General features: G+C 70.2%; 49 protein-coding genes and 1 pseudogene (2 of these 50 cut by a window edge). 29 read left to right on the forward strand and 21 right to left on the reverse strand.

Translation table 11 applies throughout. The annotated features are described in order from the left end of the window. The 5 genes from IH68_RS0134340 to serA all read left to right on the forward strand — a co-directional run. Positions 1-7, forward strand: partial view of a putative bifunctional diguanylate cyclase/phosphodiesterase gene (locus IH68_RS0134340; protein WP_420719022.1) — the final stretch only. The gene continues 2,996 nt to the left of window position 1, outside the view; the window shows 7 of its 3,003 coding nt (coding positions 2,997-3,003); its start codon lies off the left edge, out of view; the stop codon is at positions 5-7. A 236-nt stretch (positions 8-243) separates the two neighbouring features. After that, positions 244-2,097 carry an acetolactate synthase large subunit gene (locus tag IH68_RS0134345; protein ID WP_030942872.1) on the forward strand — a complete coding sequence of 618 codons (1,854 nt, stop codon included), beginning with the start codon at positions 244-246 and terminating at the stop codon, positions 2,095-2,097. Positions 2,098-2,119: 22 nt separating this feature from the next. Next, positions 2,120-2,644, forward strand: coding sequence for an acetolactate synthase small subunit (ilvN, locus tag IH68_RS0134350; protein ID WP_030942875.1), 525 nt, complete (start codon positions 2,120-2,122; stop codon positions 2,642-2,644). A gap of 118 nt (positions 2,645-2,762) precedes the next feature. After that, positions 2,763-3,761: a ketol-acid reductoisomerase gene (ilvC, locus tag IH68_RS0134355; protein WP_030942878.1), complete on the forward strand. Its 999-nt coding sequence runs from the start codon at positions 2,763-2,765 to the stop codon at positions 3,759-3,761. 303 nt (positions 3,762-4,064) lie between these two features. Beyond that, complete coding sequence (serA, locus tag IH68_RS0134360) at positions 4,065-5,654, forward strand: phosphoglycerate dehydrogenase (protein WP_030942880.1); 1,590 nt, start codon at positions 4,065-4,067, stop codon at positions 5,652-5,654. Between the two features lie 116 nt (positions 5,655-5,770). On the opposite strand, the gene IH68_RS0134365 is transcribed toward serA, so the two are convergent. Continuing rightward, positions 5,771-7,291, reverse strand: a complete 1,521-nt coding sequence (locus IH68_RS0134365; RefSeq protein WP_030942883.1) for an MFS transporter — start codon at positions 7,289-7,291, stop codon at positions 5,771-5,773. A 96-nt stretch (positions 7,292-7,387) separates the two neighbouring features. On the opposite strand from IH68_RS0134365, the gene IH68_RS0134370 reads away from it, so the two are divergent. Continuing rightward, positions 7,388-7,969: a TetR/AcrR family transcriptional regulator gene (locus tag IH68_RS0134370; protein WP_030942887.1), complete on the forward strand. Its 582-nt coding sequence runs from the start codon at positions 7,388-7,390 to the stop codon at positions 7,967-7,969. Here the strand turns inward: IH68_RS0134370 and IH68_RS0134375 are convergent. From IH68_RS0134375 to IH68_RS0134400, 5 genes are all read right to left on the reverse strand, one after another. Beyond that, a complete protein-coding gene (locus IH68_RS0134375; protein ID WP_030942890.1) occupies positions 7,956-8,636 on the reverse strand; it encodes an ATP-binding cassette domain-containing protein in 681 nt (226 codons plus the stop codon). The genes IH68_RS0134370 and IH68_RS0134375 overlap by 14 nt on opposite strands. Next, positions 8,633-9,568 (reverse strand): ABC transporter ATP-binding protein, encoded by a 936-nt coding sequence (locus tag IH68_RS0134380; protein WP_030942892.1) that lies wholly within the window; start codon positions 9,566-9,568, stop codon positions 8,633-8,635. Before IH68_RS0134380 ends, IH68_RS0134375 begins: the two co-directional genes overlap by 4 nt. Next, complete coding sequence (locus tag IH68_RS0134385; protein WP_234341700.1) at positions 9,558-11,258, reverse strand: ABC transporter permease subunit; 1,701 nt, start codon at positions 11,256-11,258, stop codon at positions 9,558-9,560. The genes IH68_RS0134380 and IH68_RS0134385 overlap by 11 nt, the downstream gene beginning before the upstream one ends. A 35-nt stretch (positions 11,259-11,293) precedes the next feature. After that, positions 11,294-12,781 carry an ABC transporter substrate-binding protein gene (locus IH68_RS0134390; protein WP_030942914.1) on the reverse strand — a complete coding sequence of 496 codons (1,488 nt, stop codon included), beginning with the start codon at positions 12,779-12,781 and terminating at the stop codon, positions 11,294-11,296. A gap of 210 nt (positions 12,782-12,991) precedes the next feature. After that, positions 12,992-14,203, reverse strand: a complete 1,212-nt coding sequence (locus IH68_RS0134400) for a PucR family transcriptional regulator (RefSeq protein ID WP_030942917.1) — start codon at positions 14,201-14,203, stop codon at positions 12,992-12,994. Positions 14,204-14,331: 128 nt separating this feature from the next. Here IH68_RS0134400 and IH68_RS0134405 point away from each other — a divergent pair, with 128 nt between their 5' ends. The 3 genes from IH68_RS0134405 (at position 14,332) to IH68_RS0134415 (ending at position 17,982) form a co-directional block, all read left to right on the forward strand. Continuing rightward, positions 14,332-15,258, forward strand: coding sequence for a proline dehydrogenase family protein (locus IH68_RS0134405; RefSeq protein ID WP_030942919.1), 927 nt, complete (start codon positions 14,332-14,334; stop codon positions 15,256-15,258). A 187-nt stretch (positions 15,259-15,445) separates the two neighbouring features. Further along, a complete protein-coding gene (pruA, locus tag IH68_RS0134410) occupies positions 15,446-17,077 on the forward strand; it encodes an L-glutamate gamma-semialdehyde dehydrogenase (RefSeq protein ID WP_030942922.1) in 1,632 nt (543 codons plus the stop codon). A 26-nt stretch (positions 17,078-17,103) separates the two neighbouring features. Continuing rightward, complete coding sequence (locus tag IH68_RS0134415; RefSeq protein WP_030942925.1) at positions 17,104-17,982, forward strand: alpha/beta fold hydrolase; 879 nt, start codon at positions 17,104-17,106, stop codon at positions 17,980-17,982. Here IH68_RS0134415 and IH68_RS0134420 read toward each other — a convergent pair. Then, positions 17,979-18,185, reverse strand: coding sequence for a DUF5988 family protein (locus IH68_RS0134420; RefSeq protein WP_030942927.1), 207 nt, complete (start codon positions 18,183-18,185; stop codon positions 17,979-17,981). The genes IH68_RS0134415 and IH68_RS0134420 overlap by 4 nt on opposite strands. A gap of 309 nt (positions 18,186-18,494) precedes the next feature. Here IH68_RS0134420 and IH68_RS59235 point away from each other — a divergent pair, with 309 nt between their 5' ends. Continuing rightward, positions 18,495-18,626, forward strand: a complete 132-nt coding sequence (locus IH68_RS59235; RefSeq protein ID WP_107056436.1) for a hypothetical protein — start codon at positions 18,495-18,497, stop codon at positions 18,624-18,626. A 54-nt stretch (positions 18,627-18,680) separates the two neighbouring features. Here IH68_RS59235 and IH68_RS0134430 read toward each other — a convergent pair whose 3' ends face one another. Continuing rightward, positions 18,681-20,243 carry a purple acid phosphatase family protein gene (locus tag IH68_RS0134430; protein WP_030942929.1) on the reverse strand — a complete coding sequence of 521 codons (1,563 nt, stop codon included), beginning with the start codon at positions 20,241-20,243 and terminating at the stop codon, positions 18,681-18,683. Between the two features lie 142 nt (positions 20,244-20,385). On the opposite strand from IH68_RS0134430, the gene IH68_RS0134435 reads away from it, so the two are divergent. After that, entirely contained in the window at positions 20,386-21,429 is a 1,044-nt protein-coding gene (locus IH68_RS0134435) for a 3-isopropylmalate dehydrogenase (RefSeq protein ID WP_030942930.1), read from the forward strand. 284 nt (positions 21,430-21,713) lie between these two features. Further along, a complete protein-coding gene (locus IH68_RS0134440; RefSeq protein WP_030942931.1) occupies positions 21,714-22,802 on the forward strand; it encodes a branched-chain amino acid aminotransferase in 1,089 nt (362 codons plus the stop codon). A gap of 132 nt (positions 22,803-22,934) precedes the next feature. On the opposite strand, the pseudogene IH68_RS53890 reads toward IH68_RS0134440, so the two are convergent. Continuing rightward, a pseudogene (locus tag IH68_RS53890) lies at positions 22,935-24,314 on the reverse strand (cytosine permease); the annotation flags it as partial. A gap of 124 nt (positions 24,315-24,438) precedes the next feature. On the opposite strand from IH68_RS53890, the gene ureA reads away from it, so the two are divergent. The 8 genes from ureA to cimA all read left to right on the forward strand — a co-directional run bounded on the left by ureA (position 24,439) and on the right by cimA (position 33,663). Then, the gene (ureA, locus tag IH68_RS0134470) at positions 24,439-25,122 is read left to right on the forward strand and encodes an urease subunit gamma (RefSeq protein ID WP_030942933.1); all 684 of its coding nucleotides are present in this window, start codon (positions 24,439-24,441) and stop codon (positions 25,120-25,122) included. After that, entirely contained in the window at positions 25,119-26,813 is a 1,695-nt protein-coding gene (locus IH68_RS0134475) for an urease subunit alpha (protein ID WP_030942935.1), read from the forward strand. The genes ureA and IH68_RS0134475 overlap by 4 nt, the downstream gene beginning before the upstream one ends. Before the next feature lie 39 nt (positions 26,814-26,852). After that, positions 26,853-27,890 carry an agmatine deiminase family protein gene (locus tag IH68_RS0134480; protein WP_030942937.1) on the forward strand — a complete coding sequence of 346 codons (1,038 nt, stop codon included), beginning with the start codon at positions 26,853-26,855 and terminating at the stop codon, positions 27,888-27,890. 39 nt (positions 27,891-27,929) lie between these two features. Next, positions 27,930-28,421, forward strand: a complete 492-nt coding sequence (locus tag IH68_RS52420; RefSeq protein ID WP_030942941.1) for a hypothetical protein — start codon at positions 27,930-27,932, stop codon at positions 28,419-28,421. After that, a complete protein-coding gene (locus IH68_RS0134490; protein WP_030942943.1) occupies positions 28,418-29,020 on the forward strand; it encodes a TetR/AcrR family transcriptional regulator in 603 nt (200 codons plus the stop codon). The genes IH68_RS52420 and IH68_RS0134490 overlap by 4 nt, the downstream gene beginning before the upstream one ends. Before the next feature lie 136 nt (positions 29,021-29,156). Next, positions 29,157-30,434: a TolB family protein gene (locus IH68_RS0134495; RefSeq protein WP_159403766.1), complete on the forward strand. Its 1,278-nt coding sequence runs from the start codon at positions 29,157-29,159 to the stop codon at positions 30,432-30,434. A 31-nt stretch (positions 30,435-30,465) separates the two neighbouring features. Continuing rightward, positions 30,466-31,740 (forward strand): PD40 domain-containing protein, encoded by a 1,275-nt coding sequence (locus IH68_RS0134500; protein WP_030942947.1) that lies wholly within the window; start codon positions 30,466-30,468, stop codon positions 31,738-31,740. Positions 31,741-32,058: 318 nt separating this feature from the next. Further along, positions 32,059-33,663 (forward strand): citramalate synthase, encoded by a 1,605-nt coding sequence (cimA, locus tag IH68_RS0134505; protein WP_030942949.1) that lies wholly within the window; start codon positions 32,059-32,061, stop codon positions 33,661-33,663. Positions 33,664-33,882: 219 nt separating this feature from the next. Here cimA and IH68_RS0134510 read toward each other — a convergent pair whose 3' ends face one another. Further along, positions 33,883-35,748 (reverse strand): lectin, encoded by a 1,866-nt coding sequence (locus IH68_RS0134510; protein WP_030942951.1) that lies wholly within the window; start codon positions 35,746-35,748, stop codon positions 33,883-33,885. Positions 35,749-35,864: 116 nt separating this feature from the next. On the opposite strand from IH68_RS0134510, the gene IH68_RS0134515 reads away from it, so the two are divergent. Together IH68_RS0134515 and IH68_RS0134520 are read left to right on the forward strand one after the other, a co-directional pair. Beyond that, complete coding sequence (locus IH68_RS0134515; protein WP_030942952.1) at positions 35,865-38,897, forward strand: glycoside hydrolase family 3 protein; 3,033 nt, start codon at positions 35,865-35,867, stop codon at positions 38,895-38,897. 57 nt (positions 38,898-38,954) lie between these two features. Then, the gene (locus IH68_RS0134520; RefSeq protein ID WP_030942954.1) at positions 38,955-40,328 is read left to right on the forward strand and encodes a hypothetical protein; all 1,374 of its coding nucleotides are present in this window, start codon (positions 38,955-38,957) and stop codon (positions 40,326-40,328) included. Between the two features lie 24 nt (positions 40,329-40,352). On the opposite strand, the gene IH68_RS0134525 is transcribed toward IH68_RS0134520, so the two are convergent. Then, positions 40,353-40,802 (reverse strand): MarR family winged helix-turn-helix transcriptional regulator, encoded by a 450-nt coding sequence (locus IH68_RS0134525; RefSeq protein ID WP_030942956.1) that lies wholly within the window; start codon positions 40,800-40,802, stop codon positions 40,353-40,355. Positions 40,803-40,878: 76 nt separating this feature from the next. Here IH68_RS0134525 and IH68_RS0134530 point away from each other — a divergent pair, with 76 nt between their 5' ends. The 3 genes from IH68_RS0134530 (at position 40,879) to IH68_RS0134545 (ending at position 43,351) form a co-directional block, all read left to right on the forward strand. Next, a complete protein-coding gene (locus IH68_RS0134530) occupies positions 40,879-41,961 on the forward strand; it encodes an FUSC family protein (protein WP_159403767.1) in 1,083 nt (360 codons plus the stop codon). Between the two features lie 9 nt (positions 41,962-41,970). Beyond that, complete coding sequence (locus tag IH68_RS0134535; protein WP_030942962.1) at positions 41,971-42,519, forward strand: hypothetical protein; 549 nt, start codon at positions 41,971-41,973, stop codon at positions 42,517-42,519. Between the two features lie 580 nt (positions 42,520-43,099). After that, positions 43,100-43,351: a hypothetical protein gene (locus IH68_RS0134545; protein ID WP_234341701.1), complete on the forward strand. Its 252-nt coding sequence runs from the start codon at positions 43,100-43,102 to the stop codon at positions 43,349-43,351. Between the two features lie 162 nt (positions 43,352-43,513). Here the strand turns inward: IH68_RS0134545 and IH68_RS0134555 are convergent, their stop codons facing one another. Further along, a complete protein-coding gene (locus IH68_RS0134555; protein WP_159403768.1) occupies positions 43,514-44,029 on the reverse strand; it encodes an RICIN domain-containing protein in 516 nt (171 codons plus the stop codon). Positions 44,030-44,305: 276 nt separating this feature from the next. Between IH68_RS0134555 and IH68_RS0134560 the strand changes: the two genes are divergently transcribed. Then, a complete protein-coding gene (locus IH68_RS0134560; protein WP_030942971.1) occupies positions 44,306-44,989 on the forward strand; it encodes a DUF899 family protein in 684 nt (227 codons plus the stop codon). Between the two features lie 19 nt (positions 44,990-45,008). On the opposite strand, the gene IH68_RS0134565 is transcribed toward IH68_RS0134560, so the two are convergent. Together IH68_RS0134565 and IH68_RS0134570 are read right to left on the reverse strand one after the other, a co-directional pair. Continuing rightward, positions 45,009-45,647, reverse strand: a complete 639-nt coding sequence (locus tag IH68_RS0134565; RefSeq protein WP_030942974.1) for a hypothetical protein — start codon at positions 45,645-45,647, stop codon at positions 45,009-45,011. A gap of 113 nt (positions 45,648-45,760) precedes the next feature. Next, positions 45,761-46,315: a YceI family protein gene (locus IH68_RS0134570; RefSeq protein WP_030942977.1), complete on the reverse strand. Its 555-nt coding sequence runs from the start codon at positions 46,313-46,315 to the stop codon at positions 45,761-45,763. Positions 46,316-46,472: 157 nt separating this feature from the next. Here IH68_RS0134570 and IH68_RS0134575 point away from each other — a divergent pair, with 157 nt between their 5' ends. The 3 genes from IH68_RS0134575 to IH68_RS0134585 all read left to right on the forward strand — a co-directional run bounded on the left by IH68_RS0134575 (position 46,473) and on the right by IH68_RS0134585 (position 50,766). Beyond that, complete coding sequence (locus tag IH68_RS0134575; RefSeq protein ID WP_030942980.1) at positions 46,473-48,776, forward strand: polysaccharide lyase 8 family protein; 2,304 nt, start codon at positions 46,473-46,475, stop codon at positions 48,774-48,776. Between the two features lie 154 nt (positions 48,777-48,930). Further along, positions 48,931-50,514 (forward strand): acyl-CoA carboxylase subunit beta, encoded by a 1,584-nt coding sequence (locus IH68_RS0134580; protein ID WP_037885733.1) that lies wholly within the window; start codon positions 48,931-48,933, stop codon positions 50,512-50,514. A gap of 57 nt (positions 50,515-50,571) precedes the next feature. Beyond that, entirely contained in the window at positions 50,572-50,766 is a 195-nt protein-coding gene (locus IH68_RS0134585) for an acyl-CoA carboxylase subunit epsilon (RefSeq protein ID WP_030942985.1), read from the forward strand. A 174-nt stretch (positions 50,767-50,940) separates the two neighbouring features. Here IH68_RS0134585 and IH68_RS0134590 read toward each other — a convergent pair whose 3' ends face one another. The 7 genes from IH68_RS0134590 to IH68_RS0134620 form a co-directional block, all read right to left on the reverse strand. Further along, positions 50,941-51,522, reverse strand: coding sequence for a GTP-binding protein (locus tag IH68_RS0134590; RefSeq protein ID WP_026248371.1), 582 nt, complete (start codon positions 51,520-51,522; stop codon positions 50,941-50,943). Beyond that, the gene (locus IH68_RS0134595; RefSeq protein WP_030942992.1) at positions 51,503-52,096 is read right to left on the reverse strand and encodes a DUF742 domain-containing protein; all 594 of its coding nucleotides are present in this window, start codon (positions 52,094-52,096) and stop codon (positions 51,503-51,505) included. The genes IH68_RS0134590 and IH68_RS0134595 overlap by 20 nt, the downstream gene beginning before the upstream one ends. A gap of 98 nt (positions 52,097-52,194) precedes the next feature. Further along, positions 52,195-52,608 (reverse strand): roadblock/LC7 domain-containing protein, encoded by a 414-nt coding sequence (locus tag IH68_RS0134600; RefSeq protein WP_005479603.1) that lies wholly within the window; start codon positions 52,606-52,608, stop codon positions 52,195-52,197. A gap of 10 nt (positions 52,609-52,618) precedes the next feature. Next, positions 52,619-55,927: a nitrate- and nitrite sensing domain-containing protein gene (locus IH68_RS0134605; protein WP_030942995.1), complete on the reverse strand. Its 3,309-nt coding sequence runs from the start codon at positions 55,925-55,927 to the stop codon at positions 52,619-52,621. Positions 55,928-56,314: 387 nt separating this feature from the next. Next, complete coding sequence (locus IH68_RS0134610) at positions 56,315-56,890, reverse strand: GTP-binding protein (RefSeq protein ID WP_030942998.1); 576 nt, start codon at positions 56,888-56,890, stop codon at positions 56,315-56,317. Then, a complete protein-coding gene (locus IH68_RS0134615; RefSeq protein ID WP_030943001.1) occupies positions 56,871-57,266 on the reverse strand; it encodes a DUF742 domain-containing protein in 396 nt (131 codons plus the stop codon). Before IH68_RS0134615 ends, IH68_RS0134610 begins: the two co-directional genes overlap by 20 nt. A 109-nt stretch (positions 57,267-57,375) precedes the next feature. Then, positions 57,376-57,671, reverse strand: partial view of a roadblock/LC7 domain-containing protein gene (locus IH68_RS0134620; RefSeq protein ID WP_003973453.1) — the 3' portion only. The gene runs 118 nt beyond the window's last position; 296 of the gene's 414 nt are visible here — the last part of the coding sequence; the start codon falls outside the window, past its right edge; it ends in the stop codon at positions 57,376-57,378.

The following is a 57,671-nucleotide window of genomic DNA, read 5'->3' on the forward strand; positions in this document are numbered from 1 at the left end:
CACTTGACACGTGGTGTGTGCCGGGGGGAGGGTCTGTGCCATGCGCACCCGAATTCTCGTACTTGGAAAGCGCGTCGGCTGAGCTGGTGATGTCCGGACCGACCCGGAACTCCCAGCGACCACACCCGGCGCGCTCCCCTCGCTTGCCTTACGGCACGAGGGGTTTTTTGTTGCACAGGCACCTGTCGTGCAGCGCTTGAACACCGCACAAACCTCGCAAAAACCCTCAGCATCGAGAAGAGACTGACGATGACCGAGCAGGCCACCGGGGCCCATCCGCAGCCGCGGCCCCGATCCGGAGGACAGCAGTCCGCACCCGAGCACGTCACGGGTGCGAAGTCCCTCATCCGCTCTCTCGAGGAGGTCGGGGCCGACACGGTATTCGGCATTCCCGGCGGTGCGATCCTTCCCGCGTACGACCCGATGATGGACTCCACCCGGGTGCGCCACGTCCTGGTCCGCCACGAGCAGGGGGCCGGTCACGCGGCGACGGGTTACGCGCAGGCCACCGGCAGGGTCGGTGTCTGCATGGCCACCTCCGGCCCCGGCGCCACCAACCTGGTGACCCCGATCGCCGACGCGCACATGGACTCGGTGCCGCTCGTGGCGATCACCGGCCAGGTCGCGTCCAAGGCGATCGGCACGGACGCCTTCCAGGAGGCGGACATCGTCGGCATCACCATGCCGATCACCAAGCACAACTTCCTGGTCACCAAGGCCGAGGACATCCCGCGGGTCATCGCGCAGGCCTTCCACATCGCCTCCACCGGCCGCCCGGGCCCGGTCCTGGTCGACATCGCGAAGGACGCGCTGCAGGCGCAGACGACCTTCTCCTGGCCGCCGGTCATGGACCTGCCCGGCTACCGCCCGGTGACCAAGCCGCACGCCAAGCAGATCCGCGAGGCCGCCAAGCTGATCACCTCCGCGAAGCGGCCCGTCCTCTACGTCGGCGGCGGTGTCATCAAGGCCCAGGCCACCGCCGAGCTCAAGGTTCTCGCCGAGCTCACCGGAGCGCCCGTCACCACCACCCTGATGGCGCTCGGCGCATTCCCCGACAGCCACCCGCTGCACGTGGGGATGCCGGGCATGCACGGTGCGGTCACCGCCGTCACCGCGCTGCAGAAGGCCGACCTGATCGTCGCCCTCGGAGCCCGCTTCGACGACCGCGTCACCGGCAAGCTGGACAGCTTCGCCCCGTACGCCAAGATCGTCCACGCCGACATCGACCCCGCCGAGATCGGCAAGAACCGCGCCGCGGACGTGCCGATCGTCGGGGACGCGCGCGAGGTCCTCGCCGACCTGATCCAGGCCGTCCAGAAGGAGCACAGCGAGGGCCACCAGGGCGACTACACCGCCTGGTGGAAGGACCTGAACCGCTGGCGCGAGACCTACCCGCTGGGCTACGAGCAGCCGGAGAACGGCCAGCTGTCGCCGCAGCAGGTCATCCAGCGCATCGGACAGCTCGCACCGGAAGGCACGATCTTCGCCGCGGGCGTGGGCCAGCACCAGATGTGGGCCGCGCACTACATCGAGTACGAGAAGCCCGCGACCTGGCTGAACTCCGGCGGCGCCGGAACGATGGGCTACGCGGTCCCGGCCGCGATGGGCGCCAAGGCCGGCGCCCCGGACCAGACGGTCTGGGCGATCGACGGCGACGGCTGCTTCCAGATGACCAACCAGGAGCTCACCACCTGCGCCCTGAACAACATCCCGATCAAGGTCGCCATCATCAACAACGGTGCCCTCGGGATGGTCCGCCAGTGGCAGACCCTGTTCTACAACCAGCGCTACTCCAACACCGTGCTGCACAGCGGCCCCGAGGCCGACGGCAAGCAGCCCAGTGCCGGCACCCGCGTCCCCGACTTCGTCAAGCTGTCGGAGGCCATGGGCTGCTACGCGATCCGCTGCGAGGACCCGGCCGACCTCGACAAGGTCATCGAAGAGGCCAACTCCATCAACGACCGGCCCGTCGTCATCGACTTCATCGTCCACGAGGACGCGATGGTGTGGCCGATGGTCGCCGCAGGCACCTCGAACGACACGATCATGGCCGCCCGGGACGTCCGCCCCGACTTCGGCGACAACGAAGACGACTGAGCGAGAGAGACACAACCAGACCATGTCCAAGCACACGCTCTCCGTCCTGGTGGAGAACACCCCGGGCATCCTGGCCCGGATCGCCGCCCTGTTCTCCCGCCGCGGCTTCAACATCGACTCGCTCGCCGTCGGCGTCACCGAGCACCCCGACATCTCCCGCATCACCATCGTCGTGGGCGTCGAGGACCTGCCGCTCGAGCAGGTGACCAAGCAGCTCAACAAGCTCGTCAACGTGCTGAAGATCGTCGAGCTGGAGCCGTCGCAGGCCGTTCAGCGCGAACTCGTCCTCGTGAAGGTGCGCGCCGACAACGAGACGCGCTCCCAGATCGTCGAGATCGTCCAGCTGTTCCGCGCCAAGACCGTCGACGTCTCCCCGGAGGCCGTCACGATCGAGGCCACTGGCAGCAGCGAGAAGCTGTCCGCCATGCTGAAGATGCTGGAGCCGTACGGCATCAAGGAGCTCGTCCAGTCCGGCACGATCGCGATCGGCCGGGGCGCCCGTTCCATCACGGACCGGTCGCTGCGCGCTCTCGACCGGTCGGCGTAACGACGGATTGGGGCGGCCGGGTGACACCGGCCGCCCGTATTCCGAGACCCCGAAACTTCACTTCCGCCCGCCGTCATACGGTGGGACGCAACACCTGCACTCAAGGAGAGAACCCAAAGTGGCCGAGCTGTTCTACGACGCCGACGCCGACCTGTCCATCATCCAGGGCCGCAAGGTCGCGGTCATCGGTTACGGCAGCCAGGGCCACGCCCACGCGCTGTCGCTCCGTGACTCGGGTGTCGACGTCCGTGTCGGTCTGCACGAGGGCTCCAAGTCCAAGGCCAAGGCCGAGGAGCAGGGCCTGCGCGTGGTGACGCCGTCGGAGGCCGCCGCCGAGGCCGACGTCATCATGATCCTGGTGCCGGACCCGATCCAGGCCCAGGTCTACGAGGAGTCCATCAAGGACAACCTCAAGGACGGCGACGCGCTGTTCTTCGGCCACGGCCTGAACATCCGCTTCGACTTCATCAAGCCCCCGGCGAACGTCGACGTCTGCATGGTCGCCCCCAAGGGCCCGGGCCACCTCGTGCGCCGCCAGTACGAGGAGGGCCGCGGCGTTCCGTGCATCGCGGCCGTCGAGCAGGACGCGACCGGCAACGCCTTCGCGCTGGCGCTGTCGTACGCCAAGGGCATCGGCGGCACCCGCGCCGGCGTCATCAAGACGACCTTCACCGAGGAGACCGAGACCGACCTGTTCGGTGAGCAGGCCGTTCTCTGTGGTGGTACGGCCGCGCTGGTCAAGGCCGGTTTCGAGACGCTGACCGAGGCGGGCTACCAGCCGGAGATCGCGTACTTCGAGTGCCTGCACGAGCTGAAGCTGATCGTGGACCTCATGTACGAGGGCGGCCTGGAGAAGATGCGCTGGTCGATCTCCGAGACCGCCGAGTGGGGCGACTACGTCACCGGCCCGCGGATCATCACCGACGCCACCAAGGCCGAGATGAAGAAGGTCCTCGCCGAGATCCAGGACGGCACCTTCGCCCGTGAGTGGATGGCCGAGTACCACGGCGGTCTGAAGAAGTACAACGAGTACAAGACGGCCGACTCCGAGCACCTGCTGGAGACCACCGGCAAGCAGCTGCGCAAGCTGATGAGCTGGGTCGACGAGGAGGCGTAAGCCGAGCGCTCCGCGACGGTGCCGCCAACTCCGGGCGCCGTCGCGGGGCTCCGCCCCGGACCTCGCTCCTCAAACTCCCCCACTGCCTTAAGGGCGTGGGGGGACCCCCAAGGGGCTACATAATGGCGCTTCTCGTCCGGGTGATCCTTCCGAAGTGGCGCAGGACGAGCTTGTTCGCGCCACTACACTGCCGTACTACATACGCGTCAGGCCCACAGCGTCGTGCGTCTTCCACGCGGCCAGTACCCTCCACCGCCTGCGGCCGTCGGGACGGCCGTCCGCATTGGACTTGTGAGGACTCACGTGAGCTCGAAACCCGTCGTACTCATCGCTGAAGAGCTGTCGCCCGCGACTGTGGACGCGCTTGGCCCGGACTTCGAGATCCGGCACTGCAACGGAGCGGACCGAGCCGAACTGCTCCCCGCCATCGCCGACGTCGACGCGATCCTGATCCGCTCCGCCACCAAGGTGGACGCCGAGGCCGTCGCCGCCGCGAACAAGCTGAAGGTCGTCGCACGAGCCGGCGTCGGCCTGGACAACGTGGACGTCTCCGCCGCCACCAAGGCCGGCGTGATGGTCGTCAACGCCCCCACCTCGAACATCGTGACTGCCGCCGAGCTGGCCTGCGGTCTCATCGTCGCCACGGCCCGCCACATTCCGCAGGCCAACGCCGCGCTGAAGAACGGCGAGTGGAAGCGCAGCAAGTACACGGGCGTCGAGCTCGCCGAGAAGACCCTCGGTGTCGTCGGTCTCGGTCGAATCGGTGCGCTGGTCGCCCAGCGCATGTCCGGGTTCGGCATGAAGGTCGTCGCCTACGACCCGTACATCCAGCCCGCGCGCGCCGCGCAGATGGGCGTCAAGGTGCTGTCGCTGGACGAGCTGCTCGAGGTCTCCGACTTCATCACCGTCCACCTGCCCAAGACCCCCGAGACCGTGGGCCTGATCGGTGACGAGGCGCTGCGCAAGGTCAAGCCGAGCGTGCGGATCGTCAACGCCGCGCGCGGCGGGATCGTCGACGAGGAGGCGCTGTACTCCGCCCTCAAGGAGGGCCGGGTCGCCGGTGCCGGTCTCGACGTGTACGCCAAGGAGCCCTGCACGGACTCCCCGCTCTTCGAGTTCGACCAGGTCGTCGCCACCCCGCACCTGGGCGCCTCCACCGACGAGGCGCAGGAGAAGGCCGGTATCGCCGTCGCCCGCTCGGTGCGCCTCGCCCTCGCCGGTGAGCTCGTGCCGGACGCGGTGAACGTCCAGGGCGGTGTCATCGCGGAGGACGTCAAGCCGGGCCTGCCGCTCGCCGAGCGCCTCGGCCGTATCTTCACCGCGCTCGCGGGCGAGGTCGCGGTCCGCCTCGACGTCGAGGTGTACGGCGAGATCACCCAGCACGACGTGAAGGTGCTGGAGCTCAGCGCCCTCAAGGGTGTCTTCGAGGACGTCGTCGCCGAGACGGTGTCGTATGTCAACGCCCCGCTGTTCGCGCAGGAGCGCGGCGTCGAGGTGCGGCTGACCACCAGCTCGGAGTCGGCCGACCACCGCAACGTCGTCACCGTGCGCGGCACGCTGGGCAACGGCGAGGAGGTGTCGGTCTCCGGCACGCTGGCCGGTCCGAAGCACCTGCAGAAGATCGTGGCCGTCGGTGAGTACGACGTCGACCTCGCCCTTGCCGACCACATGGTCGTGCTGCGGTACGAGGACCGTCCCGGTGTCGTGGGCACGGTCGGTCGTATCTTCGGCGAGGCGGGGATCAACATCGCCGGTATGCAGGTCTCGCGGGCGGTTGCCGGTGGCGAGGCGCTGGCCGTGCTGACCGTCGACGACACGGTGCCCCCCGCGGTGCTGGTCGAGGTCGAGGCGGAGATCGGGGCGACGTTCGCCCGCTCGGTGAACCTGGTCTGACGTTGCCGTGGTTCTGGGGGCTGCCGCCCCCAGGCCCCCGCTTTCGGCCCTTGAGGGGCCTCGTCCTCAAACGCCGGACGGGCTGAGATGCCCGTCCGGCGTTTTTGCATGTGCCCTTACTTGTCGGCGACGCGAATCCCGCGCAGCGCCCTTGCCGCCAGCGCGGCCGCCCCCACCAGGACCACCGTCCCGGCGATCGCCGCGCCCTGCATTCCGCTGGTGAACGCCTCGCGGGCCGTCGTCGCCAGGGCGTCTCCCGCGCGCCCCGGGAGCTGAGCGGCCACCGCCAGCGCGCCGCCCAGCGTTTCGTGGGCCGGAGCGGGGGCCGAGGCCGGGATCTCGTGGCGGTAGACCGCTGTACCGATGGAACCGAGGATCGCCATCCCGAGCGCGCCGCCGAACTCCGCGCCGGTCTCCATCAGGGAGGACGCCGAGCCCGCGCGCTCAACCGGGGCGCTGCTCATCGCGAGGTCCGTGATCTGGGAGATGACCATGACGATTCCCGAGGCGAGGACGCCACACGCGACCAGGACCAGCCAGAGGGAGTCCGTGTCCGCGAAGACCAGGAGTGCATAGCCGACCGCGCCGATCGCGAAGCCCGCGGTGACCACGTAGGCGCGGTCGACGCCCTTCTGGACCAGGGAGGTCGCCAGCGGTGCCGCCATGCCGATCGGCACCGAGGGGAGCAGCGCCCACAGGGCCGCTTCCATCGCGCTCTTGTCGAGCACCGACTGCAGGTACTGCGTGGTGAAGTACGCCGAGCCCATCATGGCGAACGAGCCGATGAGGTTCAGGAGGACCGAGGGGGCGAAGCCGCGGCCGCGGAACAGGGCCGGGGAGATCATCGGGGAGGCCGCGGTGCGCTGGCGGTGGACGAAGGCGGCCGCGAAGAGCAGGCCGACGGTGATCGAGACGATGTACTGCGCGTGCCAGCCCTCCGACGGGATCTCCTTCAGGCCGTAGATGACGGGGAGCACCGCGGCCATCGACAGGGGAACGCTCAGCCAGTCGAAGCGGCCGGGGGCCGGGTCGCGCGACTCGGGCAGCAGGAACGGGCCGAGGATCAGCAGCAGTGCCATCGCGGGCAGGTTGACCAGGAAGACCGAGCCCCACCAGAAGTACTGGACGAGGACACCGCTCATCACCGAGCCGAGCGCGATCCCGGCCGTCATCACGCCGGACCACATGCCGATCGCCTTCGCGCGCTGTCCGGGGTCGGTGAACATCGTGCGGATCAGCGCCATCGTCGAGGGCATCAGGGTCGCGCCGCCGATGCCGAGGACCGCGCGGGCCGCGATCAGGGTCTCGGCGCTGTTCGCGTAGGCGGCGGTGAGCGACGCGATGCCGAAGGCCGCCGCGCCGATCAGGAGGAGCTTGCGGCGGCCGATGCGGTCGCCCAGGGAGCCCATCGTCATCAGCAGGCCTGCCAGGACGAAGGCGTAGATGTCGAAGATCCACAGCTGCTGGGTGCCGCTCGGCTCCAGGTCTGCGCTGATCGCCGGGATCGCGAAGTACAGGACCGAGACATCCATCGAGACCAGCAGCAGCGGGAGCATCAGCACGCCCAGTGCGGTCCATTCGCGGCGGCCGGCCAGATGGCCGGCCGGGGTTGTGGTGGTGCTCGTCGGGTTCGTCATGACAGGGACTGTACGGGCGTCTTAAACGCTTGTCTAGAACGAATGTATAAGTCATGCGTCTAGGACGGTTGTATGGATCGGGGGTAGAGTGGGGGCATGGGACACCGTGAGGATCTGCTCGAAGGCGCCAAGCGCTGCCTGCTGGAGAAGGGGTTCGCGCGCACGACGGCGCGTGACATCGTCAAGGCATCGGGGACCAACCTGGCCTCGATCGGCTACCACTACGGTTCGAAGGACGCGCTGTTGGCGCAGGCGTATGTGTCGCTGGTCGAGGGGATGGGGGATGCCTTCGAGGGGGACGGGGCCGCGATGAGCGCCGAGCCCGGTTCCCTCGAACGGTTCCAGGAGGTGTGGTCGAACGTCATCGGCACCATGCGCGCCCCGGGCTCGATCTGGCATCTCAGCATGGAGATCGTGGTCATGGGTGACCAACTGCCCGAGGTGCGCGACCACTTGGCGCGGGCCCAGCGCGAGGCCGGACGTGGGTTCGTGCCGATGCTCATGGGCGGGCGCGAGGAGGACGTCTCGGACGAGACCACCGACACCCTCGGCATGTTCTACGTGACCCTCATGACGGGCCTCATCGCCCAGTGGACCTTCGACCCGAAGACCGCACCCACCGCGGAGCAGCTCACCGAGGGGCTGCGCCAGGTGATCGCCGGGGCTACGAGGAGCTGACCCGCCCGTCCCGCATCTCCACCACCCGGTCCGCGAAGTGCCGTACCACCGCGCGGTCGTGGCAGATGAACAGATAGCCGAGGCCGAGTTCGTCCTGGAGGTCGGCGAGCAGGTTCAGCACGCCTGCGCGGATGGACGGGTCCAGGGCGGAGACGGGCTCGTCGAGCACGAGCAGGCGCGGGTCGGAGGCCAACGCCCGGGCGATGCCCGCCCGTTGGCACTGGCCGCCGGAGAGTTCGTGCGGCCGGCGGTCGCCGTACGAGGGGTTCAGGCCGACCCGGTCGAGGAGTTCGGCGACGCGGGCCGGGCCGTCGGTGGTGGTCCAGCGGCCCTGGACCTTCAGCGGTTCCGCCACCGCGTCGCGGATGCGGTGGCGGGGGCTCAGTGAGCCGTACGGGTCCTGGAAGACGGGTTGCATACGGGGGCGGAGGGGGCGGAGTCCGCGCTCGGTGAGCCGTGTCAGCTCCCGTCCTTCGAAGCGGACTTCGCCTCCGTCCGGCCGGCGCAGCTGGAGGACCGCCAGCGCGGTGGACGACTTGCCGCAGCCGCTCGGGCCGTTCAGGGCGAGGGTCTCGCCGGGGGCCAGGGCGAAGGACACATGGTCCACGGCGGTGACGGCGCCGTAGCGGACCACGAGGTCGCGGACGTCCAGCAGGGGCACGTTCACGCTGCCTCCCAGTGGTGGCAGGCAACCAGTCGTCCATCCGCCTGCTGCGGCTCGGGCTCCTCGCGTCGGCAGCTGTCCGTCGAGCGTCCGCAGCGCGGGGCGAAGGCGCAGCCCGGCGGGAGCGCGCCCGGGGCGGGTGGCGTGCCGGGGAGGGTGGGGAGACGGCGGCGGGCCGGGGCGTTCTGGGGGAGGGATGCCAGCAGGCCCGCGGTGTAGGGGGCGAGGGGACGGGTCAACACCCGTTGTGCCGGGCCGAGTTCGGTCAGGCGTCCGGCGTACATGACCAGCGCACGGTCCGCGTGCTCCCGTACGGCGTCCAGATCGTGCGTGACCAGGACGAGCGCCGCGCCCACCGCCTCCCGCTGCTCGGCCAGGACCCGCAGGACCCGGTCCCGGCGCTCCTCGTCCAGTGCGGTGGTGGGCTCGTCGGCGACCAGGACGTCCGGTTCGTTGACGGTGGCCATCGCGACGACCGCCCGCTGGCGCATACCGCCGGAGTACTCGTGCGGGTAGGAGCGCGCCCGGCGTGCGGCGTCGGGGATGCCGACGCGTTCCAGCGCGGCGACGGCGCGGGCACGGGCCTGCCTGCGGGAGACGCGTGCCACCGAGCGTACGGCGGCGGCGAGTTGGTCGCCCACGGGGTGGACGGTGGAGAGGGCGGACAGGGCGTCCTGGGGGACGAGGGCGATACGGCGGCCACGGGCGGCGGCGAGGTCGGTCGTGCCGAGCAGCTCGATGCTGCCGCTTCTCGTCGCGCCCCGCGGGAGCATCCCCAGCAGTGCCCGCGCGGTGAGCGACTTGCCCGCGCCCGACTCCCCGACGATCGCGAGGACTTCGCGCGGGCGGACGTCGAAGGACAGACCGCGGACGGCTTCGACACCGCTGAAAGCGATGCGCAGGTCACGTACCGAGAGCAGTGCTTCAGCTTCCAACTGGGGTCTCCTTGACGGCTTTCCGGCCTTGCGCGTACGCCGCTCCCGACGCCGCCAGGCCCGCCAGCAGGGCCACTGCCACGGCTGGGGCGAGGGCGGCCCACGGGGCCCGTTCCACATAGGCGCGGGACTCGTCGAGCAGCAGGCCCCACTCGGGGGCGGGCGGCTGGGCGCCCAGGCCGAGGAAGCCGAGGGAGGCGAGCGCGAGGGCGATGCCGGGCAGCCGGAGCAGGGCGTGGCGGGCGACGGGTCCGGCCACGGACGGCAGGACGTGACGGGTGAGGATCCACAACGGGGCGGCGCCGATCGCCCGTTGAGCGGTCAGGAAGGTGGCGGCGCGGACCTCCTGCACCAGTGCCGCCGCGTGCGCGGCCAGCGGGGGCCAGGAGATCAGGGCGACCGCGAGGGCCGCGCCGCCCGTGCCGGGCCCGGCAACTGCTGCGACCAGGATGCCGACGATCACCGGGGGCAGTGCGTTGGCGATGTCGGCCGCGCCTGCTGCGACGCCGGGCAGGAAGCCGAGCGCCAGGGCGAGCAGCAGGCTCAGCAGGCAGACGGCGGCGGCCGTGCCGACGGTCGGGCCGGCACCGTGCCCGAGCCGGGCGAGGACGTCCCGGCCGAGGGCGTCCGTGCCGAGGGGGTGCGACCAGGAGGGGGCGGCCACTCGGTCCGTGGTGTGTACGGCGTACGGGTCGCGCAGCAGGCCCCAGCCGATGGCCGCGGAAAGTGCTGTGAACAGGGTCAACGGGATCGCCGGGTGTGTACGGACCGGATGGACCGACGGCAGGTTGAGCGAGGCGTCACGCAGCGCCGGCCCCAGCAGCCGGCGCTGTGTGAACGCCGCTGCCGCGCCCGTGACCAGGCCGAGCAGCAGCAGCGCGAGCACCGCACCCTGCAGCAGCGGCAGGTCCTGCGACTTCGCCGCGCCCAGTGCCGTACGCCCGATGCCGGGCACGGCGAACACCGTCTCCACCGGGACTGCGCCCCCGGTCAGCCCGACGGCGACCATCCCGAACTGCGGGACCAGCGGCGGCAGCACGCGCCGAAGGGCGGCGGCCGACACCCGGGCCCTGCTCACCCCGGAACCCCGCCACAGCTCCACCCACCGCTCGTCGAGCACCGCCGGCAGCGCGTCCGCGACCAGTCGGCCGAGCAGCCCGCCCGCCGGGACACCGAGGGCGAGGGCGGGCAGCACCAGGTACGCGGGCCCCTGCCAGCCGGACGTCGGCAGCCATCCGAGCCACACCCCGCACACCAGCAGCGCCACGGTGGCCAGCAGGAATTCAGGTACGGCGGCCAGCATGGCGGGCCATGCACCGGCCGAGGCCCGCTGCCGTACCAGCACCGGCGCCACCAGGGCGCACGCCAGCAGCACCGCCACCCCGAACGCCGCGCCCATCAGCGCCAGCGACACCTGGAGTCCGGCGACGACGGACGGCAGCACGTCGGTGCCAGACACCCAGGAGGTGCCGAGGTCGCCGTGGAGCAGGTCGTCGGCCCAACTCCCCAGCAGGGAGAGGGCACCCGCATCCGGACCGAGGTCACGGCGTACCGCGTCCAGGGCCTCCTTCGTGGGTTCCTGCTCGGCGGAGCGGGCGCGCAGGACCGTGAGGGCGGGGTCCTTGCCGGAGAGCCGGGGGAGGAGCCCCACCGCGGCCAGGACGGAGACGAGACCGAGGGTGCGGGTCACCCCGGCAGCGGTCGGCAACCCCCTTGTGCGGTGCCTCACTTGACGTACGTGTCCGCCGTGACCAGTTCCCGCTCGCGCGGGTCGTGGGCGGCACCCCTGACCGCTGCCGCGTCGCCCTGGATCACGCGCTCGTGGAGCATGGGCACGGCGGCGTCGGTGGCGAGCACGGCGGCCTCCGCGGCGACGACCGCCTTGCGCCTGGCCTCGCCGCTCTCCGTCTCGCCGGCCTTCTTCAGCGCCTTGTCCACGGCCGGGTCCGCCAGCTGGGAGATGTTGAAGGAGCCGTCGGAGGCGAAGTCGCTGTAGAGGTAGGCGGCCGGGTCGCCGGAGTCGAGGACCGTGGCACGGGAGAGGATGAACGCGTCGAACCTGCCGGCCAGCGCGTCCGATTCGATGTTCGCGTACTCGCGGACCACCAGTTTCACCTTGAACCCGGCCTTCTGGAGCTGCTGTTGCAGTGCGGCGGCGACCTCGGGGAGTTCGGCTCGGTCGGTGAAGGTGCCGATGGTGACGGTCCGGCCCGCGGGCCTGCCCGCCTTGGCGTGGGACACCGGCCGCCGCAGTTCGGCCGCCCACGGCAGTGCGGGCCCGAGCAGTCCATGGGCGACGTCGGCGCGGCCCTCGTACACGCCCTTCACGATCGACTCGGCGTCCACGGCCTCGCGGGCGGCGGCTCGCAGGGAGGCGTCCTTGAAGGGGCCGTCGGACGTGTTGAGGTACAGCGTGTTGGTGCGCGGCATCGGAACCTCGGTGATCAGGTCCTCGTCGAGCAGCGCGGCCTGCGAGACGGGCACCGCCTCGACGATGTCGGCCTCACCGCTGCGGAGCGCAGCCGCGCGGGCGGTGCCGTCGGGCACGAACTTCACTGCGATTCCGGGGGACTTGGCCCTGCCGCCCCAGTAGGCGTCGTAGCGGTCGAGGGTGGCGGCGGAGGTGCCGTCGACGGACACGAGCTCGAAGGGGCCGGTGCCGGCGCCGACAGGGTTCACCGTCTTCCCGCGGTACGCCTTCGCCGCGAGGATCGACAGCTGTGGTGAGCTGAGCCGCTGGGGGACGAGTGGGTCCTCGTCGGCGGTGGTGACGGTGACGGTGTCCCCGTGTGCCTCGGCCGTGAGGTCGACGCCGTCGAGGATGCGGGGCTTGGGGGAGGCGGTCGCGGCCCTGGTGAGGGAGCGGACGACGGCCTCGGCGTCGAGCTTCGTGCCGTCGTGGAAGGTGACGCCGTCGCGTATCCGGAAGGTCCAGCTCCGGCCGGACTGCGTCCACTTGGTGGCAAGGGCGGGTTCGGCGTCACCGTCCGCGTCCAGCTTCACCAGGGTCTCGGCGGTCGACCAGCGCGACAGCTTGAACGCGTCGTCGGAGAGCGGGGAGAGGCCCGAGCGCGGGGGCTGCATCATCGCGACGCGGATGCGCCGGCCGTCACCGTCCCCCTCGGCGGGGGTCCCCGAGAAGCAGCCGGTGAGCAGGGCCGAGGCCGCGGTGAGAGCGGTGGCGGGGAGCAGACGGCGAGCGGGCAGGCGCACGGAACCCTCCGGGTAAAGGGGTGGTCAAGGGTGAGTGCGGCGACGTTAGCATGATGACAATCATTTTCAGTAATCATTGTGGCGGCGATCACACAACAGCGTCGGCGGGCAGGGTCTGCTCGGCGAGGAAGGCGGCCGCTGCGGTCCGGAAGGCTGCGTCTCGGTCGACGAGGGTGTTGTCCAGGTCGATCATCAGCAGCGGCGGCATGGCTACAGCCTTGCCCCCTTCAGTGCCATGTGCAGCAGCAGCCGGTCCTCGCCGTCGTCCAGGTCGAGGCCCGTCAGCTTCTCCACGCGGGACAGGCGGTAGTACAGGGTCTGGCGGTGGATGCCCAGCTCGGCAGCCGTGCGGGCGGCCTGGCCCGCACAGTCGAGGTAGATCTCGGCCGTGCGGGCGAGTTCGCGGTAGGTGGGGGACAACAGGGTCTCTACGGCAGGGTCGTGGGCCACCTCCGGCGGCAGCGAGGTCAGCAGGCGGAACGGGCCGATGTGCGCCCACTGGGCGACGGGACCCAGCCGGGGCTCCGCCAGCGCGGCCCGCGCCGCCGCCAAGGCCTCGCGCCAGGCCGTCCCCACCTCCGCGAGCCCGGTGCGCGCGGCCGCGACCCCGCACGCCGCCGTGCCGCCCCCCTCCAGCTGCCGCGCCCGCTCCAGCAGTCGCCCCGCCGCCGAGGTGGCCGGCGTCAGGACGTCCGCCGAGCGCAGCCGTACCAGCAGGGCGAGGGCCTGGGAGGCCGCACCCCACGGCACCGTGCAGAGCGCCGTCGCCCCCGGCACCGTACGGACCGAAGGGGCGTCGTCCGGGTCGGCGGACGGCCAGGGCGTCACGCAGACCACCGTGTGCAGGCCGTCCGCGCGCGAGCCCAGCGCGGTGCGCAGTTCCGCCACCGCCATGTCCTGCGGCCAGCCGCGCTCGGCGGTGAGCACGGCCCGCAGCTCCCGGGTGAGGTCGGCGCCGTGCTGCGCCTCGTCCGCCAGCAGCGCGCCGATGCGGGCCGCCACGTCCATGGCCGCGGTCAGCTGCCGGTCGGTCGGGCCCGGGTCGGAGTCCAGCAGCCACACGTACCCCAGGACGACGCCCCGATGGCGTACCGGCAGGCAGATACGTCCCCGGTACACGCCGGCCTCGGGGGTCGGCGGGATACGGACCGGGCCCGTCGCCCGCGTGATGCCGAAGCCCTCGAACCACGAACGGACGGCGGACGTGGAGCGCCGCGTCAGGATCGAGCGGGTGCGCACGGGGTCCAGGGCGGAGGTGTCGAGGTCGCCCTCACTGTCGTACGCACCGAAGGCGATCAGCTCGAAGTCCCGGTTCTCCAGGGTCGCGGGGACGCCGAGGAGCTCGGAGATCTCGTCGACCAGCTCCTGGTAGTCCCCGGCGTGGCTGAAAACTTCGGACGTCACTCGGGCATTCTCCCGCATTTCCAGGCCCGCTTCATACATCTGTCTGAGATCTGCGGCACGGATGCGTGACAGCTGTCGATGGCTGAGGATCGGAGGGATCCTTAGGTTTCACGGTGGTTCTATCTGCTGGTTTGTGGAGGTGCCCCGTGCTGGGTCCCGTGATTCTTGCCGCGTCGCGCAGCGACCGGATGCGACGCCTGATCTCGGCGGCCCCGGTGACCAAGCAGGTCGTCGACCGCTTCATCCCCGGTGAGACCGTCGACGACATCGTGCCGATCATCAAGGACCTCACCGGTCGCGGCCTGGAGCTGACGATGGACGTCGTCGGCGAGGACATCACCACCCCCGAGCAGGCCGCCGCGGCCCGGGACGCCTACCTGGCGCTGACCAGCCGGCTGGAGGAGCTGCAGCTGGGCGAGCGGGTCGAGATGTCCGTCAAACTGTCGATGTTCGGGCAAGCGCTGGACGGCGGCCACGAGCTGGCCCTCGCCAACGTCCGGCCCGTCGTCGAGGCCGCCGCCGCCATCGGTACGACGGTCACGCTCGACGCCGAGGACCACACCACCCTCGACTCGATGTTCGCCATCCACGAGGAGCTGCGGAAGGACTTCCCGCAGACCGGCTGCGTCATCCAGGCCTACCTCTTCCGCACCGAGGCCGACGCCCGCCGCCTCGCCGCGGCCGGCAGCCGGGTGCGGCTGGTGAAGGGCGCCTACAAGGAGCCTGCCGAGGTCGCGTACCAGCAGAAGCACGAGATCGACAAGGCGTACGTCCGGGTTCTGAGGACTCTGATGGAGGGCGAGGGGTATCCGATGATCGGGTCCCACGACCCGCGCCTGATCTCGATCGCGCAGGAGCTCGCCCGCCAGGCCGGGCGCAAGCTCGACGAGTACGAGTTCCAGATGCTGTACGGCATCCGCAGCGACGAGCACCTGCGGCTGGCCGCCGAGGGCCACCGCATGCGCGTCTACACCGCCTACGGCACCGACTGGTACGGCTACTTCATGCGGCGGCTCGCTGAAAAGCCGGCGAACCTGCGCTTCTTCCTGAGGAGCATGATCACACGTGGCTGAGACAACGAGGCCCTGCCGCGGCGTCGGCCGGGGGTCCGGGAGTTGTCCCCCGGGAAGGCGCAGCATGCGGCGCCTGGCCGAAAAGCCGGCGAACCTGCGTTTCTTCGTCCGGTCGATGGTCAGCAAGGGCTGAGCCCGCACCCCACCAGCTCGCAACACCCGCTCAACATCAAGGAGTTACGGATCCATGGACGCTGTGACCCAGGTCCCCACCCCCGTCAACGAGCCGGTGCACGGCTACGCCCCCGGCTCGCCCGAGCGCGCCCGGCTGGAGGCCAAGCTCAAGGAGCTGGCCGAGAACCCGGTCGACCTGCCGATGACGATCGGCGGCGAGAAGCGGATGGGCGGCGGCGAGCGGTTCGACGTCGTGCAGCCGCACAACCACAAGGCCCGCCTGGGCACGTACGCCAACGCCACCCAGCAGGACGCGCAGGACGCCATCGACGCGGCCCTCGCCGCCGCGCCCGCCTGGCGTGCGATGTCCTTCGACGACCGCGCCGCGATCATCCTGCGCGCGGCGGAGCTGCTCTCCGGCCCGTGGCGCGAGACCCTTGCGGCCTCCACCATGCTCGGCCAGTCGAAGACCGCCCAGCAGGCCGAGATCGACTGTCCCTGCGAGCTGATCGACTTCTGGCGCTTCAACGTCGCCTACGCCCGCCAGATCCTGGCCGAGCAGCCCCCGGCCAACTCCACGGGCGTCTGGAACCGCCTCGACCACCGCCCGCTGGAGGGCTTCGTCTACGCGATCACGCCGTTCAACTTCAGCGCGATCGCGGGCAACCTGCCCACCGCCCCTGCGCTGATGGGCAACGTCGTCGTCTGGAAGCCGTCGCCGACCCAGACCCACGCGGCCGTCCTGCTGATGCAGCTGCTGGAGGAGGCGGGTCTGCCCAAGGGCGTCATCAACCTCGTCACCGGCGACGGCATCGAGGTCTCCAAGGTGGCCCTCGAGCACCGCGACCTCGCGGGCATCCACTTCACCGGCTCGACCAAGACCTTCCAGTACCTGTGGAAGACGGTCGGCAACAACATCGAGAAGTACCGCTCCTACCCGCGCCTGGTCGGCGAGACCGGCGGCAAGGACTTCCTGGTCGCCCACCCGAGCGCCGACCCCGCGGTCCTGAAGACGGCGCTCACCCGCGGTGCCTTCGAGTACCAGGGCCAGAAGTGCAGCGCGACCTCCCGCGCCTACATCCCGGCGTCCATCTGGAACTCCGGCTTCAAGGAGGAGTTCGCCGCCGAGGTCGACTACCTGACCATGGGTGACGTCACCGACCTCTCCAACTTCATCGGCGCCGTCATCGACGAGCGCTCCTTCGCCAAGAACAAGGCCGCCATCGACCGCGCGAAGTCCGACCCGGCCTGCACGATCGTCGCGGGCGGCACCTACGACGACTCGGTCGGCTACTTCGTCCGCCCGACCGTCGTCGAGTGCAACGACCCGGAGAACGAGGTCTTCCGCACCGAGTACTTCGGCCCGTTCCTCGCCGTGCACGTCTACGAGGACGACAAGTACGAGGAGATGCTGACCCAGATGGAGTCGGTGTCCGACTACGCGCTGACGGGCTCGGTCATCTCCAATGACCGCGCGGCGGCCGCGTACACGATGGACAAGCTCCGCTACGCGGCCGGCAACTTCTACATCAACGACAAGTCGACCGGCGCCGTCGTCGGCCAGCAGCCCTTCGGCGGCGGCCGTGCCTCCGGCACCAACGACAAGGCCGGCGCCCCGCAGAACCTGATGCGCTGGACCCTGACCCGAGCGATCAAGGAGACGCTGGTCCCGCCGACGGACTACACGTACCCGCACATGGGCTGACCCGTCGCCGGGGCAGACTGCCCCTCATGACGGTGACGCAGCACGAGAGCTCGACCGTGGTGGCCGACGACGGCGTACGTCTGTGGGCCGCACGGTCGGGCAGCGGCGACCCCCTGGTGCTCTGCCACGGCGGCCCCGGGCTCTGGGACTACTTCGAGGACGTGGCCGGGATACTGGGCGACCTGGCCACGGTCGTCCGCTGGGACCAGCGCGGATGCGGCCGTTCGGAGCGGTGCGCCGGGCCGTGGACCAGCGAGCGGTTCGTCGCCGATCTCGACGCCGTACGGCGGCACTTCGGGCTGGAGCGGATGGCGCTGCTCGGTCACTCGTGGGGTGCGCAACTGGCGTTGAGCTGTGCGCTCGCGCATCCCGAGCGGGTGAGTTCGCTGGTGTACGTGAGCGGCACGGGCATCGGACCGGACTCCGACTGGTTCGGCGCCTTCCGGGAGAACCTCCTCGCGCGGCTCGGTGAGCGGCCCGAACGGCTGGCGCGGTGGCGGGAGTTGACGGACCGGCCGCATCTGAGCGAGGGCGAGGAGCGGGAGCGGGCGGTGCTCCAGTGGTCCGCCGACTACCCGGACCGGGAACGGGCGCTGGAGCACGCCGGGCGGCTCGCCGACCCCTGGCTCGGGATCAACACCGAGTGCAGCAGGGCCCTCAACGACGAGCGCAGGCGGAACTGGGGCACTCCCGGGCTCTACGACGCCTGCACGTCCCTCGACGTGCCCGTGCTGATCGTCGACGGCGAGCGGGACCCGCGGCCACGCTCGGCGGTCGACTCCCTGGAACGGGCCCTGCCGCGGGTACGCCGCGCGACGCTGCCGGAGGCCGGGCACGCGCCGTGGGTGGAGGACCCGAAGGGGTTCCGGGAGGCGGTGGCGGCGGCGCTGCGGCCCCGGGGCTAGCCGGGCAGTTCCGTGCGCTCCCACCACTCGTACACCCGGAGCGTGCCCTCCGGTGTGTCCGCGTGGCGTGCGGTCCGCCTGAAGTGCTCGTAGCCGTTGCGCAGCTCGATCTTCAGGTCTGCTCCGGGCGTCGCGATCGGCACGATCCGCTCCGGCAGATCCTGCGGGCCGCCCTCGAGAAGTGCCTTGGCCTTGTCGTTCATGAACTCACCGTTCCCTTCACCGGTGGCTGTTGTCGCATGCCGTGCCGAGGATCAGCCGTGTGGGCGAAATCCCAGCTCAGAGCGGTGTGACCCAATCCACCGTCTCAGATAGTAGGAAGTCCGAGTAATTGTGGAGACAGACCGGGCCCGCTCGCTTACTTTTGTAGGAGCCGAACGTCTCGCTCGACCAAGCGAATGGCGGTCGTGAGCGCGCCCCGTGCAGGCAACCCCTGCGGCACCGCTCCCCGCCCCATCCGGCGTCTCGTAACCCCTTTCCGCACTCCCGGATTTCGAAGGAGTCGATTTCCCATGGCCGAGACGACCGCACGCCGCCGAGTCCGTCACATCTCCCGTACGAGCGAGTCCGACCGCAAGAACGCCGCAGCCGCCCTCCAGCGCGCCCTCGATCGCAGGGACAACGGCGGTTCGACCGGCCACTGAGCCGGGCATCACCACTGAGCCGGGAGCCGCACCCGCATGAGGTGCGGCGCGGACTCACACCCCGCGCCGCACCTCGAAGTGATCGATGCGCTCGCCGCTGTCCGTGAGCGCCGACACCTTCAGGGCGGGCTTCGCACCGCTCTCCGCCTCCACCGTGAGCAGGGAGAAGCCCCGGTAGCGCACCCGCGACCACTCCACGGTCTCCGCCGCGGAGGCCTTCGACCTCGTCCACCGGAAGGTGCCGACGGAGTCGTGGTGCGTTACGTGCCCCTCGTAGCTCTCCTTCACGCCCGCCGGGAAGCCGTACAGATCACGGCCACCGCCGCCCGCCGTGACATACACGATCCCGTCCCGTGCCGGGTCGGTCGACGCACCGATGGGGACCGGCCTGCCGACCTCGCCGTTCCTGATGGCGTCCGTCCGCTCGTACACATGGTTGTGGCCGTTGATCACCAGGTCCACCTGGTGCTTGGCGAACAGCGGCAGCCACTCCGCGCGCACGCCGCCGTCGGAGGCGTGCGCGGAGGTCGAGTAGGCGCAGTGGTGGAAGAAGACGACGACGAAGTCGACGTCGTTCGCAGCCCGCAGCTCGGCCAGCTTCCGGTCCAGCCACTTCGTCTGCCTGCCGCCCGTGTAGCCGAAGTTGGCGGGGATCTCGTACGAGACGTCGTTGGCGTCCAACGCCACGAAGCCGACGTTGCCGTAGGTGAACGCGTACACCCCGGGCGCCGTGCGGGCGTCGAAGCCGCTGTCCGGGAGGGAGAAGCGGGCCAGCTGGCCGCCGTAGCCCTCCGGCGAGTACCAGGCCTCCATGTCGTGGTTGCCGGTCGTCACCATCCAGGGCACCGACCTCGCCACCGGCTCGTTCTGCTTGAGGAACAGGTCCCAGAACGCGGGGTCGTAGCCGTCCGACTTCTCGCCCCGGCCGTTGGTGTCGGCGTAGCAGATGTCACCCGCGTGCAGATGGAAGGCGGGCTTCTGGCGCAGGATGACGTGGTCGTTGGCGGCCGCGGCCTGGCTGACGCCCTGGTCGCCGAAGGCCGTGAACACGAACTTCTCCGGGGACGCCGGCGCCGTGCGGAAGGTGCCGATCGTCGAGCGGTGCTTCGGGGAGGCCGGATCGAAGCCCTCGTGGCCCACGCCGTAGTAGTACGTCGTGCCGGGGCGCAGGCCGTCCAGGGCCGCGTGCAGGTAGTACTGCTCCAGCGCCGGACGCACACCCGTCACGCCCGGCGTGTGCAGATCGCGGACCTCGGCCTCGATCTTCCGGCTCAGGTCGTCGGGGGTGGAGCCGATGCGGACATACGGCTTCCGCACGGCCAGCGGGACCTGCCACGAGACCCGCATCTGTGACTTCGGGTCGGCGCCGAAGGCGAGATGGCGGCCGAAGGGGGAGACGACCGAGCCGTGCACCGTCGGGGTCGCGGGCGCCGAACTCCTCGTGCCCTGCGCTCCCGATCCGCCGCCGCAGCCGGTCAGCGCCCCGCCCGCTGCCACTGCGCCGGCCGTCACCAGCGTGCGGCGCCGGATCAGCTTGGTGCGCAGGTACTCGTGCTGCTCGGCCATGCTCATCCGGCTTGCGAGCTGTGGCGGGATGCCGACGTCGGGGATGTCCATGGGAGGGAACTTCCCAGCGATGGCCAACGCCCGCCAGACATACGGGTGAACGGGTGGCGACCAGTTGACGCCCTCCGTCATCGGTGTGTCCGTATGGCGGACATGGCATGTCATTCCATGGGACGAGGAGTAGGGTTCCCGCATGTCTCGCAGCATCAATCTCGCAGTGATTCCCGGTGACGGCATCGGCCAGGAGGTCGTGGCCGAAGGTCTGAAGGTCCTCTCCGCCGTCCTTCCGCAGGATGTGAAGCTGGAGACCAAGGAGTACGACTTCGGCGCCCAGCGCTACCACGCCACCGGTGAGACCCTCACCGACGCCGACCTCGACGCGCTGAAGAAGCACGACGCCATTCTGCTGGGCGCGATCGGTGACCCGAGCGTCCCCTCCGGCGTCCTGGAGCGCGGCTTCCTGCTCAAGCTCCGTTTCGCCTTCGACCACCACGTCAACCTGCGGCCGAGCAAGCTGCTCCCGGGTGTGGCCACCCCGCTGGCCGGCGAGCCGAGCATCGACTTCGTCGTGGTCCGTGAGGGCACCGAGGGCCCGTACACCGGCAACGGCGGCACCATCCGCAAGGGCACCGAGCACGAGGTCGCCACCGAGGTCTCCGTCAACACGGCCTTCGGTGTGGAGCGCGTCGTCCGCGACGCCTTCGCCCGTGCGCAGGCCCGCCCGCGCAAGAAGCTCGCGCTGATCCACAAGAACAACGTGCTGACCTTCGCGGGTCACCTGTGGACCAACATCTTCAACAAGGTGGCCGCGGAATTCCCCGAGGTCACCACCGAGTACATGCACGTCGACGCGGCGACCATCTACCTGGTCACGCAGCCCGAGCGCTTCGACGTGATCGTCACCGACAACCTCTTCGGCGACATCATCACCGACCTCGCCGCGGCCGTCTCCGGCGGCATCGGCGTCGCCGCGAGCGGGAACATCAACCCGTCCGGCGAGTTCCCCTCGATGTTCGAGCCCGTGCACGGCTCGGCGCCCGACATCGCAGGCCAGGGCAAGGCCGACCCCTCCGCCACGGTGCTGTCCGTCGCGCTGCTCCTGCGTCACCTCGGCTACGAGGCCGAGGCCGCCCGTATCGACGAGGCGGTCTCCGCCGACCTCGCCGAGCGCACCGGCAAGCCCGCCCGCTCCACGTCGGAGATCGGTGACGCGCTGGCCGTACGAGTAGCCGGCTGACCCTCCCCCAGAGCCTTAAGGGCCTGGGGGGACCCCCAGGCCACTCGAAACACTTCGAAGCCGCCGGGTCGCATCAGCACCCGGCGGCTTCCGCTGTGTCCCCGCCGGGTGCCACCATCATCCCCTGGGCCGCATTTCACGCCGTTTCTTCCACGGCCTCCGCCTTGCGATAATCGAACGCGGAGCCGCGGATTGAGGGAATGCTCGGACGTCCTAGCACTGGCCACCGGCCGTACGGACGTGAGCGCGGCCCGTCACACACAACCGGTGAAGGACAACCACTCATGACGACGCCCACGATCGAGCTCAAGCCCTCGGCCTCGCCACTCTCCGACGCGGAGCGCGAGGCGATCCTGGCGAACCCCGGGTTCGGCCGCCACTTCACCGACCACATGGTGACGATCAAGTGGACCGAGGGCCGCGGCTGGCACGACGGTCAGCTCGTCCCCTACGCCCCGCTCTCCCTCGACCCGGCCACGATGGTCCTGCACTATGCGCAGGAGATCTTCGAGGGCCTCAAGGCCTACCGCCAGCCCGACGGCTCCGTCGCCACCTTCCGCCCCGAGAAGAACGCCGAGCGCTTCCAGCGCTCCGCGCACCGCCTCGGGATGCCCGAGCTGCCGGTCGAGACGTTCATCGAGGCCTGCGACGCCCTGGTCCAGCAGGACAAGGCATGGGTCCCGGCGCACGGCGGCGAGGAGTCCCTCTATCTCCGCCCCTTCATGATCGCGACCGAGGTCGGCCTGGGCGTGAAGCCCGCCAACGAGTACCTCTTCCTGGTCATCGCCTCCCCGGCCGGTGCCTACTTCCCCGGCGGCGTCAAGCCGGTCACCATCTGGCTCTCCGAGAACCGTGTCCGCGCCGTCCCCGGCGGCACCGGCGACGCCAAGACCGGAGGCAACTACGCGGCCTCCCTGCTCGCCCAGGCCGAGGCCGCCGCCAAGGGCTGCGACCAGGTCTGCTACCTCGACGCGGTCGAGCACAAGTGGGTCGAGGAACTCGGCGGCATGAACCTGTACTTCGTGTACGGCGACAAGATCATCACGCCGTCGCTGACGGGCTCCATCCTCGAGGGCGTCACCCGTGACTCGCTCCTGACCGTCGCCCGCGATCTCGGCTACGAGTCCGAGGAGGGCCGCGTCTCCATCGACCAGTGGCAGCGCGACGCCGAGAACGGCACGCTGACGGAGGTCTTCGCGTGCGGTACCGCCGCCGTGATCACGCCGGTCGGCACGGTGAAGCGCGCGAGCGCGGAGTGGCAGCAGGCGGGGGGCGAGCCCGGTGAGGTCACCCTCCGGATGCGGGAGGCTCTGCTGGACATCCAGCGAGGCACTGCCGTGGACCGGCACGGGTGGATGCACCTTCTCGGCTGAGGGCTGAGCCGGGTTCTGTGCGGGGGGCTCCCGTGGCCCTACTGGGGGGGCTGCGCCCCCCAGGCCCCCCGCTTCGGCCTGAACGGCCTCGTCCTCAAACGCCGGACGGGCTGAGGTGACTGAACGCGACCCGGACAGGGCCCTTGGCTGCAGCAGATACGTGATGCCGCCCACCAGCCCCGACAACACGAAACTGCAGTCCACCCCGCCTGTCAGTGACAGCAGCGGGCCCTCGTACGACGGCAACGACACCGCGAGCAGCCCGGTCGCCGCACCCGCCGCCCAGGACACCGCCGCCGGGATGTTCCAGCCCGCGCGGTACCAGTAGATCCCGCCCCGCGACCGGCGGTTGAACACCTGCAGCGCGTCCGCGTCGTACACCCCCCGGCAGCGGACGAAGCCGATCAGCGTGATCACTGCCCACGGCGTGCCGATCGCGGTGAGCAGGAGGACGAAGGACGTCATGGCGTCCTGCGCGCTCGAGTAGTAGTGGCCGACGAAGACGCAGGCCGTCGCGACCGCGGCGACCGTGTACGTGGCTCGGGCCCTGGACGCGCGCGGCAGGATCGCGTCCAGGTCGAGGCCCATGGAGTACAGCATCAGACCGGCGTTGCCGACCGAGCCCGCGGTGGCGGACAGCAGGAGCGGGATCAGGTACCAGGCGGGGGACGCGGTCACCAGCGGGCCCGCGTAGTCCGTCGCCGCGCGGGCCGCGTACGCCGTGAAGGTGCCGAAGAGCTGGGGGACCAGCAGGCCCAGGATCAGGCCGAGCCAGGTCGCGTGCAGGACCCGGCGGGAGGAGTGGCGGTCCGGGGAGATGTAGCGGGTGTAGTCGCCGAGGAGGGTGATGAAGGCGATCGGGCCGGACAGGCCCGCGGCCACCGTCGCCAGGAACCAGGTCGGCCAGTAGCCGCCCAGCAGATAGCCGCCGGTCTCGGGGATCGCCGAGGTGGTGAAGTGCGGGGCGTAGGCGATGACGCCCAGCGCCAGCAGGGCCGTCATGCCGATCGCCAGGACCCGGGACATGGCCAGCAGCACCCGGTACCCGTACACCGCGCCCGCGACCGTCGCCCCGGCGAGGACCGCGTAGACCAGGGCGTACGCCACTCCGTCCACCGGCAGACCGAACAGTCGCCGCAGCACGCCCACCATCACGTCCCCGCCGATCCACACGGTCAGCGCCGTGTAGCCGAGGGCGAGGAGCAGACCGACCACCGAGCCGACCAGCCGGCCGCGCACGCCGAACTGGGCGCCGGAGGAGGTGGAGAGGTTCGTCGCGGTGCGCAGGGAGATCAGGGCCAGGGGCGCAGTCAGGGCCGTGCCCGCCACCGTGCCGACCACGATCGAGCTCAGCGACGACCACCAGTCGAGCCCGAACGACGGCGGGAGCCAGCCGAAGATGATCACGCCCAGACAGAGGTTGGAGCCCAGGAGGATCGAGACGAGATCGCGGGGCCCGCTGGTGCGTTCCTCGTCGGGGATGGTGTCGACTCCGCGCTGTTCTATCGAGATCGGCATGGCGGCCCTTTCGGTTGGTTAGAGCGGCACTCAATGTGACCCTTGGCGCTGAGACCGTCAAGACCTTCCTCCTGGCGGATTCTTTGTTTAGAGTGTTGCTCTAAATGGAGGGATGGACATGCGGCTGACACCGACCGAACGCGACCGGCTGCTGCTCTTCGGGGCCGCCGAGCTGGCCCGGGCGCGACGGGCCCGGGGCCTTCGGCTCAACGTGCCCGAGGCCACCGCGCTGATAGCGGACACCGTCTGCGAGGCCGCCCGCGACGGCGCCCGGCTCGCCGAGGCCATCGAGCGCGCCCGGTCCGTCCTCGGCCCGGACGATGTGCTGCCCGGCGTCGCGGACGTCGTCACCGAGGTGCATGTCGAGGCGGTCTTCGACGACGGTTCGCGGCTCGCGGTGGTGAGCGATCCGATCGGCGGGGGCGGGCTGGGGGAGCAGGCGCCGGGCGCGTTGCTGCCCGGGCCGGAGCATGCCGAGCCCGAGGCGGTCGTGCGGCTGACGGTGACCAACACCGCCACCGTGCCCGTCTCCGTCACCTCCCACTTCCACTTCTTCGAGGCCAACCCGCGCCTCGACTTCGTACGAGAACAGGCCTATGGGATGCGGCTCGCCGTGCCCGCCGGGTCGTCGGTGCGGTTCGGGCCGGGGGAGAGCGTCGAGGTCGGCTTGGTGCCGATCGGGGGCGAGCGGGTCGCGATCGGGTTCGCGGGGCTCGTCGACGGGGCGCTGGACGCGCCGGGGGCGAAGGAAGAGGCCCTGCGCAGGGCCGCCGCCTGCGGATATCTGGGAGCAGACCGATGAGCAACGACTTCAACGCGAGCATCGATCCTCGTGCCTATGCCGCCACCCACGGGCCCCGCGCCGGCGACCGGGTCCGGCTCGGTGACTCCGGGCTGACCGTCCGCGTCGAGTCCGACTCTCAGCGGTACGGCGACGAGTTCCTCGCCGGCTTCGGCAAGACCGCCCGCGACGGGCTGCACCTCAAGGCAGCGGCCGTCCGGGAGACCTGTGACGTCGTCATCAGCAATGTGGTGGTGATCGACGCCGTGCAGGGGATCCGGAAGGTGTCGATCGGCATCCGGGAGGGGCGGATCTGCTCGATCGGGCGCGCCGGGAACCCCGACACCCTCGACGGGGTCGACGTCGTCGTCGGTACCGGGACCTCGATCGTGTCCGGCGAGGGGCTCATCGCCACCGCCGGTGCCGTCGACACGCACGTCCATCTGCTCTCGCCGCGGATCATGGAGGCCTCGCTGGCGTCCGGCGTGACCACGATCATCGGGCAGGAGTTCGGGCCCGTGTGGGGGGTCGGCGTCAACTCGCCGTGGGCGCTGCGGCACGCCTTCAACGCCTTCGACGCCTGGCCGGTCAACATCGGCTTCCTGGGGCGCGGTTCGTCCTCGCACTCCGCGCCTCTGGTGGAGGCGTTGGCCGAGGGTGGCGCGAGCGGCTTCAAGGTGCACGAGGACATGGGCGCCCACACGCGTGCCCTGGACACGGCGTTGCGTGTCGCCGAGGAGCACGACGTCCAAGTCGCCCTGCACAGCGACGGGTTGAACGAGTGCCTGTCGGTGGAGGACACCCTGCGAGTGCTGGAGGGGCGGACCATCCACGCCTTCCACATCGAGGGGTGCGGCGGCGGTCACGTCCCCAACGTCCTGAAGATGGCGGGTGTCCCGAACGTCATCGGCTCCTCCACCAACCCCACCCTGCCCTTCGGGCGGGACGCCGTCGCCGAGCACTACGGCATGATCGTCTCCGTCCACGACCTGAAGACCGACCTGCCGGGCGACGCCGCCATGGCGCGCGACCGTATCCGTGCCGGGACCATGGGCGCCGAGGACGTGCTGCACGACCTGGGCGCGATCGGCATCACCTCGTCCGACGCGCAGGGCATGGGGCGGGCCGGCGAGACCGTCCGCCGTACCTTCGCCATGGCCGGGAAGATGAAGGCAGAGTTCGGCGCCCCGGACGAGCACGACAACGAGCGCGTCCTGCGCTACATGGCCAAGCTGACCATCAACCCGGCCATCGCGCACGGGCTCTCGCACGAGGTCGGGTCGATCGAGGTCGGCAAGCTCGCCGACATCGTGCTGTGGCGGCCGGAGTACTTCGGAGCGAAGCCGCAGCTCGTCCTCAAGTCGGGCTTCCCGGCGTACGGCGTGGTCGGCGACCCCAATGCGGCGACGGACACCTGCGAACCGCTGGTCCTCGGACCGCAGTTCGGGGCGCACGGCGCGACGCCCGCCGAGATCTCCGTCGCCTTCGTCGCCCAGGCCGCCCTGGACCAGGGCAACGACACCATGCCGACCCGGCGCAGAAGGGTCGCCGTCCGCGGCACCCGCGGCATCGGACCCGCCGACCTGCGGCTCAACTCCCGTACCGGAGCGGTGGATGTCGACCAGCAGACCGGTCTGGTCACCCTCGACGGAGAGCCGGTCCGCTCGCAGCCGGCCGACTCCGTCTCCCTCAACCGCCTCTACTTCCTCTGATTCCTCTGCTCCCTTTGCTTCCTCTGACAAGGACCTTCCATGTCTGCTGCCGCCGACGGCTTCCGCATGCCCGCCGAATGGGCCCCGCACGAGCGCACCTGGATGGCATGGCCGGGGCCGAATCCCACCTTCGAGGACCCGGAGGACCTCGCCGCCTCCCGCGCCGCCTGGGCCGCGGTCGCCCGTGCGGTCCGCCGCTTCGAGCCGGTGACGGTGGTGTGCGGGCCGGGGCAGTCGGCGCTCGCGCAGGAGCTGCTGGGCCCGGACATCGACACCGTGGAGCGCGAGCTGGACGACGCGTGGATGCGGGACATCGGCCCGACGTTCCTCACGAACGGGCGTGAACTCGCCGCCGTCGACTGGACGTTCAACGGCTGGGGCGCCCAGGGCTGGGCCCGCTGGGAGCACGACGCGAAGGTCGCCGCGTATGTCTCGGACCTCGCGGGCGCGAAGACGTATGCCTCGAAGCTCGTCAACGAGGGCGGTGCGATCCACGTCGACGGCGAGGGGACGGTCCTGCTCACCCAGACCGTGCAACTCGGCCCCGAGCGCAACCCGGGCTGGACGAAGGAACAGGTCGAGGCGGAGATCCATGCCCACCTCGGCACCCGCAAGGCGATCTGGCTGCCCCGCGGCCTCACCGGCGACTATCCGCCGCACGGCTTCGGCACCCTCGGCCATGTCGACATCGTCGCCGCGTTCGCGCGCCCCGGTGTGGTGGTCGCACACTCCCAGCCCGATCCGGCGCACCCGGACCACGAGGTGACGAAGGAGGTCATCGGGCTGCTGAAGGCGCAGACGGACGCGCGGGGCCGCAGCCTGGAGGTCGTCGAGGTCCCGGCGCCCACCGTGCTGGAGGCCGACGGCCACTGGGCCGACTACTCCTACATCAACCACTACCTCTGCAACGGCGGCGTCGTGCTCTGCGGCTTCGACGACCCGCGCGACGAGATCGCCGCCGGGATCTTCCGCCGGCTCTTCCCGGAGCGGACGGTGACCCTCGTGGACGCCCGGACGATCTTCGCGGGCGGCGGCGGCATCCACTGCATCACGCAGCAGCAGCCGAAGCTCCGCTGACGACCCGCGCCGGGCACCGGGGTCAGGTAGAACATACGGGTGAACGTGCTGATCTGCGCCGCCTGCGGAGGCCGGCTGACCGAGCCCGTCCGGCAACTGGACGAGATGCCCGAGTACCCGGGCCGGGACGGGCTCCCGGGCCCGGACGGCAGGCGGCACGGCCCGCCGAGCGTCCCCCGCGGCACCTACGTCGTCGACCCGCTGCCCTTCGGGGCGCCGTTCGAGCCGGTCGATCCCGACGAGGAGTACGACGGGGTCGTGCCCGGCGGCAAGTGGAAGTTCGACGAGCGGGGCGCGCTGGTCTCCGCCGGGCCGCGCGGCACCTACGTGCTGCACCCGGACGACGTCGTGGGCATCACCCCCCACTCCGACCACCGGCGCCTCACCGGCTGCTGCGGTCCGAACGGGGACGACGGGGTCAACCACGTCTGCGGGTGCGGGGCCGAGGTCGCCATCGTGGCCGCAGACTGCTTCAGCGGCTACGAGACGCGGCTCGTCCCGGATGCCGTGCGCGTGGAGGCGGCCACGTGACCGCCCGGCGCCGCACTCCCGCCCCGCCCCGCGAACAACTCCTCGCCGCCGCCATGGGCATGATCGCCGAGCGCGGTCTGGAGAAGCTCACCATGGCCGCCCTCGGCCGCGAGGTCGGCATGAGCAGCGGGCATCTCCTCTACTACTTCCGCTCCAAGGACGAGCTGCTGCTGGAGGCCCTGGAGTGGAGCGAGGGCCGGCTGGGTGCCGAACGCGGACGGCTGCTGGCGCGCGGCGGCACGGCCCGCGAGCGGCTCGACGCCTACGTCGACCTGTATGTCCCCGACGGTCACCGCGACCCGCACTGGACCCTCTGGCTGGAGGTCTGGAACCGCTCGCAGAACGCCGACGAGGATGCCCGCGACCGGCAGGCCGCCATCGAGGGCGTCTGGCACCGCGACCTGGTGGCACTGCTCGCGGAGGGGGTGTCGCGCGGGGAGTTCCGCCGTGTCGACCCCGACCGTTACGCGGCTCGGCTGCGGGCCCTGCTGGACGGCTTCTCCATCCATGTGGCGATCGGGCTGCGCGGGACGGACCGGGCGCAAGTTCTCGGCCATGTACGGGAGTTCCTGGACGAGAGCCTGCTCGCGGACGTCTGAGCCCCTGCCCCGGTTGTACTCAATTCGGCGGATTGACGCTGTCCCGCGTGGTGCGCTTGCCTCGGAAGGAGCCCTTGGCGCAGGGCCGGGGGACAAGCGTCACACGGGGAACACAGGGGGAATCGTGCTCAGAGCCATGCGTGGGATGTCCGTCGCGGTGGTTGCGGGAGCCATGGTCGCGTTGACGGCGACGCCGTCGTCCGCGGCAGCGGCGCCCGGGCCGGGGACCGAGCGGGTCACGCTGTCGGCGACGCGGGAGCAGGCCGACGAGAACGCGTACGGACCGCAGTTCAGCGCGGACGGCCGGTTCGCCGTCTTCACGGCGTACGCGTCCAATCTGGTGCCGGGCGACACCAACCGCAGCTCGGACGTCTTCGTGCGCGATCTGCGCAAGGGGACGGTCGAGCGGGTCGATGTCGCCTCGGACGGCGCGCAGGCGGTCGGCGGCGAGTCGCAGGCGCGGGCCATCAGTGCCGACGGCCGGTACGTGCTGTTCAGCTCCAACGCCAGGAACCTGGTCCACTGGGACAACCCGCCCACGAACGAGGCAGCCCAGGACATCTACCTGCACGACCGGCGCACCGGCCGCACGGAGCGGATCAGCGTGGCCCTCGACGGTGGCTCCGCCTTCACGGCCGCCGCCGCCATGTCGCCGAACGCCCGCTACATCGCCTTCAACGCCAAGGCCGACCGGATGGAGACGAACCCCCGCGACCTCTTCGGGATCGTGTATCTCCTCGACCGCCGCACCGGCACAGTGGAGCGGATCAGCAACCGGGACCGCCCGGACAACCCTTCCCTGCTGCAGGGACTCAGCGACAACGGCCGCTATGTGGCGTACACCCAGCTGGTGCCGCGCAGCTCGTACGGCCGCACCTGGGTGCACGACCGCCGCACCGGCACCGAGGAACAGGTCAACGTCAAGCCGGACGGCACCCCGGCCCAGCGGTACGCGCTGCCCGCCTCGCTCTCCGCCGACGGCCGCACCATCGCCTTCGACTACTGGGGCGACGAGGAACTGGTCCCGGGCGAGAACCCCGACACCGGGTCCACCGTCTACGTGCGCGACCTGCGGGCAGACGTCACCCGGCGGGTCAAGGCCGGCCCCGCGGGCGAGGACGGGATCAGCGGGCCCGTGCTCAGCCCCGACGGCCGGTACGTGACCTACGAGGCACAGCCGAAGGTGCCGGACGGGCGCCTCGGGCCCGACAACGTCTACCTCCGCGACCTGCGCACCGGCTCCACCCGTCTGGTCAGCGAGTCCGTCACGGGCGGACCCGTCACGGACGAGTCCGTCGCCGTCTACGCGGTGAGCGCGGGCGCCCGCCGCATCGGCCTCGGCAGCTACTCCAGCCAGCTCGTCGCGGGCGACACCAACGGCTTCTACGACGGCTTCGTCCGCCGTATGCGCTGAACCCGACTGCAAGGAACTCAGGGGGACTTCCATGCACCTCGTACGACGCAGCACGGTCCTGGGCGCCGCCGCCCTGGTCGCCACGCTCGCCGGGACGACCCTCCCGGCCGCGGCCGTCTCCTCACCCCGGACCTCCCGGGTGAGCACCGCCACCGACGGACACCAGGCCGACGGTGCCTCCTCCGCGCCCGCGATCAGCGCCGACGGACGGTACGTCGCGTTCGTCTCGGCCGCCGACGACCTGGTCCCGGGCGACCGGAACGGCACGGCCGACGTCTTCGTCAAGGACCTGCGCACCGGCCGTACCCAGCGGGTCGCCGACGGTCCGGCGAGCGACCCCGCGCTCAGCGGGGACGGCCGCTACGTCGTCTTCGCCACGGCGGCCGCGCTCGCGAAGGACGACGACAACGGTGTCGACGACATCTACCTCATCGACCGCCGCACCCACCGCACCGAACGCATCAGCACCGGCCGCCCGACCAGCTGGATGCCCAACTCCATGCCCGCGATCAGCGCGGACGGCCGGACCGTCGCCTACGTCACCTCGGCCCCCGACGCCGCCCCGGGCGACACCAACGAGCGGGCCGACGTGATCGTCCACGACCGCACGACGGGGAAGAACCAGCTCGTCCAGTACACGACCGCAGGTGTCCTGGCCGACGCCGACGCCCTGTTCCCCTCCCTCAGCGCGGACGGCCGCTACGTCACCTTCGACACGCCGGCCCTGCTCGACCCCGACCACGCGGACGTCTCCAGGACGAGGCTCGTCTACCTGCGCGACCTGCGCACCCAGACCACGGAGCTGATCAGCCGGCCGACCGGCTACGCCTACAAGAACTACGCGGACGCGTCGTCGATCAGCGGGAGCGGGCGGCTGGTGGCCTTCGAGTCCGGCCTGTACTCGCTGGTGCCCGACGACACCAACAAGGCCGCCGACGTCTTCGTGTACGACCGGGCTGCCCGGACCACCGTCCGCGTCAGCACCGCCGCCGACGGCACCCAGGCCGACGGCCCCAGCGGCAGCGTGAGTCTGAGCGCGAACGGCCGCCATGCGGCGTTCACGTCGGCCGCCGACAACCTCGTCCCCGGCGACACCAACGGCGTCGCCGACATCTTCCTCAAGGACCTGAAGACCGGCGCCGTGGAGCGCGTGAGCCTGACCGCGGACGGAGGCCAGGCCGACGGCCCCTCCGACGCGGTCTCCCTGAGCACCACCGGCCGGGCCGCCTTCTCCTCGGCGGCGACGAACCTGGTCCCCGGCGATACCAACTCGGTCGCCGACGTCTTCGTACGCCACCTGCGGTGATCAGCACAGTGCTCGCATTCTGAGACGGAGGGTGAGCGCGGGGGCGGCTTGTGCCAGACTGCCCCCGTGCTCTCGTTCGCCATGATTATTGGCAGCAGGCGCGCCGGTCCGCAGTGACCGCCACGTACGACCAGGTACGGGCGGACACCGTCGTCCTCGACCCGCGCGCAGACCTCTCGCACCCGCGAGGGGTTTTTCGCTTTTCTGGCCCACCTCTAGCCGGGAGCGGAGCGCGAGGGATCATTGGGGACGGTGGAGCCGGTCATTCCGGTACAGACCGCGATCCAACGGGATCCAACAGCAGGAGCCTTGAACACCATGACCGCAACCAGCGAGCTCGACGATTCGTTCCACGTCTTCGACACCACGCTGCGCGACGGCGCGCAGCGCGAGGGAATCAACCTCACGGTCGCGGACAAGCTGGCCATCGCACGGCACCTGGACGAGTTCGGCGTGGGCTTCATCGAGGGCGGCTGGCCCGGCGCCAACCCGCGGGACACCGAGTTCTTCGCCCGCGCCCGGCAGGAGATCGACTTCCGGAACGCCCAGCTCGTCGCCTTCGGCGCCACCCGCCGCGCCGGTGCCAAGGCGAGCGAGGACCCGCAGGTCAAGGCGCTCCTGGACTCGGGCGCCGAGGTGATCACCCTGGTCGCGAAGTCGCACGACCGGCATGTGGAGCTGGCGCTGCGGACAACGCTGGACGAGAACCTGGAGATGGTCCGCGACACGGTCTCGTACCTCCGTGAGCAGGGCCGCCGGGTGTTCGTCGACTGCGAGCACTTCTTCGACGGCTACCGCGCCAACCCGGAGTACGCCAAGGCCGTCGTACGGGCCGCCGCCGAGGCCGGGGCGTCCGTGGTGATCCTCTGCGACACCAACGGCGGCATGCTCCCCGCCCAGGTCCAGGCCGTCGTCTCGACCGTCCTCGCCGACACCGGCGCCCGGCTCGGCATCCACGCCCAGGACGACACCGGCTGCGCGGTCGCCAACACCCTCGCCGCCGTCGACGCGGGCGCGACCCACGTCCAGTGCACGGCGAACGGCTACGGCGAGCGCGTCGGCAACGCCAACCTCTTCCCGGTCGTCGCGGCCCTGGAGCTCAAGTACGGCAAGAAGGTCCTGCCCGATGGCGCGCTCCGCGAGATGACCCGGATCTCGCACGCCATCGCCGAGGTCGTGAACCTCACCCCCTCCACACACCAGCCGTACGTCGGTGTCTCGGCCTTCGCCCACAAGGCCGGCCTGCACGCCTCCGCGATCAAGGTCGACCCCGACCTGTACCAGCACATCGACCCCGAACTGGTCGGCAACACCATGCGGATGCTCGTGTCCGACATGGCCGGCCGCGCCTCGATCGAGCTCAAGGGCAAGGAGCTCGGCATCGACCTGGGCGGCGACCGTGAGCTGGTCGGCCGGGTCGTCGAGCGCGTCAAGGAGCGCGAGCTCAAGGGCTACACCTACGAGGCTGCGGACGCGAGCTTCGAACTGCTCCTGCGCGCCGAGGTCCAGGGCAAGCCCCTGCGCTACTTCGAGGTCGAGTCCTGGCGCGCCATCGTCGAGGACCGCCCCGACGGCACCCACGCCAACGAGGCCACGGTCAAGCTCTACGCCAAGGGCGAGCGCATCGTCGCCACCGCGGAGGGCAACGGCCCGGTCAACGCCCTCGACCGCGCCCTGCGCGTGGCCCTGGAGAAGATCTATCCCCAGCTGGCCAAGCTCGACCTCGTCGACTACAAGGTCCGCATCCTGGAGGGCGTCCACGGCACACAGTCCACCACCCGTGTCCTGATCTCCACCTCCGACGGCGGCGGCGAATGGTCCACGGTGGGCGTGGCGGAAAACGTCATCGCAGCATCGTGGCAGGCCCTGGAGGACGCGTACACGTACGGCCTGCTACGGGCGGGCGTGGAGCCGGCGGAGTAGCCAAATCCTGGGGGCTGGCCCCAAATCCAGCCTCTCCGGCGTTTGAGGAGCGCGGATCTGGGGGCTGGCCCCAAATCCAGCCTCTCCGGCGTTTGAGGAGCGCGGATCTGGGGGCAGGCCCCAAATCCAGCCCCTCCGGCGTTTGAGGAGCGGGGGTCCGGGGGCCGGCCCCCGGTACGGGACGGGTAGGGGCGGCGGGGGCGAAAAACCCGGCCGCGCCTACTGCAAGTGCCACTTCTGGTTGGCGGCCCCCGTACACGACCAGATCTGCACCCGCGCCCCGTTCACCGACGAGTTGTCCGTGACATCAAGGCACTTGTTCGCCGCCACATCCACGACATCCCCCGTCGAGGCGTCGTACGCCCACCGCTGCGCCCCACTCCCATTGCAGTCGTACAACTGCACCTTCGCCCCATCGGCAGTCGAACCCGAGGTCACGTCAAGGCACTTGCCGAGCGCCCGGACCGAACCGTCCGCTTGGACCGCCCACTGCTGCGCGGCCGACCCGTTGCAGTCGTAGAGCTGCACCGCCGTACCGTTCGCACTCGAACCGCCCGCCACATCAAGGCACTTGCCCGCAAGCCCGACGAACGCCCCCGACTGCGCGCCCCCGCCGGACTGCGTACCCGACCAGGTGAACGTCGCCGACGTCCGGCCCGGCAGTGAGTAAGTCGCGTGCTGTGAGCCCCAGTTGATGGTCACCGTCCTGGCCGCCGACGCGTCGTTGTAGGCGATCAGGGCCTTCGAACCGTCCGGATTGCGCCAGGCCACGTTCGGCACGGCCGTGGACGCCGTCGAAGCGATCCGCTGGGCCCCCGGGCGGACGAACTTCGTCAGGTGGCCCATCGTGTAGTACTCGACCGTGTAGTCGACGGTCCCGCTCGCCCCGTCCCCGTTGTGCACGGTGATCAGTCCGGTACAGGTCCCGCACCCGCCGTTGTGCGGGCCCATGTTCTGGTCCACCGCCAGCGACCACTTGGTCACGGACTTCGCCCAGTTCCGCGTGTAGTCCACGATGTTGAGCATGTCCTCGCGCTGCTGGTCGGCGATCCAGGTGCCGCCCGAGTGCTCGGTGCCGAAAGCGTCCAGCGAGGGGTACTGGTTGTGCACCGACGTCTGTTTGCCGACGTCACCGCCGTAACCGTGCCAGGCGATCCCGCCGAAGTTGGGGTGGTTGCGGATCGTCGAGTCGTCCACGGACGCGGCCGCGTAGGAGTCGTACACGTCCCAGTTCCAGTCGTGCGCCAGCACCTTCGTCGACAGACCGGCCGACTGTAGTTTCGGCAGCAGCTCGTTCTTCAGGAAGTACGCGAGGCCGCTCGCGTTCCAGCTCATCGACGGGTAGCCGGAGCAGCAGGTGGGCTCGTTCTGCGGGGTCACGTACGAGACGTCGACGCCCTGGTCCCTGTACGCCTGGAGGTACTTCACGAAGTAGGTGGCGTACGCCCCGTAGTCCTCCGCCTTCAGCCAGCCGCCGTTGAGCGAGCCGCTGTCCTTCATCCAGGCCGGGGCCGTCCATGGCGAGGCCATGACAGTCAGAGAGGGGTTGAGCTGGAGGGCCTGCTTCGTCAGCGGCACGACGTCCGCGAGGTCGTGCGCGATGGAGAAGCTGTTCAGGTTCGGGTCCGTCTGCCCGGCCGGCACGTCGTCGTACGTGTAGCCGTACCGCGCCAGGTCCGAGGCGCCCATCGGATTGCGCAGGAACGACAGCCCGATCCCGTCCGTCGGTGAGAACAGCTTCCGCATGGTCGCGTCCCGTGTGGCCTGCGAGAGGGCCCCGCTGGAGTTCATCAGCCAGGCCGCGGTGTCCGTGAAGGAGGCACCGCCGCCGGTGAAGGTCTGGTACCGGGTGTTCTCGTCGACGGTGATGTTCTCGCCGCCGCCCCCGGTGCCGGACTGGAAGGCGAACGGTGTCTGGGGCTGGAGGCCGCGCGTCACATGACGTCCGGCGGAGTCGTCGGTGGTGGTGAGCCAGGCGGTGACCTGCTCACCGGCGGCGTGTGCGGGGGTCGTGGCCGCGGTGATGCCGGCCGTGGAGAGGAGTCCGGCCAGCAGTAGCCGGACCGTGCGGGGGGTTCTCCTCATGCTGCCTCGCCCTTCCTGAAATGTCTGACGTGACGTCTTGACGGTCCTGTGGGTCGTTAGTTAACTCACGTCGTGATCTAAGTCATGAGTGAACCACGAGAGTCGAGGGATGGTCCATGCCAAGAACGGCTCTGCTCGTCTCGCGAAGAAACGCTCTGCTTGTCTCCGCGGCCGTCCTCGCCGCCGCGCTGCCACTGTCCTCGGCCCGAGCGGCCGACGACCCGGCCCCCACACCCGTCGACCGCTTCGAGGGCGAGGTCCCCTTCGCCTCCCAGCCCGCGGAGGGCATCTTCACCTGGGGCGGCGACAGCGACGACCCGCCCGCGCTGCAGCTGACCGCAAGACCCGACGCCCCCGAGGGGGCGAAGGTCCTGTCCGGCACTTACGACATCAGCGGCTACGGCGGCTTCACCCACGACTTCGCCGCCAACCAACCCGCCCACGACTGGTCCGCCCACAAGGGCATCCGCTTCTGGTGGGACGGCCAGGACAACAACAAGAAGATCGCCTTCGAGATCAAGGACGGCGGCGCGAACGGCGAGGCTTCCGAGCTCTGGACGACCTCCTTCACCGACGACTTCACCGGCTGGAAACAGGTCGAGATCCCCTTCGCCGACTTCGCCTACCGGACCGACTACCAGCCGGTCGGCGGCATCGACCACGTCCTCGGGCTCACACAGATGTGGGGCTACGCCGTCACCCTCCCGGTCGGCGGCAAGGACCGATTCGCCATGGACGACGTCGAGTTGTACGGCAGGGCCGACCAGTCCCTGCGCGCCTCCGTCACCACGGACGCCGCCGTGTACCCCGTAAAGGAGGGCGGTACGGCCACGGTCGAGGTCACCCTCGCCACCACCGGCTCCGCCCCCGTCGACGACCCGGTGACCGTCACGTACGAGACCACGGGCGGTACCGCCGACCCCGGCAAGGACTACACACCGGTCACCGGAACCCTCACCTTCCCCGCCGGTACGGCCTCCGGCGCGACGCGGACCATCCACGTGCCGACCCTGCGCGACCGGTCCGCCGAGTCCGCCGAGACGATCCCGCTGAAGCTCACGGTCACCGGCGCCAAGCCCCCGGCCGAGACCCCGCAAGTGGTGATCGACGCGCACGGACTGGCGTATCTGGACAGCAAGTTGCCGGTCGGGAAGCGCGTCGCCGACCTCGTCTCCCGTATGTCCCTGGCGGAGAAGGCGGGCCAGATGACCCAGGCCGAGCGCGGGGCGGTCGGGGGCGGTGGCGACATCGCGGCCTACGACCTCGGTTCACTGCTCTCCGGCGGCGGTTCCACGCCCACGCCCAACACCCCCGAGGCCTGGGCGAGGATGATCGACGGCTTCCAACTCCGGGCGCAGGCAACCCGGTTCCAGATCCCGCTGATCTACGGAGTGGATGCCGTCCACGGCCACAACAACCTCGTCGGCGCCACGATCATGCCGCACAACATCGGCATCGGCGCCACCCGCGACCCCCAACTCGCCCAGAAAACAGGAGCGGTGACCGCGTCCGAGGTCCGCGCCACCGGCGTCCCCTGGGACTTCGCCCCCTGCCTCTGCGTCTCCCGCGACGAACGCTGGGGCCGCTCCTACGAGTCCTTCGGTGAGGACCCGGCTCTCGTCGAGTCCATGGAGACGATCATTCAGGGGCTCCAAGGCCGCGCTGACGGGCGGGACTTGAAGAGGAACGACAAGGTCCTCGCCACCGCCAAGCACTTCGTCGGCGACGGCGGTACCGAGTACGGCTCGTCCACCACCGGCACATACACCATCGACCAGGGCGTCACCAAGGTCACCCGGCAGCAGCTGGAGGCCGTCCACCTGGCGCCGTACCGGACCGCCGTCGACCGGGGCATCGGTACGGTCATGCCCTCGTACTCCTCCCTCGACATCCTCGGCGACGGCCAGGGCCCGGTGAAGATGCACGCCCGCGCCGACATGATCAACGGCGTGCTCAAGGGCCGTATGGGCTTCGACGGCTTCGTGATCAGCGACTGGAACGCCATCGACCAGCTCCCCGGCGACTACTCCTCCCACGTGCGCACGTCCGTCAACGCGGGCGTCGACATGATGATGGTGCCGTACTCGTACAAGGACTTCACCGCGCAGCTGATCGCCGAGGTGCAGGCCGGTCGCATCAGCGAGCGACGGGTCGACGACGCCGTCTCGCGCATCCTCGCGCAGAAGTTCCGGCTGGGGCTCTTCGAGAAGCCGTATGCCGACACGAGCGGGGCCTCCGCGACCGGCTCCGCCGCCCACCGGGCCGTCGCAAGGCAGGCGGCCGCCGAGTCGCAGGTCCTGCTGAAGAACGCGAACGGCGTGCTGCCCCTGAAGAAGGACCAGAAGGTCTACGTCGCCGGGTCCGACGCCGACGACCTCGGCAACCAGACCGGCGGCTGGACCGTCACCTGGCAGGGCGCGTCCGGCACCCACACCCAGGGCACGACGATCCTGGCGGGGATGCGCAAGGACGGAGACGTCACCTACTCCAAGGACGCCTCCGCGCCCACGAGCGGCTACGACGTCGGTGTGGTCGTCGTCGGCGAGACCCCGTACGCCGAGGGTGTCGGCGACGTCGGCAACGGACACGATCTGCAGCTGTCCGCCGCCGACAGGGCCGCCGTGGACAAGGTGTGCGCGGCCATGAAGTGCGCGGTGCTGATCGTCTCCGGGCGCCCCCAGCTGATCGGCGACCGGCTCGGCGAAATCGACGGCCTGGTCGCCTCCTGGCTGCCGGGCACGGAGGGTGACGGGGTGGCCGACGTGCTGTACGGCAAACGCCCCTTCACCGGTCAACTCCCGGTCACCTGGCCCAAGTCCGAGGCGCAGCTGCCGATCAACGTCGGCGACACGGCGTACGACCCGCAGTTCCCGTACGGCTGGGGCCTGACGACCCTGACCAAGGTGCCCGAGGGCGGTGCGGTGACCCTGAAGGCGCTCGCGGTGGCCGCCGCCGTCGCCGAGAAGGCGGGCGCGGACGAGGCCGGCCGCGCGCTCGTCACCAGGGCCCGGCTGATCGTCCAGCAGAAGGCGGGCACGGCCGTCACGGAGGCGGTCGCCAAGCCCTTCGCCGACGCCGACCACCTCTCCCTCACCGGACGGTACGGGGCGGCCGTGGAGAAGCTGATCACGGCCTACCGGGCCGCCTGAGGTGGACGCCACCTGAAAGGATGACCAGTTTTGGGAGGCTTCGGGTAGCTTCGAACCATGAAGGCCGTCGTACGGACCCGAAGCCTCCCGGGGCTGCTCCTGGCCCTGCTGCTCGCCGCCCTGACCGTAGTGTCGGCGGGCTCCCCGCCGGCCTCCGCCGCCACGAGCGTCTCGACGATCGCCGAGGCCCTGCGCAAGAGCCCGGTCTATGTCGACCCGGCTGCAGGGGCCCAGCTGTCCTCCGCCGACGCGCACGCCCTCGCCGAACGGATCAAGGACGCCGACAAGCCGCTCTTCATCGCGGTCCTCCCGGCCGGCTACCCCACGACGGACCTCTTCCGGAACCTCCGCACCACCACCGGCATCACGGGCCTGTACGCGATCCGCCTCGGCGACCGCTTCGACGCCAGGGCCGACTCCTCCGTCCTGCCGCGCACCGCCGTACAGAACCTCGTCACGAGTGTCCAGGGCGAAAAGAACGCCAAGACCCAGCTGACCGATTTCACCAACAGCGCCCTCACCAACATGGGCGGCTCCGCCCCGTCGAGCTGGGGCTCCTCCTCCGGTGGCGGCGGGGTGTCGTACACCGCGCTGATCACCGCGGGCGCGGTGCTGGTGGCGGGCGGCGCGGGTGCCTTCATGCTGGTACGACGGGGCCGGCGTCGCAGGGCCGAGGAGCAGCGGGCGGCGCTGGACCGGCTGCGCGTCGTGGTCGACGAGGACATCACGGCCTTCGGTGAGGAGCTGGACCGCCTCGACTTCCATCCGGCGGAGGCGGGTGCCGACGACGCCATGCGCGCCGACTACGAACGTGCGCTGGACGCCTACGAGCGGGCGAAGTCGGCCATGGCCGAGGCCCGTAAGCCCGAGGACGTGCGCGCCGTGACCCAGGCCCTGGAGGACGGCCGCTTCTCGCTGGCCCTGCTCGCCGCCCGCCGCGAGCGCCGCCCTCTGCCCGAACGCCGGCCGCCCTGCTTCTTCGACCCGCGCCACGGCCCGTCCGTCGCCGACGCCGACTGGACACCCCCGGGCGGCGCTCCGCGCGAGGTCCCCGTCTGCGCGGCCGACGCCACCCGCCTGGCCGACGGCCGCGACCCCGTCGTCCGCGAGGTCGACACCGACCAGGGCCGCCGCCCGTACTGGGACGCGGGCCCGGCCTACGGCCCCTGGGCGGGCGGCTACTTCGGCGGCGGCCTGCTGCCCGGCCTGCTCGTCGGCACCCTGCTGGGCAGCATGATGGCGACCCCGTCGTACGCGGCCGACTACGGCTCGGGCTATGGCGACTTCGGCGCGTACGGCAACGGTGGCTACGACGGCGGCGACGTCTCGGGGGCCGACTTCGACCCAGGGGACTTCGGCGGGGGGTTCGGGGACGGAGGGGGCTTCGGCGGGGACGGGGGTGGGGGAGGGGACTTCGGCGGAGGGTTCTGAGCGGGCGGACCGTGGGGCGGCGGATCAGTCGTCCCCTCCCGGCCCCGCAACCTCCGCGTTCGCCAGGCGCTCCATCACCTGCGCCGCCAGCGCGAGTACCCCCCGCTCCGTCTCGCTCAGCGTCCCCAGGGCCTTGGCCAGCCACGCGTCGCGCTCTGCCATGTCCCGCTCCAGCGCGCCGCGCCCCTCCTCGGTCAGGGAGAGCACGGACTGCCGCCGGTCCACTGTGCCCGGCTCGCGCACGATCAGGCCCTCCGCCTCCAACTCCGCGAAGACCCGCGTCAGCGACTGCGGCCGCTGCCGCTCGGCCGCCGCGACCTCGCCGGGCGTGCACGGACCGTGCCGACGCAGATGGCCGAGCACCGTCAGCTGGTTCGGGCTGAGGCTCCCGGCCCCCCGCTCCTGACGCAGCCGACGGTTGAACCGGAGGACGCCACCACGGATGCGGGCGGCTTCGGGGAGGAGGTGGTCCATAGCAGAGATCGTATCCTCGGGGATAATACGCGAATACTTACTACCTTCGATGTCCAGGCCTCAGTAATCTGGGGATGTGACCGCCAAACTAATACGCAACGCGTACGAAGCGGTGCTGACCATGACCGCCGTGCTGCTCTGCTGGGCCGCCACCCTGGTGCTGGAGGGTGCCGTCGGACTGCACACCGATGTGCTCGTCCTCGCGGTCTCCCTGACCCTCAGCCTCTCCGCCACGCAGCGCACCGCCGACACCCGCCGCCGTCTCATCTCACTGGCGCTGCTGCCCGCAACAGCCGGCGTCTCGATCTTCGTCGGCCGGCTGATCGCATCTCATTACGCGCTCGGCGCCACCGTCTACACGGTGTGGATGGCCCTGGCCATCTGGATCCGCCGCTACGGCCCCACCGCCACCAAGATCGGCACCCTGCTCGCCCTGCCGCTGGTCGCCCTCCTCGTCCTCCCCGGCCCCGCGCTGCCGCGCGAGGCGCAGAGGGGGCTGGTGACCTGGGGCTGGTCGGCGGTGGTCGGCGCGCTGGCGTGCGGGTTCGTGTGGCTGGTGCAGGGTGTGGGGGACCGGTTCGGGCCGTGGTCCGCGGAGCCGGCCCCCGAGCCGCCGCGCCGGCCCTCCCGTCTCCACCCCCGCCCCAGCACCCGCATGGCCCTGCAGATGGCGGCCGCGATCGCCGCCGCCTTCGTCCTCGGCACCGTCCTCTTCGACCACCACTGGCCCTGGGTCGTCCTCACCGCGTACGTTGCCGCGAGCGGCAACCGCGGCCGGAACGACGTACTGCGCAAGGGAGTCGAACGCCTCGTCGGCGCCTGCCTCGGCACGCTGCTCGCGGTCGCCGTGGCGGCGGCCGGCGTCACCGGGCATGCCTCCGTGGCGCTGATGTTCGCCGTCCTGACCGTCGCGCTGTGGCTGCGCCCCCTCAACTACGCCTTCTGGGCCGCCGGTATGACCTGCGCCCTCTCCCTCGTCCTCGGCTACTTCGGCCAGGACGCGCAGAGCCTGCTGCCGACCCGGCTGGAGGGGATCGTCGTCGGCGCTGTGCTGTCGGTGGTGTCGGCCTGGTGGCTGCTGCCGGTGCGGCGCAGGCCGGACGGCGACGGCGGAAAAAGCGGCGCCCGTCCGATAGGCATCGGCGTGCCCGGCTCCTAGGCTCAGGACATGGTGACTCCGTCCGAGGGGGAGGACCGGGACCTCGTCGAGACGGCCGACGCGGACCTGCCGCTGCTGAGGGAGCGCTGGCAGGCACTGTCTCGCCGTGCCCGAGCGACGATCGCCGTGTCGGCCTCCGTGGCTTCGCTGGGCGCGCTCCTGGGATACGTAGTCGCCACGCGCCCGCCGCCCGATCCGGTCGCCGCCACCAGCGTCCGGATCACCGGCGTGGAGATGCCGCACCGCTACGGCCTGGACTTCGGCATCACCCTCCAGGTCACCTCCGCCTCCCTCGTCACCTTCACCGGGACGAAGGAGGGCTACGACGACATCCTGCAGATCCTGCCCGTCACCGCCGCCGCGCTCCACCCCGGCCGGGCCCACACCCTGCACACCCGCCTCAACGTCTACTGCCAGTTGCCCCAGCCGAGCCCCGGAACGCCCCTGCTGTTCCTTACCGTTCGCAACGCCCGCGGCGAGGGCCGGGCGCCGGCCGTGCCGACGGCCGCCCAGTTCGAGAGCATCTACCGGGCCGTACAGGAGATCTGCAGGCACTGACCGTACGGACGGGCCGGCCTTCTCAGGACGTGCCGCTCGGGATCACGCAGTTCTTCGGCTGCTCCTTGCCGGTGGGCCAGCCCGGACCGACGAACTTCAGGGTCCCGCGCACGCCCTGGCCCGGGTCCAGTTCGACCACCGCGACCGGCTTGTCGTACGGATGAGCTGCGCCCAGTCCTTCTCGGACATGGCCTGTCGCAGCGAGGCGGCGTCGGAGCCGCTGACGAGGGTGAAGTGCCGGTTCGCGCATGTCTGGTCGGCGAGTGTGAGCGCGAAGATCCGCAGATGCAGAAGGGAAGTTGGTGATGGCAAGCGCTTTCGGCGCGGCTGGTCCGTAGCGCCTGCGCTACGCCAACTGATGGCCGAAAAGGGTGCGTTCGGCCGATATTGATCGGCTTGGCCGAGCCTCGGCGCTCCGGCCGTGGTGACGCCACCCGAGGGGAACCGGGGCGACGTCGTCGAGGTCCTCGGCACGGACCGGCCGCCACTCAGGGAGCGTTGGCGGGTTTTGACACGTCGGCCTCGCGTCGCGGTCGCCGTATCGAGCTGCCTCGTCGTGCTTACCGTGCTCGCCGGGTCCTTGCTCACCCCGCGACCGCGCTCCGCGCCACCGGCGCCTGCCCCGGTCGCGCAGTGGCTGCTGCAGGTGACTCCGGCGGCGGCGTTCGCCATCCATCAGGGCGTGACGCGCTACCCGCAGGTGGAGTTCAACTGCCTCCCGGAGGCCGGCTGTTACCCGCTCTCCCCGTGGCCCGGCCTCGGCGTCCTCGCGGCCTACGCGGCAGCGGCCCTGCAGATGGCGGCCTGGCGCCTGCGCAGGAGGGACGCATGAGATGGCTCCACGCGGAGTGGACGAAACTCCGCACCCTGCCCAGCACATGGTGGCTGCTCGCCGGCACCGTGATCCTGACCGTGGATTGAAGGCCCGGCCGCGAGAAGGCCCTCGCTCCCAGGGAGAGCGAGGGCCTTTCGTTGCGCCGTCGAGCGGCCGGCATCAGCTGTGTGCACCCCACCAGACATACCGCTGGGGGTCGATGCCGTTCTGGTAGAGGTAGGGGGTGGTGTAGACGGCATCACCGTTGGCCGAGGTGCGCAGGAACTCGGAACCAGGCCCGATGTCGCATTCGAGGTCGTTGCCGTTGGCGTTCCACCACTGCCCGGGGGCGTTCCCGCAGGGGCTCATCCAGACAGCGTTGGTGTCGGTATTGGCGTCCGTGGTGAGGCAGTCACCGTTGGCTTTGCTCACCAATCGGCGGAACACCAGCCCATCGTAGTTACGGGTGTAGGAACTCGCGCCCCAGTACCAGTTCCGGGTGGAGAGCGAGTCGTTGCAAGTGTCCGACCAGACGCTGTTGCTCGCGGTCGACGAAACGAGGCAATTGCCCTCGTAGTCGTTCCTGTACGTCCAATAGGTTGTCGCGGACGCAGTGGACATCGAGCCCGCCACGGTGAGCATGAGGGCGGCGAGTCCCATGGGTACGGCCAGCCTCAGAGCCTTCAGAGATTTCATAATCGGGAGGATTGGAGGTGGAGGAGATGCCCACATGAATCAAACGTGAACATGCCATGTCGTTGTGTGGCCACCCGGAGGAGTTGGCGGGCGACGCCACGGACGCCGTCACTTCATCGCCTCCTCGCTGGGGCCGGGTTCACCGACGACCTGGGGGCTGCGGCGGGCAGTGGAGAGGTCGTACTGGTGGACCTGGACCGTCTGTACAGCGGCGAATGACCACCGGCCACCTTAAGCTTGAAGAACCGGCACGGGGCCCCACCCCAGGAGGACGCCATGTTCCGTCACACCAATCTGGCCGGGGAATCCGTCGAGTACCTCACCGCCCGCGAAGACCTACGCCTGGCCGAGATCGAGCTCATGCGGCAGGGGGAGAAGGTCGCGGCCCGGCGCCGCGCCCTCCCGCCGGGGCCGCCCGTCGACGACTACACCTTCCTCGAAGGGCCCGCCGACCTCGACGCCGGTGACGCTCCGGTGCGCGAGGTCAGGCTGAGCGAGCTGTTCAGCGCCCCCGAACGCCCGCTGATCGTCTACCAGTTCATGTACGGCAAGAAGCAGACCGACCCCTGCCCCATGTGCACCCTGTGGATCGACGGCTTCAACGGCGCCGCGCACCACGTCACCCGCAACGCGGACTTCGTCATCGCGGCCGCCGCAGACCCGCCTGCCCTCCGCCGGCACGCCCGCAACCGCGGCTGGCGCGGGCTGCGTCTGCTCAGCTGCGGCGACAGCACGTTCAAGTACGACACCGGCAGCGAGGACGAGGACGGCGAACAGGACTCCACCGTCTCGGTCTTCACTCGCGACGGAGACGGCACGGTCCGCCACTTCTACTCCACCCACCCCCGCATGGCCGACGACATCAAGGAACGAGGCATCGACCTCCTGGCCCCCGTCTGGCACCTCCTGGACCTGACCCCACGGGGGCGCGGCGACTGGTACCCGAGCCTCGAGTACTGATACCGGAGCCGGCCCCTGCTCAGTCGTCCAGTGCCGCCTTCGCGAACCTGATCAGCCCGTCGAAGTCGATCGCCCCCGGATCTCCGTGCTGGTTCTCGGGAACGTGCGTATGCCCACACACCCCGTGGAACGCGTTCCAGTCACGCCCGCTCATCCGCTGCCCCGCCCGGCTCCCGAACGACTTCGGGTACGGGGGCCACAGCTTCGGCCCGCTCAGCGGCACATCGTGCTCCTCGTGCATCCAGGCCAGGAACCGCGCGACCTCGCGCAGCGCCCACTCCGGGGCCTCGGGCCAGTAGAGGTGCGCCTTCCCGGCATCCGTCCACTTCCGGTGGGTGACGGGGTTGCAGGTGCCGACCAGTTCGGCCTGGCAGACGTTCAGCGTGTTCGTCTCCACTCCGCCCGGAAGGTTCACCAGGGCGCGCGAGGAGACGTCGATGTCGAAGTGCTGGAACCAGGTCAGTTTCTGGGCCTTGAGGTCCGGTACCGCCGTGAGGTTCGGTGCCATGCGGCCGCCCTCGTAGTCGGGCAGCGTGCGGCCCTCCGTGGTGTGCAGGACGACGACGTTGACCTCCATGGCGTCGCCGGGCCAGCGGTTCTGGTACCAGTGGGTGCGGTCGGCTCCCGGATAGTGCTGTGGTCCTGACTTCTTGGTCATGTGTCCCCCTGGGGCTGAGGTTTCCATTGGGCATGACCGAGCGCCCGCCCCTCTGATGCAGAAGGACGGGCGCTCTCAGGTGCAGATGCCGTGAAGGCTCAGGCGTCGAAGGCTCAGGCGTTCTTGATCGCCGAGATGTCGAAGCTCAGCTTGATCTTGTCGGAGATCAGCACACCACCCGTCTCCAGCGCCGCGTTCCAGGTCAGGCCCCACTCGGAGCGCTTGATCTCCGCCTTGCCCTCGAAGCCGACGCGCTCGTTGCCGAAGGGGTCCTTCGCCGCGCCGTTGAACTCGAGGTCGATGGTGAGCGGCTTGGTGGTGCCGAGGATCGTCAGATCGCCCGTGATGCGGTAGTCCTCGTCGCCGAGCGCCTCCGCCGAGGTCGAGCGGAAGGTCATGGTCGGGAACTCGTCGATCTTGAAGAAGTCCGCGCTCTTCAGGTGACCGTCACGGTCGGCCGACCCCGTGTCGATGCTCTCCATCTTGACGTCGATGGAGGCCGAGGACGCGGACGGGTTGCCGCCGTCCAGGTGCAGCGACCCGCTGAAGTCGAGGAACTTGCCCTTGACGTTGGTGACCATGGCGTGGCGGACGGTGAAGCCGATGGTGGAGTGGGCCGTGTCGATCGCGTAGTCGCCGGTCAGTGCGGTCAGGTCGGGGTTCGCCATGACGTGCTCCCTGGGTGAGTATGTTGAACGTTGAACTACTCAACGGGAACGACCGTAGACCTATTCCCTTCGGGTTTCAACGTCATCCGCAAGGTGTTGGCGTGGTTACGCTGAGGTGGTAGATGCCCATGGCATGAACCCATACCGCAGGGACTCCATGAGGCCCACCCGCAGAGCCGTCTTACTCGCGGCGGCCCTCCTGGTCACGGCCGCGCCCCCCGCCCGTGCCGCCGCCCCCGACCCCTATGGCGCCCTCCGCCGCCGCTGGCTCGACCTCGCCCTCGGCACCGGCTACGACCCCACCGCGGAGCCGTACGTCTCCCGGCTCGCCGAAACCGGCGCACTCGCCCGCGCCGCCCAGGCCACCATGGCCCCCGCCCCCACCTCCCTCTGGCCCGGCTACCCCTACGACCCGCCCTCCGGCATCACCCAGAGCTACGGCCGCCTGTGGACGATGACCCAGGCCTACGTCCAGCAGGGCACCGGCTCGACCGGCGACCCCGCCCTCCTCACGGACGTCCTGCGCGGCCTCGACCACCTCTCCGCCACCGTCTACAACCCCTCCACCACCCGCTACGGCAACTGGTGGGAATGGCAGATCGGCAGCCCCCGCCTGCTGATGGACATCGCGACCGTCCTGTACGACGACCTCACCGACGCCCGGCGGGAAGCGGCCTGCGCCGCCGTGGACCACTTCATCCCCGAGGCGATGCTCACCGACTACTCCGGCACCTCCACCGGCGCCAACCGCGTCGACCTGTGCCGCTCGGTCGCCCTGCGCGGCATCCTGGGCCGCGCGGACGCCAAGCTCGCCCTCGCCCGGGACGCCCTCTCCCCGGTCTTCCCGTACGTCACGAAGGGGGACGGGCTGTACGCGGACGGCTCGTTCCTGCAGCACACCTGGGTCGCCTACTCGGGAACGTACGGACAGGTCATGCTCGACGGCCTCGGCCGCCTCTTCACACTGCTCGCGGGATCCGCATGGGAGGTGACCGACCCCGACCGGCAGCTCGTCCTCGACAGCGTCGAGCACGCCTACGCACCCCTGATCCACGACGGGTTGGTGATGGACGCCGTCAACGGCCGTGCGATCAGCCGGGGTTATCTCAAGAGCGACGACCGCCAGGTCATGCGCAGCGACCACTTCCACGGGCAGGGGATCATCGCGGCCGTCGCCCTGCTGGCCGGCGGAGCGAGCACGGCGGAACGCGAGCGCTGGTACTCGTACATCAAGGGCTGGATCGAACGGGACACCGTGACACCGATCCTGACGGCACGTCAGTTCGACGTCGCCGACCTGGCCCGGCTGCACGCGGTCGCCGACGCGCAGGTCCCGGCCGCCCCCGAACTCGTCGGCCACCGTCTCTTCCCGGCGATGGACCGCGCCGTCCACCGCGGCTCCGGCTTCACGGCGAGCATCGCCATGTGCAGCGACCGCATCACGTACTACGAGTGCGGCAACGGCGAGAACCCGCGCGGCTGGCACACGGGCGCCGGAATGCTCTACTGGTGGCCGAAGGGGCGGAGTGACCAGTACACGGACTGGTTCTGGCCGACCGTCGACTGGTACCGCCTCCCGGGCACCACCGTCTCCACCCTTCCGCTGGCCGACAGGGCGGGCGGCGAATGGGGCGCACCCAAGCCGGACGTGCGCTGGGTCGGCGGCACGACGGACGGCGAGTACGCGGCCGTCGGCCAGCACCTCAAGGGCCTCGGTTCGACGCTCCAGGCCCGCAAGTCGTGGTTCTGCGTCGAGGACGCGGTGATCTGCCTGGGTGCCGGGATCACCTGCACCGACGGGGTCTCCGTCGAGACCGTCGTCGACAACCGCAACCTGGGGGAGGGCGGGGCGCAGGAGTTCGTACGGGGGAGGGGCTGGGCCCATCTGGAGGACCACGGCGGCTGGGTCGTCCCCGGCGGCGAACTGCACACCCTCCGTGAGGACCGCACGGGCGCCTGGTCCGACATCAACACCACCAGCACCACCCAGCGGGCCACCCGCCGCTGGCAGACCCTCTGGCTCGACCACGGCACGGACCCGACCGACGCCACCTACGTCTACGTCCTCATGCCCGGCGCCTCCCGCCGTGCCGTCGCCTCCCGTGCCGCCGACCTCCACTGGCTGTCACTCCTCGCCAACGACGGCACCTGCCAGGCTGTCCACGTCCCCTCACTCGGCCTGACGGCCGCCAACTTCTGGGGCCCCGGCGCGGCGGACCCATTGGCCGCCTCCGCGGCCGCGAGCGTCCTCGTACGCCACCACGCCCGGACCGCTACCCTCTGCGTGAGCGAGCCACCCCGAACGGGCGAGCCGTTCGAGATCACCTGGAACCACCCGGTACGCGGGGTGGTGCGGGCCGACGACACCGTCGAAGTCCTGTGCACCGGCCGCCGTACGACGCTCCGGATTACCCCAGGCGTGTCATGCGCGACTCATCGTTGTGAGCTGACTCTCAGCTGACGGCTTTGTGTGACCCCTACAAGCCGGACGCCCTCTGAGCAGTCGGAAAGCCTGCATGCCGCCGGGGTTCTGTTCAGTGGCACCAGGAAAACGGGCCGGAGACTGTGAGGAGTCGACGGCTCGCTTTCTTGGGTGGGCTTCGTAAGGTCACTACATGACCGTTTTGGATGAGGCGCCGGGTGAGCCGACGGATGCGCGCGGGCGAGTGGCCGAGCTGCACGAGATCCGTGCGCAGGCGCTGGCCGGCCCGAGTGAGAAGGCGACCGAGGCGCAGCACGCCAAGGGCAAGCTGACCGGCCGGGAGCGCATCGAGCTGCTCCTCGACCCGGGGTCCTTCCAGGAGGTCGAGCAGCTGCGCCGGCACCGCGCGGTCGGCTTCGGCCTGGAGGCGAAGAAGCCGTACACGGACGGTGTGATCACCGGCTGGGGCACGGTGGAGGGCCGCACGGTCTTCGTCTACGCCCATGACTTCCGCATCTTCGGCGGCGCGCTGGGCGAGGCCCACGCCACCAAGATCCACAAGATCATGGACATGGCCATCGCGGCCGGTGCGCCCCTGGTGTCCCTGAACGACGGCGCCGGCGCCCGCATCCAGGAGGGCGTCTCGGCCCTCGCCGGCTACGGCGGCATCTTCCAGCGCAACACCAAGGCCTCCGGTGTCATCCCGCAGATCTCGGTGATGCTCGGCCCGTGCGCCGGCGGCGCGGCCTACAGCCCCGCCCTCACCGACTTTGTGTTCATGGTCCGCGAGACCTCGCAGATGTTCATCACCGGCCCGGACGTGGTCAAGGCGGTGACGGGCGAGGAGATCACCCAGAACGGCCTGGGCGGCGCGGACGTCCACGCGGAGACCTCCGGCGTCTGCCACTTCGCCTACGACGACGAGGAGACCTGCATCGCCGAGGTCCGCTACCTCCTCTCGCTGCTCCCGCAGAACAACCGGGAGAACCCGCCGCGGGTGGAGTCCACGGACGCGGCGGACCGCCGCAGCGACGTGCTGCTCGACCTGGTCCCGGCGGACGGCAACCGGCCGTACGACATGGCCAAGGTGATCGAGGAGATCGTCGACGACGGCGAGTACCTGGAGGTACACGAGCGCTGGGCGCGCAACATCATCTGCGCGCTGGGCCGCCTGGACGGCCAGGTGGTGGGCATCGTCGCCAACCAGCCGCAGACCCTGGCCGGCGTCCTGGACATCGAGGCATCGGAAAAAGCTGCGCGTTTCGTCCAGATGTGTGACGCTTTTAACATCCCGATCGTCACCTTCCTGGACGTCCCGGGGTTCCTCCCCGGTGTCGACCAGGAGCACGGCGGAATCATCCGTCACGGCGCGAAGCTCCTCTACGCCTACTGCAACGCGACCGTGCCGAGGATTTCGCTGATCCTGCGCAAGGCGTACGGAGGTGCCTACATCGTCATGGACAGCCAGTCCATCGGTGCCGACCTCACCTATGCCTGGCCGACGAACGAGATCGCCGTGATGGGCGCCGAAGGGGCCGCCAACGTCATCTTCCGGCGACAGATCGCAGAGGCCGAGGACCCCGAGGCCATGCGGGCCCGCATGGTCAAGGAGTACAAGTCCGAGCTGATGCACCCGTACTACGCGGCCGAGCGCGGCCTGGTCGACGACGTCATCGACCCGGCCGAAACCCGCGAGATCCTGATCCGCTCCCTGGCGATGCTGCAGACCAAGCACGCCGATCTGCCGTCCCGCAAGCACGGCAACCCCCCGCAGTAACCCAGCGGACCCTCCGCGACACCCTCGCGGAAACCTCTCTCACGGAGACTGAGCCCTATGAACACCCCTGACATTCGTGTCGAGAAGGGCCACGCCGAGCCCGAGGAAGTCGCCGCCATCACGGCTGTCCTCCTGGCCCGCGCCGCGGCCGCCCCGTCGGAGGACGTCCAGGCCCACCGAGGCCGCCCCAAGGCCGGCTGGCGCCGCCTGGAGCGCGAGCCCGGCTTCAGGGCCCCGCACAGCTGGCACTGAGCGCGTACGAAGCCGAAGGGCCCCCTCTCGCGAGAGAGGGGGCCCTTCGGCTTTTGGTCTTTAGGGGCGCGGGGCCGTATCGATCTGCGGCTCCGCCGCGTGGTCGCGACAAGCCACTGGGCTGCCGCAGACGGCAATCAACCGTCCGAGGCAGCCCAGTAACCGCAAGAACCACTACCGCAGGCGGGCCATCAACGCATGCTCCACGAGCGTGATGAGAGCCGACTTGGCATCGGCCCGATGACGGGCATCCGTCGTAATGATCGGGGTGTCAGGCCCAATCTGCAGAGCTTCCCGGACCTCGTCCGGGTTGTACGGCTGGTTGCCGTCGAAGCCGTTCAGGGCGATCACGAAGGGCAGACCGCTGTTCTCGAAGTAGTCGACCGCAGGGAAGCAGTCGGCGAGACGGCGGGTGTCGACCAGCACGATCGCGCCGATGGCGCCCCGCACCAGGTCGTCCCACATGAACCAGAAGCGGTCCTGACCGGGGGTGCCGAACAGGTACAGGATCAGGTCCTGGTCCAGGGTGATACGGCCGAAGTCCATGGCCACCGTGGTGGTGGTCTTGTCCCCGGTGTGGGTGAGGTCGTCGATGCCTGCCGAAGCAGACGTCATGACGGCCTCGGTACGCAGCGGGTTGATCTCCGAGACGGCCCCGACGAACGTGGTCTTGCCCACGCCGAAGCCACCCGCCACCACGATCTTCGCTGAGGTGGTGGAGCGGGAAGGACCGCCGCTAGAGCTTGCGAAGTCCACTGAGCACCCTTTCGAGCAGTGTCACGTCTGGCTGGCCGCCGGCGTTCTCGTCGCCGCCGGGCTGATGGATGGCGACCAGTCCCGCCTCCGCCAAGTCGGCGACGAGGATCCTGGCCACGCCGAGAGGGATCGTCAGGAGGGCGGAGATTTCCGCCACCGACTTGATCTCGCGGCAGAGGTTGCAGATCCGCTGATGCTCGGGCAGTTGGCCCTGCATCTGGTGCGGCTGCGCGGTGGTGTGCACCAGCGCCTCGATGGCGAGCTGGTAGCGCGGGCGCGTCCGGCCGCCGGTCATGGCGTACGGACGCACCAAGGGGTTGTTCGACGACCCTGCAGGGGCCGGCTCAGGAGCACGTCGCTGCGGCTGCACGGGCTGGATGCGCGGCGCCGGCGGCTGGTCGTACGGCGACGGACCGGGGCCCTGCGGACCCTGGGGCGCATACGGGTGCTGACGCCGCTGGCTCGGGGTGGAGGGGAAGTTGTAGCGGTTCGGGTTCTGGGAACCGCCGCCCTGGCCCTGGGCAGGGCCGTACGACCAGTTGCCCGAATTCGAACCGCCTGGGGGTGTTGCCACTCTCTTCTCCTCCTCCGACCGTGCCGGGCACCCAATCCCTGTGGAGCCGCGTCCCGAAACCTTACGGCCCCGGGACGCCAAAACGCACCGTCTGTTTGTCAGTTGAGCAGGCTGCCCTGGAGCTCCGCACGAAGATCCGGTGTGAGGACCGTACCGGCACGGTCCACCAGAAGAGCCATCTCGTACCCGATGAGGCCGATGTCCGCCTCGGGGTGGGCCAGCACCGCGAGCGAGGAACCGTCGGATACGGACATGATGAAGAGGAATCCCCGCTCCATCTCCACAACCGTCTGGTTCACGCTGCCGCCCTCGAAGATGCGCGAGGCACCGGCGGTCAGCGAGGTCAGACCCGACGCAACGGCCGCCAGCTGGTCGGCGCGGTCGCGCGGAAACCCTTCGGACATCGCCAGAAGGAGTCCATCGGCGGAGACCACCACGGTGTGGGACACCCCCGGGGTGTTGTCCACGAAATTGGTGATCAACCAGTTCAGGTTCTGTGCCGCCTGGCTCATCGGGCTCACACTAACGCTCCTGGTTGTAGGTGCTGTCAGGACCGAAGCCCTGACCGTTCGTTTCACTGCTCGCGTTGCGTCCGCGCTGGACGCCCCGACGCAGGTTGCTCAGCCTGCCCCGGACGTCCTCCGGAGCGCGGGAGACCTGTGGGCCGCCCTGGGGGGTGGTCTCGGCGGCTCCCTCGACCAGGTTGGCCTTGGGCACCCGCCGCGGCAGGCCGGAGGAGGTGACCCCGCCCGCCTTGGGCTTCCGGAGCTGTGCGGCCTGCTGCCAGCGGTCGTCGTTCGCCGAACGCCAGTCGCCGGTGCCGTTGCCGTTGCCGTTGTTCTCCGGCTTGGGGGCCGGCGCCTCCTGGCTCACGTGTCGCGCGCCGTTGGAACCGCTCGCAGCGCTCGTGCCGTTCGCACCGCCTCCGAACGATCCGCGGCGGGGCAGTCCGGCGTCGGTCAGCGCGTGGGCGGCGGAAGAGGCCGGTCCCGGACGGTCGAAGCCTACGCGGTCACCCTCGCTCACGTCAGCGGCCTGCGCAGATTCCGCTTCCGGAGCGTACTCGGACGAGTAGCCGTTCTGGTAGCTGTCCTGCTGCGGCCAGTCGTCCTGGTGGCGGCGCTCCTGGAAGGCCGGGAAGGACTCCGGGGCGGAGGGACGGGCGGCCGGGGGCTCCTCGCGGACGGGCTCCGCATACGAGGGCTCGGGGTAGCCGCCGTTCGACGAGAACGTGTCGTTCTGCGGGAGTCCGCCGTTCGGCGCGTAGTACGGCTCGTCGTACGACGGGCGCGGGGCCGGCTCGTCATACGCGGGGCGCTGCTGCTCCTCGTACGGAGTCTGCTGCGGCTCGTCGTATGCCGGGCGCGGGTCGTAGCCGCCGGGCTGCTGCTCGGGGAAGCCGCCGCGGCCGTTGTCGTAGGACTGCTGGTCGAACGCGTCGGCGTACGGGGTCTCGGGGGACTCCTGGGCCGGCTGGTCGCCGTGCTGGGCCTCCAGGGCCGCACGGCGCTCCTCACGCATCAGTGAGCGGCCGACGGGGTCCAGCTCGCGTATGTCGTCCGGGATCTCGGAGTAGCGGCTGTCGTCGAAGCCGAGTTCCGCGGCTGTGCGCATCGGCAGGCCGTTGTTGAAGTCCTCACCCTGGTAGCTCTGCTCCGGGATGATCTGCGAGACCGTGAACTCGTCGCGCGGCTGCTGCTCGCCGCCACCGCCGTGGGTGATCGCGTCGGGCAGCATGACCAGCGAGGTCGTGCCGGCCTGCTCGCCGGAGGGGCGCAGCTGGACGCGGATGCCGTGCCGGTCGGACAGCCGGCCGACCACGAAGAGCCCCATGCGCTGGGATATCGCCGCGTCGACGGTGGGCGGGTTCGCGAGCTTGTGGTTGATGTCCGCGAAGTCCTCGGCGGTCAGGCCGATGCCCTTGTCGTGGATCTCGATCATGATGCGGCCGTCCGGAAGACGGGTCGCGGTGACGCGGACCTTGGTCTGCGGGGAGGAGAACGTCGTCGCGTTCTCCAGCAGCTCGGCGAGCAGGTGCACGAGGTCGGTGACCGCGCGGCCGTGGATCTCGGCCTCCGGGACGCCGGAGAGCTCGATGCGCTCGTACTGCTCCACCTCGGAGGAGGCGGCGCGCAGCACGTCGACCAGCGGGACCGGCTGGTCCCAGCGGCGGCCGGGCTCCTCGCCGGCGAGGACCAGGAGGTTCTCGCCGTTGCGGCGCATACGGGTCGCGAGGTGGTCGAGGCGGAAGAGGTTCTCCAGCTGGTCCGGGTCGGCCTCGTTGTTCTCCAGGTCGGTGATCAGGGTCAGCTGGCCCTCGATCAGCGACTGGTTGCGGCGCGAGAGGTTGGTGAAGATCGCGTTGATGTTGCCACGCAGCAGGGCCTGCTCGGCGGCGAGCCGGACCGCCTCGCGGTGGACCTGGTCGAAGGCGCGGGCGACCTCGCCGATCTCGTCGCGGGTGTTGATCGGGATGGGCTGGACGCGGGTGTCCACACGGCCCGGGTCGGTGCGCGAGAGCTGGTCGACCAGCATCGGCAGACGCTGCTCGGCGATGCCGAAGGCGGCGTTGCGCAGCTGGCGCATCGAGCGGGACATCTGGCGGGCCACGGCACCGGCCAGGATGAACGCCAGGAGCAGGGCGACGACGACGGCGGCACCGGTGATGAGGGCGTCACGCTTGGCGTTGTCGGCGATGTCCGAGGCCTCGTTCACGGCCTTGTCGGCCATGTCCGACTGGATCTGCCGGTAGACGTTGGCGCGGAGGGTGGTGACCCCCCACCAGTTCTGGAAGGTGATGCCCTGCGTGGCGAGTGCGGCGCGGGCGCCGGCGTCGGTGGTCTGCAGTGACGAGAGGGCCACGACCATGGCGGTCGGGTTGGACGGCGGTGGCACATAGGTCTGGTTGCCGGCCGCTGCCTGCGCGGCGGCCTCCTTGGCCTGCGCCACGCCCTCGGCCTTGGCCTTCGCCTCGAGGTCGACGAGCTTCTGCGCGTCCGCCTCGGTGCCGCCCGCCTTGTACTCCTCGATGGCGATGCCCTCGAGGTAGGCGTACGAGGAGAGAGCCACGCGCTGCTTGGCGAGGTCTTCCTTCTTGGGGCCGGGGCTGACCAGCAGGTGCGTGCCGATCGACCGCTCCAGCGACAGGGCGGCCTGGGTCAGCGAGATGGCGTAGACGGTCCGGCCGTAGCTGGTGATGTTGCCCGTGCCCAGGCCCAGCTCGTTGGCGAACTCCATCAGGGGGTGGGCGACGGCGACGTAGCCCTCCTCGGTCTCCACTCCGCGGGACTTGGAGGAGTACGCGATCGCGCGCAGGGTGGCCAGCTGCGGCTCGGCCTGGCGGAACAGCTTGAGGCGGCGCAGCAGGCCGCTCTTCTGCGGCATGTTCTGCGCCGCCGCGTCGAAGCCGTCGGCCGCCTCGTCGGTGGCCTTGCGGGCCGCGGCGATGGTCGCCTTGTCCTTGGCGGTCGCGCTCTTGCCCTTGAGCAGCGGTTCCGCGGTGATGTCGCGTTCGTTGTTCACCGCGTTGGCATAGGTCAGGGAGGCCCGCACCAGCCGTGCGGTGTTCTCCGCGTCCTGCGCCTCCTGCCAGGTGTCGATCGAGCTCTTCACCTGGAAGCCGCCCATGACGAGTCCGACCGTCACGGGTATGAGCAGGATGGCGTTCAGCCGGGTCGGCACCCGCCAGTTGCGGGGGGAGAAACGGCCGCCGCTCGGAGCGGGTACGGCCGTCGGTTCCGAACCGGGCACAGGGGCGGGCGCCGCTCCGCGCGGCGGCGGGGTGAAGTTGCCCCGGGCCGACGGCTCGGGACCGTTCTTGCTTCGCCTCACTCGACCAACAACCTCTCGGCGGCGGGCACCAACGTTGTGCCGCAGTGTCTCAGAGCCCAGTACGCCACTGAGTACGCAGTACTACTGAGTACGTCTTTGACTATTGGGCAGTTCAGGCATTCCAGCACGACGACCTGCGCTCTTCCAAACAGTGGAAAGCGGGGATTCCGTGTGATGTAAGCCCCAGATAAATCGGTCATAAAGAGCGAGCCCCGTCAAAAGACGGGGCTGATGTGAGCGCAGCGAGACCGATTGGCAACGACGCGTGGCCGTGCCACCCGATTCCTCTGCCGAAACGTTATGAACACTGGGGCCGACCGTGTCAAAGGCCACAGCCGGCTCCGGTGCGTCTACGACAACTGCCGTATGGCATGCCTGATTTGGGTGTTACCTCAGTCGTGCCATGAGAGCGTGCTCGACCAGGGTGATCAGCGCGCTCTTGGCATCCCCGCGGTGCCGGGCGTCCGTCGTGATGATCGGGGTGTCCGGACCGATCTGCAGAGCCTCGCGCACCTCCTCGGGAGCGTACGGCTGGTGCCCGTCGAAGCCGTTCAGCGCGACGACGAAGGGCAGGCCGCTGTTCTCGAAGTAGTCGACCGCGGGGAAGCAGTCCGCCAGGCGCCGGGTGTCCACGAGCACCACCGCGCCGATCGCACCGCGTACCAGATCGTCCCACATGAACCAGAACCGGTCCTGGCCCGGCGTACCGAAGAGGTACAGGATCAGGTCCTGGTCCAGGGTGATACGGCCGAAGTCCATGGCCACCGTGGTGGTGGTCTTGTCCCCGGTGTGCGTGAGGTCGTCGATGCCCGCGGACGCGGACGTCATCACGGCCTCGGTACGCAGCGGGTTGATCTCCGAGACGGCGCCGACGAACGTGGTCTTGCCCACGCCGAAGCCGCCCGCCACCACGATCTTGGCGGAGGTGGTGGCACGACTCGGTTCAGAGCTTGCGAAGTCCACTGAGCACCCTTTCGAGCAGTGTCACGTCCGGCGCACCGGTCGTCTCGTCGCCACCAGGCTGGTGGATGGCGACGAGCCCGGCCTCGGCCAGGTCCGCGACAAGGATCCGGGCCACGCCCAGCGGCATGGACAGAAGCGCCGACACCTCCGCCACCGACTTCACCTCACGGCACAGGTGGCAGATGCGCTGGTGCTCCGGGAGCAGCCCCATGAGTGCTGCCGGGTCGGCCGTGGTGCTGATCAGCGCCTCGATGGCTAGCTGATAGCGCGGCCGCGTCCGGCCACCGGTCATCGCGTACGGACGTACCAGTGGCTGGTCGCCCTCATCCTCGTACGGCTCCGCGTACGGATCATGAGAGGCGGTGGGCGGGGTCATGAATCCTCCGGGCGGGACAGCAAGTCGGTCGGGCTGGCCGTCTTAGTGGCCGTGGGGGGATTGTGGCGGCCGGACGGTGATGTGGTGACGGGGGTGGATCCTGGGCGGGTCAGTGCAGCAGACTGCCCTGAAGTTCGGCGCGCAGGTCCGGTGTGAGGACCGCACCTGCCCGGTCGACGAGCAGCGCCATCTCGTAGCCGACCAGGCCGATGTCGCACTCGGGGTGCGCGAGCACGGCCAGGGACGAACCGTCCGAGACGGACATCAGGAACAGGAAACCCCGCTCCATCTCGACGACCGTCTGCGCCACGTTGCCGCCCTCGAAGATCCGGGAGGCCCCGGCCGTCAGCGAGGTGAGCCCGGACGCGACGGCCGCCAGCTGATCGGCGCGGTCGCGGGGGAAGC

This window comes from Streptomyces sp. NRRL S-646, from assembly GCF_000720765.1.
Classification (GTDB): Bacteria; Actinomycetota; Actinomycetes; order Streptomycetales; family Streptomycetaceae; genus Streptomyces.

What these genes read in the sequence shown, in the direction of transcription:
- ilvN (WP_030942875.1), top strand. Translation starts at nt 2,120, where the DNA reads ATGTCCAAGCACACGCTCTCCGTCCTGGTGGAGAACACCCCGGGCATC.
- IH68_RS0134365 (WP_030942883.1), bottom strand. Translation starts at nt 7,291, where the DNA reads ATGACGAACCCGACGAGCACCACCACAACCCCGGCCGGCCATCTGGCC.
- IH68_RS0134370 (WP_030942887.1), top strand. Translation starts at nt 7,388, where the DNA reads ATGGGACACCGTGAGGATCTGCTCGAAGGCGCCAAGCGCTGCCTGCTG.
- IH68_RS0134400 (WP_030942917.1), bottom strand. Translation starts at nt 14,203, where the DNA reads ATGCGGGAGAATGCCCGAGTGACGTCCGAAGTTTTCAGCCACGCCGGG.
- pruA (WP_030942922.1), top strand. Translation starts at nt 15,446, where the DNA reads ATGGACGCTGTGACCCAGGTCCCCACCCCCGTCAACGAGCCGGTGCAC.
- IH68_RS0134415 (WP_030942925.1), top strand. Translation starts at nt 17,104, where the DNA reads ATGACGGTGACGCAGCACGAGAGCTCGACCGTGGTGGCCGACGACGGC.
- IH68_RS0134420 (WP_030942927.1), bottom strand. Translation starts at nt 18,185, where the DNA reads ATGAACGACAAGGCCAAGGCACTTCTCGAGGGCGGCCCGCAGGATCTG.
- IH68_RS59235 (WP_107056436.1), top strand. Translation starts at nt 18,495, where the DNA reads ATGGCCGAGACGACCGCACGCCGCCGAGTCCGTCACATCTCCCGTACG.
- IH68_RS0134430 (WP_030942929.1), bottom strand. Translation starts at nt 20,243, where the DNA reads ATGGACATCCCCGACGTCGGCATCCCGCCACAGCTCGCAAGCCGGATG.
- IH68_RS0134435 (WP_030942930.1), top strand. Translation starts at nt 20,386, where the DNA reads ATGTCTCGCAGCATCAATCTCGCAGTGATTCCCGGTGACGGCATCGGC.
- IH68_RS0134440 (WP_030942931.1), top strand. Translation starts at nt 21,714, where the DNA reads ATGACGACGCCCACGATCGAGCTCAAGCCCTCGGCCTCGCCACTCTCC.
- ureA (WP_030942933.1), top strand. Translation starts at nt 24,439, where the DNA reads ATGCGGCTGACACCGACCGAACGCGACCGGCTGCTGCTCTTCGGGGCC.
- IH68_RS0134475 (WP_030942935.1), top strand. Translation starts at nt 25,119, where the DNA reads ATGAGCAACGACTTCAACGCGAGCATCGATCCTCGTGCCTATGCCGCC.
- IH68_RS0134480 (WP_030942937.1), top strand. Translation starts at nt 26,853, where the DNA reads ATGTCTGCTGCCGCCGACGGCTTCCGCATGCCCGCCGAATGGGCCCCG.
- IH68_RS0134495 (WP_159403766.1), top strand. Translation starts at nt 29,157, where the DNA reads ATGCGTGGGATGTCCGTCGCGGTGGTTGCGGGAGCCATGGTCGCGTTG.
- IH68_RS0134500 (WP_030942947.1), top strand. Translation starts at nt 30,466, where the DNA reads ATGCACCTCGTACGACGCAGCACGGTCCTGGGCGCCGCCGCCCTGGTC.
- cimA (WP_030942949.1), top strand. Translation starts at nt 32,059, where the DNA reads ATGACCGCAACCAGCGAGCTCGACGATTCGTTCCACGTCTTCGACACC.
- IH68_RS0134510 (WP_030942951.1), bottom strand. Translation starts at nt 35,748, where the DNA reads ATGAGGAGAACCCCCCGCACGGTCCGGCTACTGCTGGCCGGACTCCTC.
- IH68_RS0134515 (WP_030942952.1), top strand. Translation starts at nt 35,865, where the DNA reads ATGCCAAGAACGGCTCTGCTCGTCTCGCGAAGAAACGCTCTGCTTGTC.
- IH68_RS0134520 (WP_030942954.1), top strand. Translation starts at nt 38,955, where the DNA reads ATGAAGGCCGTCGTACGGACCCGAAGCCTCCCGGGGCTGCTCCTGGCC.
- IH68_RS0134525 (WP_030942956.1), bottom strand. Translation starts at nt 40,802, where the DNA reads ATGGACCACCTCCTCCCCGAAGCCGCCCGCATCCGTGGTGGCGTCCTC.
- IH68_RS0134535 (WP_030942962.1), top strand. Translation starts at nt 41,971, where the DNA reads ATGGTGACTCCGTCCGAGGGGGAGGACCGGGACCTCGTCGAGACGGCC.
- IH68_RS0134555 (WP_159403768.1), bottom strand. Translation starts at nt 44,029, where the DNA reads ATGAAATCTCTGAAGGCTCTGAGGCTGGCCGTACCCATGGGACTCGCC.
- IH68_RS0134560 (WP_030942971.1), top strand. Translation starts at nt 44,306, where the DNA reads ATGTTCCGTCACACCAATCTGGCCGGGGAATCCGTCGAGTACCTCACC.
- IH68_RS0134565 (WP_030942974.1), bottom strand. Translation starts at nt 45,647, where the DNA reads ATGACCAAGAAGTCAGGACCACAGCACTATCCGGGAGCCGACCGCACC.
- IH68_RS0134570 (WP_030942977.1), bottom strand. Translation starts at nt 46,315, where the DNA reads ATGGCGAACCCCGACCTGACCGCACTGACCGGCGACTACGCGATCGAC.
- IH68_RS0134575 (WP_030942980.1), top strand. Translation starts at nt 46,473, where the DNA reads ATGAGGCCCACCCGCAGAGCCGTCTTACTCGCGGCGGCCCTCCTGGTC.
- IH68_RS0134580 (WP_037885733.1), top strand. Translation starts at nt 48,931, where the DNA reads ATGACCGTTTTGGATGAGGCGCCGGGTGAGCCGACGGATGCGCGCGGG.
- IH68_RS0134585 (WP_030942985.1), top strand. Translation starts at nt 50,572, where the DNA reads ATGAACACCCCTGACATTCGTGTCGAGAAGGGCCACGCCGAGCCCGAG.
- IH68_RS0134600 (WP_005479603.1), bottom strand. Translation starts at nt 52,608, where the DNA reads ATGAGCCAGGCGGCACAGAACCTGAACTGGTTGATCACCAATTTCGTG.
- IH68_RS0134615 (WP_030943001.1), bottom strand. Translation starts at nt 57,266, where the DNA reads ATGACCCCGCCCACCGCCTCTCATGATCCGTACGCGGAGCCGTACGAG.